Source organism: Lentzea fradiae, assembly GCF_900100955.1.
GTDB lineage: Bacteria > Actinomycetota > Actinomycetes > Mycobacteriales > Pseudonocardiaceae > Lentzea > Lentzea fradiae.
On the sequence record NZ_FNCC01000007.1, the window covers coordinates 395,148 to 451,387 of the forward strand.

Below are 56,240 nucleotides of genomic sequence, written 5' to 3' on the forward strand. Positions count from 1 at the left end.
CGGCCTCGTCTGGTGGGACGTGCCGTGGCGCCGGGGGTTGCGCGGGGGCCGAGGGCGGCGAGCGCTCAGAGCGGCAGGCCGTAGGCGTAGGCCACCAGCTTGAGCCCGGGCACCGGTGACCAGTCGCGTTCGGGCAGGCGGATGAAGCCGAGCCGCTCGTACAACCTGTGCGCCGACCTCATCTTCTCCGACGACGACAACACCAGGTCGCTCACGCCGGCGGCGCGTGCCTTCTCGACCACCGCACGCACCAGTGCCTCGCCCACGCCCTTCCCGCGCGCGGACGAGGCGACCGAAAGCATGCGGAACTCCAGCTCGCCCGGCCGCGAGATCTCCGCGTACGGCGTGCCGGGGTGCACGACCGTGACCGAGCCCAGCACCTCGTCCGCGTCGTCCACGGCCACGAGCAGCTCCGCGTCGCGGAAGCGGGACGCGGCGTCGGCGAGGTTCGCGGCGTAGTCGTCCTGCGCGGTCACATGCCCGTCCGCCACGTACGCCTCGACCGTGATCTCACCGACGGCGGGCAGGTCGGACTGCCTGGCCGGACGGATGTGCGGGTCAGCCATCTGCGCCTTCCTCACCGATGACGGCAACCTCCCTCGCCGCGTCCGGACCGGACTCCAGCAGCACGCGGAAACCCGCCTCGTCGAGGACGGGGACCTTCAGGGCGACGGCCTTGTCGTACTTGGATCCTGGCGAGTCGCCGACGACGACGAAAGAGGTTTTCTTGGAGACGGAGCCGGCCGCCTTGCCGCCGCGGGCGAGGATCGCCTCCTTCGCCGAGTCGCGGGAGAACTCCGTGAGCGAGCCGGTGACCACGATGGACAGGCCCTCCAGGTTCCGCGTGATCGACGCGTCGCGTTCGTCCTCCATCCGCACGCCCGCCGCGCGCCACCGCTCGACGACCCTCTGGCGCCACTCCGTCTCACGCCACTCGACCACGGCGGCGGCGATCGTCGGGCCGACGCCCTCCGTGCCGGCCAGGACCTCCTCGTCCGCCGCGCGGATGGCGTCCATCGAGCCGAACTCCAGGGCCAGCGCGCGAGCGGCGGTGGGGCCGACGTGCCGGATCGACAGCGCGACCAGCACCCTCCACAGGGGACGGGACTTGGCCGACTCCAGGTTGTCCAGCAGCTTCAGCGCGTTCGCGGACAGCTCGCCGTTCTTGGTGGTGAACCGCTCGACCTGGCGCAGCGCGTCGACGTCGAGGTCGAACAGGTCGGCCTCGTTCGTGTAAGCGGTGGACTCGGTGATCGCGGCCGCCGCCTCGTAGCCGAGCACCTCGATGTCGAGGGCGGCGCGGGAAGCCAGGTACGCCAGGCGTTCGCGCAGCTGGCCGGGGCACGTCTCCGCGTTCGGGCAGCGGATGTCGACGTCGCCCTCCTTCATGGGCCGCAGCACGGCGGCGCACTCGGGGCAGTGCGTCGGCATCACGAACTCGCGCGCGTCCTCGGGGCGGGCGGCGAGCACCGGGCCGAGCACCTCGGGGATCACGTCGCCCGCCTTGCGGATGACGATGCGGTCGCCGATGAGCACTCCCTTGCGCTTCACCTCGGAGGCGTTGTGCAGCGTGGCCCGCGCGACCGTGGACCCCGCGACCTTCACCGGCTCCATCACGGCGAACGGCGTCACCCGGCCCGTGCGCCCCACCTGGACCTGCACGTCCAGCAGCGTGGTGGTGGCCTCCTCCGGCGGGTACTTGTACGCGATGGCCCACCTCGGGGCGCGGGACGTCGTGCCCAGGCGACGTTGCAGCGCCACCTCGTCGACCTTCACGACGAGACCGTCGATCTCGTGGACGGCGTCGTGCCGGTGCTCGCCCCAGTACTCGACCTTCTTGCGCACGTCCGCCGGATCGGTGAGCACCTCGGTGTGCGACGACACGGGCAGGCCCCACGCCTTCAGCGCCTCGTACGCGAGCGACTGGCGGGCGACCTCGAAGCCCTCGGACCTGCCGATGCCGTGGCAGATCATCCGCAGCTTCCGCGAGGCGGTGATCTTCGGGTCCTTCTGCCGCAACGACCCCGCCGCCGTGTTGCGCGGGTTGGCGAACGGCGGCTTGCCCTGCTCGACCAGCGACGCGTTCAGCGCGAGGAAGTCCTCCACCGCGAAGAAGACCTCACCGCGCACCTCCACCAGATCCGGCACCGGGTAGGCGTCGGACGACTTCAGCACCTGCGGCACGTCGCCGATCGTGCGCACGTTCAGCGTCACGTCCTCGCCCGTGCGGCCGTCGCCGCGGGTGAGCGCCCGCGTGAGCTTTCCCTTCTCGTACAGCAGGTTGATCGCGAGACCGTCGATCTTCAGCTCGCACAGGAAGTGTGTGCCCTCACCGATCTCCTTGCGCACGCGCTCGAACCAGGACGCCAGCTCGTCCTGCGCGAACACGTTGTCGAGGCTGAGCATGCGCTCCAGGTGGTCGACGGCGTCGAACTTCGTGGAGAACGTGCCGCCGACGAGCTGCGTGGGCGACTCGGGCGTGGCGAGGCCGGGGTGCTCGGCCTCCAGCGCCTCCAGCGACTTGAGCAGCGCGTCGAACTCGCCGTCGGTGACGATCGGGTCGTCCAGCACGTAGTAGCGGAACTGGTGCGAACGCACCTCTTCCGCGAGCACGGCATGCCGCTCGCGCACCTCTGCGGGGACGTCTTCAAGGCTCTCGCTGGTCACGTCCCACAGCTTAGTGAGCAGGTCCGACAGTCCTCAGCCCTGCGACTGCCCCGCCAGCTCACGGACGAGTGACCTCAGCTCCAGCAGGCTGATCGTTCCCTCCGGTTCGAGCTGCGCGGTCTCCACCCGCCGCAGCCGCTCCCCCGCGAGCCGCTCGCCGAGCGTGACGTCGAGAGGCAGGAACGTCATCGTCTGCCGCTGCTGGTCGGTCAGCTCGCACAGGGCCGGGTGGTAGACGGCGACGTCGACCACGTCACCGTCCACCTGGGCCACCACGCGGTAGTCGCCGAGCCGCAACCGCACGTCGCCGAGGTTGACGACCACCTCGGTCGGATCGGGCACCGGCGGCACCGAGTCGTGGAACTCCCACACCATGTCCGCCGGCGGCGCCGCCTTGATCCACGCGTCCGTGTACGGGCGCAGCCGAGGGTCCTCCTGACCGGTGACGACCAGCGCGTACATCGCCATGTGGCCCTGTTCGAGCGAGAACACCAGATCCGGGTGCAGCCCGCGCACGAGGTCCCGCAGCTCGTCCTCGACGCGGTGCGGCTCCCCGTCACCGAGCGCCGCGCTCACCACCGGCACCAGCTCGAACCACCGCTCCCAGAACCGTTGCGCGGCCTCGTCGGCGTTCGGCAGGTGGGCGGGGACGACGTCCTCGGCTTTGCGGCGGCGGAACCACTTCATGATTCTCAAGGGTAGAGCTTGCGGCCTTCCGCGAGCATGTCGACGAACTGCGCGATGCGCTTGCGCCGCGTCTCCTCCCTCTTGGCGTCGTGGATGCGCAGCAAGACGGCAAACCGGTTCTGGCTGTTCAACGTCTTGAACGTCGCCTCGGCCTCGGGGTTGGCCGCGAGCGCCTCCACGAGGTCCGGCGGCACCTCGATGGTCGCGGGCCCGGGATAAGCCGCGTCCCACCGCCCGTCCGCCTTGGCCTTCTCGACCTCGGCGAGCCCGGCGGGCAGCATCCGCCCCGCCGCGATCAACGCCTCGACCTTGCCGCAGTTGCGCTTGGACCACTTGCTGCGCGCAGTGCGAGGCGTCCAGCGCTGCGAGTAGTACGTCTCGTCGATGGACCGCACGAGCCCGTCGATCCACCCGTGGCACAACGCGACGTCGAGCGCCTCGTCGTAGGTGATCGTCCTCAGCCCCGACCCCTTCTTCGCGTACTTGAGCCACAGCTCGGTCTCGGTCGCGCCGTTCTCGTGCAGCCACGCGTCGAACTCGGCGGGCCCCTCGAAGACGATCAACGCATTCTCCTCAGGCAGAGCGTCATCTGCTCACAGCAAACACCGGTTTCCGCGGCTGTGGGGAATCTTCCTGGTTGTCAGCGCTGTCTTTCGCCGCACGGTACGGCTGCGAGGTTGCGTGGCCGGCGGGGAAACCCGGTGGCGCGTGGCGGCGGTTTTGGCCACAGTGCGCGTCATGCTGATCCGGCGGGAGACGCCCGCAGACATCGACGCCATCCGCACCGTCACCGACCTCGCGTTCAAGAACGGCCCCGAAGCGCCGCTGATCGACTGGCTGCGTGCCGATCCCGGCTGGATTCCCGAGCTGTCCTTGGTCGCGGTCAGCGAGGGGGTTATCGGGCACGTCGTGTGCACGCGTGGCTATCTCGGCGACATGCCCGCGTTGGGGTTGGGGCCTATCAGCGTGCATCCGGACCACCAGCGCAACGGTGTCGGTTCGGCTTTGATGCACGCCGTGCTCGGCGGCGCGGAAGCCCGGGGCGAGCACGCGGTCACACTTCTGGGTGATCCTCGGTACTACTCGCGGTTCGGCTTCCGGCTCGCCTCGGAGTTCGGCATCACGCCGCCGGTCGCCGAGTGGGAGCCGTACTTCCAGGCCCGCCTGTTCGAACCGGTGCCTGGTGGGGCGTTCCGGTACGCGGAGCCGTTCAACCGGCTTTGACGGGCCGCGGCCCTTGGTGGAACCCATCGCCTCAGACAGGTCTGGCGATCTGCGCGACGTCGCCCGCCGACGTGCGGGCGAAGACGCTGCCGTCCGGCAACGCGGACACGGTGTCGATGAAAAGCCCGTCGCTCAACGGCTCCCAGCCCGCGCCGAGGCGGTGGGGGCGGCCGGCGACCAGCGAGTAGATCCCCACGGTTCCGTCCGGGCGCAGCACGACCTCGGGTGAGGCGTCCAAGCCCCGGGCGATCTCGCGCCACGCACCCACCGCGCTCACCTTGCCCGCCTTGCTCGTTGCACCCGCCGGACCCGCCGGACCCGCTGCGCTCGCTGCACCCACCGGACTCGCCGCACCCACCACGCTCGCCATGAGGGCGGTGCCGGAGCGGACGTACACCGACACCGACCCGTCCGCGTGCACGACCGCCGACGGCTTGCCCGAGGCGAACCCCGGCGGACTCAGCGGAATCGATTCGGACTGACCGGCCCCCTGGGGGGATCGGGTCCCCATCCCAATCATCCCAAGCGGGTCTGACAATTCCGCGACGCTGCCGTCCACCAGCACCGCGTACACCCCGACCGTCCCATCCGGACGCAGCACCGCCTCAGGGTCCCCGCCAACCCCCGAAGCCACCGACCGCCACACTCCACCACCCAAAGCCATCACCTCGCCCTGAACCGTGCGGGCGAACACGAACCCCCCAGCCACCGAAGGCCGCCCGACGAACGACCGGGAGGTACTCAGCCGGGTCCCGCCGGCCCAGACGTCCCCGTCCAGCACCACGTGAACGGTGCCCGCCACGACCTCAGGCCCGCCCTGCCACGCCTGGCGCAGCATGGCCGAAGCGCGGTCGAAAGCCTGGTCGTACCGCTCCGGGCAACAGGACCGCTGGACGGCGTCCGCCAGCAGGCCGGGGGTCAGGTCAGCCCGGTCGGCGCGAACAGCGGCCTCGAAGAAGCGCCGGGCCGCGTGAGAGACGTCCATGACCTGTTGCGGTGTGCCCCAGCCCATCGACGGGCGTTGCTGGAAGACGCCGAGCGAGTCGCGGTCGCCGCACGGGAGGTTGTTCATGTGCGACTCGACCCAGCCCGCTTCGAAGGCCGCGAGCATCACCTTGTCGCTGACGTCCAGTGCGAGGCCGACGGCGTGCACCGTGCGGATGACGTCCGGGTCGTGGGTGGGTGGGACGACGCAGCGCGCGTCGCGTGGCAGGGCGTGGGCCGTACCGGTGAGCAGCAGCACGAGGACCAGCGCGAGCCTGAGCACAAGTCCGAATTGGACACCCGGGCTCGCGCCGGCGCCACTCAGGAGTTCGCGATCAGCGAGAAGCCGAGGACGCCTGTCGCCGTGAAGTCGATGGCCGGTTCGGAGCTCGGCCACGAGCGCAGGTCGTCGGCGAACACGGACCTCGCCGAGTCGAACTCCAGCGTGTAGGGCTTGGTGCAGTCGACGGAGCCGGGTGGCATGCCGCCGAGGTCGCCGAACAGGGACGCGTCGTTCGGGCCGTTGATCACGGCGCCCACCAGGACCTTCTTGCCGCCTGAAGGGGATCCGGAGAGGTTCGCGGCCTGGTGGTGCGGGCATTCGGGGAACTTCGTGCCGACGCCGACGATCAGGGTGGTGCCCCAGGCGTTGGTGCCGAGGGCGAAGCCGCGTTGCTGCGTGCCGAACGTCGCGTACTCGGTCGAGCCGGTCAGCTTGCGGTAGAGCGCGGCGGTGGTGATGAAGCCGAACGTGCGCGAGCCGACGTCCCAGGTCTCGACGTTGGCCGCGGTGCGGAACGGGGAGGTGCGCGCGGCGTCGGCGCCTTGGCGGAGCTGGCGCCGGAGGTCGGCCACGACCTGCTGTTCGGTCACCGCGGCGCCGGGGACGCCCTTGCGCAGCAGCGGCGCGAGGTCGGCGTGGCCGAGGGCGGAGATGTTGTAGACGTTCAACGTGTCCGGGTCGCCGGTGGCGAGGAACTGCCCCGCCCAGTACGCGGCGGCACGGGCGAAGCCGGGGTAGCGCTTGTCGTGCAACGACTTCGCGGCGAGGGCGAGCTGGGTCGCGCCGAACTCGAGGTCGTCGGTCCACGACTCCTCGGGGTAGTAGGCGTGCGGGAACGCCGTCACGAGCTCGCCGACGTCCGTGGTCTTGGCCAGCGCGAACAGCGAGGCGGCCTTGTCGAGGTACGCGCGGGCGAGGCGCGGGTCGCGGCGGGACTCGATCTGGGCGGCCAGGGCGAACGAGCCGGCGACGCGGCCGACGAGGTTCGGGCTGATCTTCTCGCCGGGGGCGTTCGCGGCGAAGACGGGCCGGTGCTTGATGTAGTACTCGCGGTCGCCCGGCCGCACGTCCAGCCGGTCGTCGGCCTCGGGCAGGCGCCACACGTCGTGGTCGCCGACGAAGCCGAACTCCTCGGAGCCGGTGCCGATGCCGACCTGGGCGTAGAGGACGCCGGTCTGCTCGTCCCACGCCTTGTCGAGCCACCGCAGGCCGAACTTGGCTTCTTCGTAGAGCACCGCGTCGTGCTTGTCGCGCAACGCGAGCAGCATCGACGCCGTGGAGTAGGAGGAGGCGTGGGTGAACTTCACGAAGTCGCCCGCGTCGAACCAGCCGCCTTCGAGGTCGACCGTCACGCCGGTGGGCCGCAGCGGCGCGGCGATCTGGTCGCCGCCCTCACCGGCGAACACGGGCGGGTCGTAGACCATCGCGGTGCGGTCTGTGAGGTGCGAGGGCTTGCGGTTCAAGCGGCCGGGGATGACGTCCGCGCCATCGCGCTGGGCCTGGAAGAACTCGACGGTGTTCCTGGCGACCGGGGCGAACAGCTTCTTCAGGGAGTCGACGCGGAACGGCTGCGACACGGCCGACCCCACCTTGATCCGGTACGTGCCGGACCGGCGCAGCGAGGAGAAGTCGACCGGGTGGACGGCGGGGTACCTCTCGCTCCACGCCCCGGTCGAGGCGCCGGTCCTGCCGGTCAGCACGGTCCTGCCGCGGTCGTCGACGACGGTGAACCTGGCGTTGGCGGCACCGCCGAGGACGTACGCGTGCTTCGCCTCGGTGGTGCCGAACCCCACCTGGTCGAGCCTGATGTGCCCGGCGGGCGCGGCCTCGGCGGGTGCCGCGACCACGCCGGTGAGCACTGCGGCGACGAGCGCCGCCCGTCTGATGCGCATGAGAGGAACTCCCGGTCCCGGCCCCGACCACAGGCCATCGGTTAAGAAAGTTTCCTAATAGTGCGCAGCAGACTAGCGGCCCGAACCGGCCATCACCAGCCCTCGGGCGGCTCCTGGAACGCGGACGACAGGTCGCGCGTGAGCGACAGGGCGCGCTTCACCCAGCCGGACGTCGCACCGGCGAGTCCGCACGTCGGCGTCGGCAGCGCCTTCTCCGCGAGGATCGACCGCGGGAACCCCAGGCGGTCGACCAGCGTGAACGCCCGCTCGCCCACGTCCTTCAGCGACACGGGGGCGCCGGGGTCGATGCTCGGCACCAGGCCCAGCGCGAGCGTCGTGCCCGCCTCCCAGGTCTCGCCGATCTCGTCCAGCGTCTCCGCGCCCTTGACCAACGTGGCGTCGAACGCGATGGCCGTCGCGCCCGCCTCGCGGAGCAGTGTCAGCGGCGGCTGCGGAGCACAGCAGTGGACGACCACCTCGTGCTCGCCCAGCGCCTCGATCACCGTCGCCAGCACCGCGCGGGCGTCCGGTTCCGGCACGGCGGGCACCGTGCCGAGCTTCGACGGCGTCGGCAGCAGGCCCCGCAGCACCGCGGGCAGGCCCGGTTCGTCGAGCTGCACGACGACCTTCGCCCTGGTGCGCTTCGCGACCTCGGCGGCGTGCAGCCGCAGCCCTTCGGCCAGCGACTCGGAGAACTCCTTCACGGCGCCGCGGTCGGTGAGGACCCGATGGCCGCGCATCAGCTCGATGTTCGACATCAGCGTCCACGGCCCCGCGGCCTGCACCTTGACCACCGAGGGCTGCGCGCCCGCGCGCTCCAGCGCCTCGTCGAACGCGTCGAGGTCGCCGCGCAGCAGGTCGACGGCGCGCCGGTGGTCGCGGCCCGGACGCGGGGTGACCCGGTAGCCGGAGGTGATCACCTCGATCGCGAGGTCGACGAGCAGGCCGGCGGTGCGGCCGACCAGGTCCGCGCCGACCCCCCGCGCAGGCAGCTCCGGGACGTGCGGCAGTTCCGGCAGCTCACCGACGACGACTCGCGCCGCCTCGTCGATGTCTGTTCCCGGCAGCGATCCGATTCCAGTGGCTCCACGCACCGCCGCATTGTCCCACCGCCCTTCGAACCGAATAGGTCTAGACCCATTGACGCTATGGTCCAGTCCACTTACCGTGATCGAGCAGGTGCTTTCCGTATGAGGCACCCACAGTCGTGGTGCGGGAGCGCGACGCGCCCCGCGTTCCCGCACCACTTCCCTTCCTCCCCTGCCGGAAGGACCTCCCATGACCCGATCCACCCTGCTCGCCGCCGGGGCCGCCACCGCGCTCGTGGCCGGTCTCGTCGCCATCGCCCCCGCAGCCTCGGCCGCCGGGGAGTCCGCCTCGTTCAGCCAGGACTCGTCCTGGGGCTCCGGCTACCAGGGCAAGTTCACGATCGCCGCGGGCACCACCGCGCTCAGCGGCTGGAAGCTGGAGTTCGACCTCGACGGGGCCACCGTCGGCTCCTACTGGGACGCCTCGATGACCCGCAGCGGCAACCACCACACGTTCACCCACCGCGAGTACAACGGCAACGTGGGCGCGGGCGCGTCCACGAGCTTCGGCTTCCTGGTGAACGGTTCCGCCTTGCCGGCGAACTGCAAGCTCAACGGCGTCCCGTGCAGCGGTGGTGGTACACCCACCACCACGACCACCACCACTTCGACGACCACTACGACGACGACCACGACCGGTGGCCCGATCCCGAGCAGTGCGCGCGTGGCGCCGTACATCGACATCACGATGCCGAAGCCGTCCCTGGTGGACGTGGCCAACGCGACCGGCCAGAAGCACTTCACGCTCGCGTTCGCGCTGGGCTCGTCCGCGGGCTGCGACCCGGCGTGGGGCGGCACCGTGCCGTTGAACGACAGCCGCATCGTGAACGACACCAAGGCCCTGAAAGCCCAAGGCGGCAGCGTCATCGTCGCGACGGGCGGCGCGATGGGCCCGTACCTCGAACACGTCTGCTCCACAGCGGACGCCCTCTACAACGCGTACGTGAAGGTGCTGGACGCCGTGGGGTCCAACAGCATCGACGTGGACGTCGAAGCGACCATCCCGCAGGCGATCGTGAACACGGCGCTGAAGCGGTTGCAGGACACTCGCGGCACGACCGTCAGCTACACGATGCGCATCCAAGGCCAGGACTACGGCATGGACCCGTACTCAGTGGACGTGCTGAAGGACGCAGCTGCCAAGGGCGTCACGGTGCTCGTGAACCCGATGCTGATGAACTTCGGCTACTCGGGCAACTGGGGTGACGCGATGGTCAACGCCGCCAACGCGACTCTCGGGCAGATGCGCACCATCTGGCCGTCGAAGTCCGACGCGCAACTGAAGGCGTTGCTCGGCCTCACGCCGATGATCGGACGCAACGACACGGGACCGACGACGACTCAGGCCGACGCACGCAAGGTCGTCGACTACGCGAAGGCGAACAAGGTGGGACGGATCGCTTTCTGGTCCGCGGGCCGTGACAACGGGTCGTGCCCCAGCGGCGGAGTCTCGCCCACGTGCAGCGGAATCCCGCAGTCCGACTGGGAGTTCACGAACCTATTCCGGACCTACGCGGGCTGATCCGAAGCGAGGGAAGAGGGTCGGCGCGGTCCTGCCGCACCGGCCCTCTTCCGGTTCGCCCGAGGCTGTTAACAGGAGCCGCAGCACCCGCAGCTCGGACCCGTGCACGAGCTGCAACAAGAGCATCCACCCATAGCAACCACCTCCGTTGGAGAGCGAACGATCCTTCGGACCGTAAGTCGGTGGACACGCTGCGTGACACCACCGCCAGGGTGATTACGCTGCCACGAATGAATGGTCCTGCCGACATGCTCGCCGCCGACAAAGCCTCGTCCGCCCTGGGCATCACGCTCGCCGAGGTGCGCGACGGGTACGCGCTGCTGCGGATGACGGTCACCGAGAACATGATCAACGGCCACGGCATCGCGCACGGCGGGTACGTCTTCCTGCTGGCCGACTCCGCGTTCGCCTACGCCTGCAACCGAGCCGGGTCCGTCACCGTGGCCGCCTCGGCCGACGTCGACTTCCTCCTGCCGGCGCACGAGGGCGACGAGCTGGAGGCGGAGGCGGTGGAACGGACCCGGTTCGGCCGCAGCGGGATCTACGACGTCACGGTCAGGCGAGGGTCCGAGGTCGTGGCGGAGTTCCGCGGCCGGTCGCGGACGCTGCGCTCCTGAGACCGGCGAACTGCAGCACCGCGAACCCGAGCACCGCGAGTCCCTGCGCGAGCACCAGCGCGACGCCGAGACCGCTCAGCGGGAACCATCCCGCCGTGGCGGTGAGCACGCTGTCGAGCGCCCACACCGTGTTTCCGATGATCACGAGCAACACGATCCTGCGGTCCGGGACTTCGCGGGTGCCGAGGAAGTACACGCCCACGCCGTAAAAGACGCAGAACAGGCCGAGTCCGATCTGCAGCCCGGCCGGCATTCCGACCTCCGGGCGAACCAGAACGGTCAGCACGCCGAGCAGGAAGGAAGCGACACCGTCGAGTTTCAAGGCGAATTTCAACATGGCCCGACGATGGCTCGCGCACCGCTGCCAGAACCACGTCAAACGCTGCCAACACCTGCCATCAGGTCCGCCGCGACCAGGCGCGCGGCGGCGTTCTGCCAGTTGTGGAGGGTTCGCTCGGGAACCTGCGTGACGAACCACTGCAACGCGCGCCGGTCCTCCGCGTCGAGGTCCTCGCGCTTGGTCCGCACCGAATACGGGCGGATTCCCTTGACGTAGTAGAAGTACAGGGCGTTGTAGTGACGCCATTCGTCGCTGGTGCCGAAATCACCGTCGGCGGGCTTCAGCCGCTGAATGCTCTCCAGCAACATCCTCTTCAGTTGTGCGGCCCGTTCCAGCGGCGGGCCCTCGTCCGTCAAAGCGATCAACGGGCTCGCCACGAGCTTTCCGAGATCGCCGTAGTGGCTCAACGCCTTGCGGGTGAACCGGGCGAACTCCGCCGGGTCGTCCGTCACCAGCGGCGGGCGCTTGGGCAGTGCCTCCACGGCTTCGCGCAGCTCGGCGCGTTCGGCGGCGACGGCGGGCACGGCGAGGCGGTCGACGACGGAGGCGAGCGGGTTCGCGAGCACCTGGACGGCGACCGCGGCCGCGACGGTGGTGAACACGAGCAGGTCCGGGCCGTCGAACAGCAGCACCTGCGACCCGAACAGCACCGCCGTGAACCCCGCGATCACCAGCGACCGCAGCATGTCCGCGCGGATCGCCTCCCCTTCCTCGACCGCGTCGGTCACCGCGACCAGGACCCCGAACACCACGAGGTCGACGCCGATCATCGGCAGCGTCACCGCGTCGGGCAGGAGCCGGAGGAGGAACGCACCCGCGCCCAGCCCGAACATCACTCCAACGAGTGAAAAGTAAGTGCGTTTCCTTATGGCTAGCGCCGTCGCGGCGGCCAACGGCAGCAACACGACCCACGGCACCCAGAACGCCGCGGCGAGGAACGGCAGCACCGCCGCCGCCCACCACCTGACCAGCTCCGGCCGCGCCAGCAGGAGGATCGCCCCCGTCCAGGCCAGCGCCGGCACGCCGACCAGCACCGGATGGGGCACCACGACCGCGACCGCGTACCCGGCCATCCCCGCGCCCGCCCACCACAGCAGCGGCCGGGCGGGGCCGCGGGACGGCAAGTAGAGCCCGAGCCACCAGGCGAGACCGAAGACCAGCAGCGATAGGCCGAACACGGGTCAACGCTAGCCCCACCTGCGAAACTACTGTGCATGCCGGTAGAGCTGACGCTCCACAAAGCGGCCGAGGAGTTGCGGCGAGGCGACCTCGCGAGCGTGCTGCGCGCACGTCAGCGCGTCGCGGGTCTGGTCGGCACCTACCCCCACCGGCTCGACCTGCGCGAGCGGCTCGCGGACGTCTACCGCGTGCTGGGCCAGCCCGCTCAGGCCGGGCGCTGGACGTACCTGTCCGAGCACCGCGACCCGGAGGAGACGCTGGCGTTCGAACGGGCCTACCGCCGCGCGGAGGCACGGCTGGGAGCGCTCTCCTGGCAGGGCACCGTCGACGACGCTCCCACGCAGACCGCGAGGGAGCGGCTCGTGTCGTTGCGCGAGGAGGCACGAGCCGAGCTGCGCCACGAGCTCGCCGCGACGCCGAACCAGGAGACGTCGTGGGGCGCGTGCCTGATCGTCATGGTCGGCGGCACGTTCGTGCTGGTGTGTTTCCTGCTGGGAATCGTGACTCTCGCGCAGTTCTTGTGGAAGCTGGTCTCATGAGAACGTTGTCGCAGTACGTCCGCCGCACCCCGGTCCTGCGCGCGTCCGTGGACGGGCGCCCGCTGGTGTTCAAGCTGGAGCAGCTCCAGCTCACCGGCTCGTTCAAGCTCCGCGGCGCGGTGAACAAGCTGCTGGCGCTGAACGCCTCCGAGGTCGTGACGGCGTCCGGCGGCAACCACGGCATCGCCGTCGCGCAGGCCGCGCAACTGCTCGGCGCGCACGCCACCGTGTTCGTCCCGGTGACCGCGCCCGAGACCAAGACGAGGCGCATCGAGGCGTTGGGCGCCAAGCTGATCCGGCACGGCGACACCTACGCCGAGGCCGCGGCGGCCGCCCGTGAGCTCGGCGTCGCGTACGTCGAGGCGTACGACGACCAGGCGGTCATCGAAGGCCAGTCGACCGTCACGCGCGAGATCGTCGAGGACGTGCCCGAGGTGGACACGATCTTCGTCGCGGTCGGCGGCGGCGGTCTCGTCGCGGGTGCCGCGCTCGCGTCCGGCGGACGGCACGTCGTCGCCGTCGAACCCGAGAACTGCTGCGCGATGCACGACGCGCTGAAAGCCGGGAAGCCCGTCGACTCGGTCGTGCGGTCCATCGCCGCGGACGCCCTCGGTGCGACGCGGGCCGGTGCGCTGGCGCTGAAGATCCTTCAGCGGCACCACGTGTCCTCGAAGCTGGTCGCGGACGACGAGATCCTCGCCGCCCGCGACCGCCTGTGGGAGGAGTTCCGGATCGCGGTCGAACCGGCGGGTGCCGCGGCGTTCGCGGCGTTCCTCAGGGGCGACGTGTCGAGTGAGCTGCCCTGCGTGCTCCTGTGCGGAGCGAACTCGGAGTGGCGTCCCAGCTAGCGCGGCGGAAGCGGCGGGCGCCCAGCCTGCGCAACGGCGACACGACCCACACCGGCACGTCGTCGCGGCGGTCCCGGGCGCTCAGCCTGCGCCGCTCGGCGGGGCTGACGAAGCACCGGAACGCGCTGCGAGCCCGCGCGGCCAGGTCCGGCTCCGGCTGGAAGAACGTCGCGTCGATGAACGTCACCCGACGAACGCTAGAACCGCTTCTCTGGCCCTACAACCGATTTTGCACGTCGCGTCGATGGCGGCGCCGACCCTGCAACCGTTCTGGCCCGTGGCGTCGATGGGTGGCGTCGGCCCCGCAACCGTTTCAGCTCGTGGCGTCGATGGTCGCGCTGGCCAGCACGACGTCTCCCGCCGCGTCCTCGCGGTAGATCGCCACGGCCTGACCGGGCGCCACGCCGCGCAACGGCTCGCGCAGCTGCACCCGCAGCACACCGTCGACCAGCTCGGCGACGGCCGGGGCCGTGCCGCCGTGCGCCCGCACCTGGGCGACGCACTCCACCGGTCCGTCGAGCTCGACGTGCGCGACCGGCGAGGACGCGGAGATGCCCGTCACGGCCAGCTTCTCCGCCGCTCCGACGCGGACGGTGCCCGACACGGGCTCCAGCGCCAGCACGTAGCGCGGGCGGCCGTCGGGGGCGGGGCCGTCGAGCCCGAGGCCCTTGCGCTGGCCCACGGTGAACTCGTGCACGCCCGCGTGGCGGCCGAGGACCGCGCCGGTCTCGTCGTCGACGAGCAGGCCCGGCTTCGTCTCCATCCTGCCCGCGAGGAACTTCTGCGTGTCGCCGTCCGGGATGAAGCAGATGTCGTGGCTGTCCGGCTTCTTCGCCACCGACAGGCCGCGCTCGGCGGCCTCGGCCCGGACGGCCTCCTTCGTCGTGTCCCCCAGCGGGAACATGGCGTGCGAGAGCTGCTCCTCGGTGAGCGAGGCCAGCACGTACGACTGGTCCTTGCCGAGGTCGGCGCTGCGGCGCAGCTCCGGACGCCCGCCGACCATCTGAAGCCGCGCGTAGTGGCCGGTACAGACGGCGTCGAAGCCGAGCGCGATCGCCTTGTCCAGCAACGCCTCGAACTTGATCCGCTCGTTGCAGCGCAGGCACGGGTTGGGCGTGCGGCCCGCCGCGTACTCCGCGACGAAGTCCTCCACGACCTCCTCGGTGAAGCGCTCGGCGAAGTCCCAGACGTAGAACGGGATGCCCATCAGGTCGGCCGCGCGCCGGGCGTCGTGGGCGTCCTCGATCGTGCAGCAGCCACGGGCGCCGGTGCGCAGCGTGCCGGGCTTCGCCGACAGCGCGAGGTGCACGCCCGTAACGTCGTGTCCCGCTTCGACGGCGCGCGCCGCCGCCACCGCGGAGTCGACACCACCGCTCATCGCCGCGAGGACCTTCACTGCTTGACCACCTTCCGGGAACGCCTCATACCTGCCAGACCCGCCGTGCGGGCCCTCTCCACCACCGGGCCGATCACCGACACGAGCTTCTCGACGTCCGCGCGCGTCGACGTGTGCCCGAGCGAGAACCGCAACGAACCACGCGCGAGCGCCGGGTCGACGTCCATCGCGACGAGCACGTGGCTCGGCTGTGCGACACCGGCCGTGCACGCGGAGCCCGTCGAGCACTCGACACCGCGGGCGTCGAGCAGCATCAGCAGGCTGTCGCCCTCGCAGCCGGGGAACGACAGGTGCGCGTTGCCGGGCAGCCGGTCGGCCGGGTCGCCGTTCAGGATCACGTCCGGCACCACGGAGCGCACCGACGCGATCAGCTCGTCGCGCAACGCCGTGAGCTCGGCGGCGCGCTGTTCCTGCTCGTCCACCGCGATGCGCACGGCCTTCGCCAGACCGACGATCGACGGCACGTCCAGCGTGCCGGACCGCACGTCGCGCTCCTGGCCGCCGCCGTGCAGCAACGGCGCGCACTTCACGTCGCGTGCCAGCAGCAGCACGCCCACGCCGTACGGCCCGCCGACCTTGTGGCCGGTCATCGTCAGCGCGGAGGCACCGGAGGCGGCGAAGCCGACCGGCAGGACGCCCACGGCCTGCACCGCGTCCGTGTGGAACGGGACGCCGCGCTCCGCGCACACCTGCGCGATCTCGTGCACCGGGTTGATGGTGCCGACCTCGTTGTTCGCCCACATCGTGGTGACCAGGGCGACGTCGTCGTCCAGCGCCTCGGCCACGGCCTGCGCGGACACCCGGCCGTAGCGGTCGGTCGGCAGCCAGGTGACCTCGGCGCCCTGCTTCTCCAGCCACTCGACGGCGTCCAGCACGGCGTGGTGCTCGACGGCGGAGGCCAGCACGCGGCGCTTGCCGCTCGCCCAGTAGACGCCCTTGACCGCGAGGTTGTCGCTCTCCGTGCCGCCACCGGTGAAGAGCACCTCGGACGGCCGGGCGCCCAGGGCGTCGGCGATGGCCTCGCGGGCCTCCTCGACCGCCCTGCGGGCGCGCCTGCCCGAGGTGTGCAGCGACGAGGCGTTGCCCGTGGTGGACAACGCCTCGATCATCGCCTCGATCGCCAGCGGGTGCATCGGCGTCGTGGCGGCGTGGTCGAGATAAGCCATCAGGGCTCCAGCGTAGCCCGCATGCGCGGCCCGGTCAGAATCGCTCCCACCACGGCCAACGCCGCCATCGACAGGTTCAGCACGACGACGCCCGCGGTCGGCGCGGTCGCCACGACGAGGACACCGCCGAGACCGATCATGGTCGCGGAGAACACCATGTCGGAGATCTGCAGCGCCGCCGAGTTGAACCCCCGGTCGGCCTCGGGTGACGCGGCCATCATCAGCACGCCGACGCTGGAGGTCGCCATGCCCATGCCCGCGCCCGCCACGGCCCACAGCACCGGTGTGAGGAAGGCCGGACCCCAGTTCGGTGCGATGAGCGTCACTGCGGCGACCCCGGCCGCGACGAAGAGGAACCCGGTGCGGACGAGCGTGTGCCGTTCGATCTCGGGGTGCCGGGACGCCCACATCGACGCGCCGGCCCAGCCGAGCGCGCTCAGGGTGAGCGGGATGCCCGCCTCCAGCGGCGAGTAGCCGTGCACGACCGTCAGCGTCAGCGGGATGAAGCCCTCGACGGCGAAGAACGTGCCCGCGAGCATGCCGCGCGCGAGGATCGTGACCGGCAGGCCGCGCCGGGCGAACAACGTGCCCTTCGGCAGCAGGACGCGCAGGGCGGGCGCGAGCAGCAGCAGCGACACGGCCAGCATCCACCACGTGCGGTGCTGCAACGCCCAGCTCAGGCCCGCCACGCCGACACCGGTCGCGACCGCGGCGGCGGGCAGGTGCCTGCGCGTCGGCGGGGTCTCGGTGTGCGGCGGCAGCGCCTTGAGGACCGGGACGAGCAGCACGCTGCCGACGAGCACGAGCGGCACGATCGCGAGGAACACGAGCCGCCAGGTGAAGTGCTCGGTCGCCCAGCCCGCGACGGCGGGACCCACCAGCGACGGCACCACCCAGGCGGCGGAGAGAGCGCCGAACACCGCGGGCCGGTCGGCCTCCGGGTACGCCTTCGCGATGACCACGTAGATCGCGACGATCAGCAGGCCCGCGCCGAAGCCCTGCAGCACGCGCCCGGCGAGCAGCACCGCCATCGACTCCGCCACACCCGCGACCACCAGCCCGGCGAGGAACAGCGCCACGCCCGCGAAGATCGACGGTCTGGGGCCTCTGCGGTCCGACAGGCGCCCGGAGAACACCGTCGCGATGACGCTCGCCGCGAGGTTCGCGAGGAACGGCCACGCGTAGAGCTCCTCGCCCCGCAGCTCCCTGACCATCGTCGGCATCGCCGTGCCGACCCCCATCGCCTCGAAGGCGAGCAGGGTGACGAGCAGCAGGATGCCGGTGGTGGGCCAGCGGCGTTCAGGGGAGAAGAGGCGCGAGGGCGTGGGGGCGGTGAGAGTCACCCGTTGATGGTGCTCCCTCCAGTTCGGTCGAGGTCAAGCGGGTTGTTTGCTGTTCGGCAAGTTTCGCGAGCGCCCGGCGGTCCGCCGCCCGTCCCGGCGCGATCTCGTCGAGCACGTGGACCTCCACCTCCAGGCCCCGCAGTCGCAGCACGCGGCGGATCGAAGCGGCGAGCGTGTCGTCGCCCACGAACGCGGGCTGCGTCGTGACGTGGCCGCCGATCCGGTACCGCAGCACGACCGGCCGCACCGGCACCCCGGCGTCGAGCGCGGCCTGGAACAGGGCGGGCCGGTAGCGCCCGGACGCGAGCCCGCACCAGGTGGTGCCCTCGGCGTGGACGCCGACCGCCTGCCCCGCGCGCAACGCGGCGGTCAGCTCGCGGACGGTGCGCGGCAGCTCGCGCAGGTTCTCGCGGTCGAGGTAGACGGTCCCGGCGGCGGTGACGAGCGGGCCGAGCACCGGCCAGCTCCTGATGTCCTTCTTCGCGACGATCCGGATGGGCTGCACGGCGTCGATGGCCAGCTCGTCCAGCCACGACACGTGGTTGCTGACGACGAGCACGCCCCGTCCGGGAACCTCCTGGAACTTCCCGGCGCCGTGGACGCGCAGCCTGACCCCGAACGCCCTCAGGACCGCGTGGAACCACAGGCGGACGACGCCTTCCCTGTGCCTGGCGGGCAGCAGCAACGCGAACGCGATCAGCGCCCCGCACAGGATCGCCGTGACGGCGGCGACCGCGCGCCACACCTGCCTGATCCGGCCGGCCAGGGGCGGCGTGCCGCCGACGCAGCCGTCACCGCAGGGCGACGAGGGCATCCAGGCGTGGCTCATGCCTCCCCCAGGAAGAACCGGAGGTAGCGCTGGTCCAGGTGGTCCATGCCGAGCAGCAGGAACAGGTCGGCGACGCCGAAGTCCTCGTCGAACGCGGGCGGTCCGCAGACCTGCGCGCCCAGCCGCAGATAGCCCTTGAGCAGAGGCGGGACCACGGTGCGCGGCGGACGCGGGACGCTGCCGGCGTCCCACGGGCGGTGCGGCGTCACCCGGTACCGCTCGGGCGCGAGGTGCTTGGCCCGCACGGTGTCCCACACCCCGGCGGCGAGGCTTCCCCCGTCGTGCAACGGGATCGAGGCGCAGCCGACGAGCCACCGGTGGCCGCTCAGCACCATGTACCGCGCGATGCCCGCCCAGACGAGGCTCACGACGGCGCCGTTGCGGTGGCCGGGGTGCACGCACGACCGTCCTGTCTCGACGGTCGTGTGCCGGAGGCCGTCGAGGTTCGCGAGGTCGAACTCGCCGTCGCTGTAGAGGCGTCCGGTGCGGCCGGGCGGCAGCATCCGGTAGCAGCCGACGATCTCGCCGGAGCGGTCGTCGCGCACCACGAGGTGGTCGCAGTGGGCGTCGAACTCGTCGACGTCGTGGCCGGGCACGGCGCTGTGCAGCGTCGCGCCCATCTCGCCCGCGAACACGTCGTGCCGAAGCCGCTGGGCGGCGGCGACCTCGGCACCGTCGCGGGCGACGAGCAGGGAGTAGCGGGGTGCGTTCCCGTCCCGCTGGACCGGGGTGCTGACAAGCAGTTGTGGCTGCGTCATGGGCACCAGGGTGCGACCGGGGCGGCGAATGACAGCAGGTCACAACGATGACCGGTCGGTGGCGGTCGGATGAACCCGCGGTGCGGCCCCTCCGCCGGGAAGGGCCGCACCGCGTCAGCTCAGCACCACTTGGGCTTGTTGTACTTCGCGATGCCCTTGAGGCGGTTGTACTCGAACGTCCGCGTCTCGCCGAACGGGATGTTCTTGCAGGCCGGGTCGAAGCCGCGCGAGACGTCGATGGTCGCCTTGCGCTTGGTGGCGTGGCAGTTGAGCAGGGTGACGACGCCACCGCCGCCGAAGTTCACGTCCTTCTCGCCCATGAAGTAGAGCTTCTGCTGGCGCCACGAGCACGGCCGGTCGGCGGACGCCGGTGCCGCGGCGAGGGTCATGAAGCCGGCCGCCATCACGAGGCCGAGCGCTGCCGACGCAACACGCTTGAGCTGTCCCACGGAGACTCCTTCGGTCAGGGTCGTTGGGGACATGGTTCGCGAAACGCCTGACAGATCACTGACTACGTTTAGCAACACGAACCGGACACATAGGACACAAAAGAAACGGCCGCCCCGCCGGGAAGGCGGGACGGCCGTCGGTGAGCCGGGAAGCTCAGCCCTTGCGCTTCTTGACCTCGTCGGTCAGCTGCGGAGCGACGTTGAACAGGTCGCCCACGACACCGAAGTCGGCGATCTCGAAGATCGGGGCCTCGGGGTCCTTGTTGACCGCGACGATCGTCTTCGAGGTCTGCATGCCCGCGCGGTGCTGGATGGCACCGGAGATGCCCAGCGCCACGTACAGCTGCGGCGAGACCGTCTTGCCGGTCTGGCCCACCTGGAACTGGTGCGGGTAGTAGCCGGAGTCGACGGCGGCGCGCGAGGCACCGACGGCGGCACCGAGCGAGTCGGCGAGGTCCTCGACGACCGAGAACTTCTCCGCCGAACCGACGCCGCGGCCACCGGAGACGACGACCGACGCCTCGGTCAGCTCCGGGCGGTCGCCACCGACGACGGCCTCGCGGGAGGTGACGCGGGCAGACTTGGCGGCGTCCACGGAGATCGTGACCGACTCGTCCAGCACGGCGTCCGCCGCGGACTCCTCGGCCTCGACGCCGCCGGGGCGGACGGTGATGACCGGGGTGCCCTTGCTGACCTTCGCCTTGACGACGAACGCGCCACCGAAGATCGACTGCACGCCGGTGCCGTCGGCCTCGACGTCCACGACGTCGACCAGCCAGCCGGAGTCGATGCGCGCGGCCAGCCGGCCGGCGACCTCCTTGCCCTCGGTGGTCGCGGAGAGGAGCACCGCGGACGCGTTCGGGACGAGCGCGGCGAGCGCGTCGACCTTCGGCGTCACCAGGAAGGCGGCGGCGTCGTCGGACTCGACGGCGTAGACCTTCGCGGCGCCGAACCTGCCGAGCGACTCGCGGATCTTCGACGCGGTGCCGGGAGCGCCCACGACCACGGCGGCCGGGGTGCCCAGGCGACGCGCGGCCGTCAGCAGCTCGTAGCTGACCTTCTTGACCTCGCCGTCGACGTGGTCGACCAGAACGAGAACTTCAGACATGACTTCCCCTCCCTCAGATGAGCTTCTGGCCGACGAGGTACTCGGCGATCTTGGATCCGCCGTCGCCACCGTCTTCGACGCGCTGACCGGCGGTGCGCGGCGGCTTCGGGGCCGCCTCCAGCACCTGGGTCCACGCACCGGAGAGGCCGACCTCGGACGCGTCGATGCCGAGGTCCGCCACCGTGAGGGTGGAGACCGGCTTCTTCTTCGCGGCCATGATGCCCTTGAAGGACGGGTAACGCGGCTCGTTGATCTTCTCGGTCACGGAGACCACGGCGGGCAGCGACGCCTCGAGGAACGCGACGCCCTCGTCGGTCTCGCGCTCACCCTTGATCGTGGTGCCCTCGACGGTGACCTTGCGCAGCTGGGTGACCTGCGGCAGGCCGAGCAGCTCGGCGAGGATCGCCGGAACCGCACCGCCACGACCGTCGGTCGCCTCGTTGCCCGCGATGACCAGGTCGACGTTCTCGACCGTGCCGATCGCCTTCGCGAGGACCTTCGCCGTCGCCAGCGAGTCGGAGCCGTGCAGCGCCTCGTCGCTCACGTGGATCGCCTTGTCGGCACCCATGGACAGCGCCTTGCGGATGGCGTCGGTGGCGCGGTCGGGACCCATGGCGATCACGGTCACCTCGCCGCCGTGGGCCTCCTGCAGCTGCAGGGCCTCTTCGACGGCGCGCTCGTTGATCTCGTCGAGCACGGCATCCGCGGACTCGCGGTCAAGGGTGTGGTCGGCGTCGGTGAGCTTGCGCTCGGACCAGGTGTCAGGCACCTGCTTGACCAGGACAACAATGTTCATGGGTCCTCTTCGACCTCCTGCGGACGGGCGGCGACGCTTGCGCAGAGGACTTCAGAACCGCGTCGCCGGGTGTTCACGACCCTGCCATCACCCGGATGTTACCCGCCAGTAGCACCCCTGCAAACGCCAGCAAGCACCCCGCTAGCGTGACAGTTCTCACCCGGCATCACCACCAACTGAGACCTAAGCCATTCGGGGGACTAGGCTCCGGCCGCATGTACCGTCGAGTAGCTGTCGTGACGGACTCCACGGCCTGTCTCCCCGCCGAGCTGGCCGACCGGCTCGGCGTCGAGGTGGTCCAGATCCAGGTGCGGATCGGCGACCACACCGACGACGAGTCCCGCGTCCCGGTGCCCGACCTCGTCTCGGCCATGCGCGCGAACGTGCCCGTGACGACGATCCCGCCCGACCCCGGCGCGTTCTACTGGACGTACTCCGACCTGGCGGCGCAAGGCGTTCGCTCGATCGTGTCCATCCACATCTCCGGCCGGCAGTCGCAGACCGTGGAGGCCGCCCGCACGGCCGCCGAGAAGGTCCGGATCCCCGTGCACGTCGTCGACACCCACACGTGCGGCATGAGCATCGGCTACGCCGTGCAGGCCGCCGCGAAGGTGGCGGAGGCGGGCGGCAACGCCGACCGCGTGCTCGCGACCGCCCAGGACCGCTTCGACAGGTCGACCGAGCTGATCTACGTGGACACGCTGGAGTACCTGCGCCGCGGCGGGCGCATCGGTGCCGCGACGGCCCTCGTGGGTGGCGTGCTGTCGATGAAGCCGCTCCTGACCATGACCGACGGCCAGATCACCCCGCTGGACAGGGTGATGGGCGCCGACCGCGCGCTCAACCGGATGCTGGAGATCGCGATCAAGCGCGCGGGCACCGGTGCCGTCGACGTCGCCGTCGAGCACTTCGACGCCGAGGAGAAGGCGAACCGCCTGCTGCGCAAGCTCAGGCGCGGCCTGCCGAACGTCCGCCAGTTCATGCTCACGCCGGTGAGCTCGGCCATCGGCGCGCACGTCGGACCGGGCGCGCTGGGCATCACCGTTTCGCCGGTCTGACCGCCGGGAACTCCGGAGGCGGTTGCGTCCGTTGAAAAGGACGTAACGGACACCTGGAGGACCGATGGCCTCGTTCATGGACAAGATCACCAGGTTCCTGCGCAGCCCGCAGGGCCAGAAGCTGCAGACGAAGGCACGGCAGATGGCCCAGGACCCGCGCAGGCGCGCCCAGGCCGAACAGCTGCTCCGCAAGTTCCGCAAGCGCTGACCGCCCCGTCAGCCTCGGCCCGTGAGCCGGGGCTGACCGGCACCGCGTCAGTTGGTGTCCGCCTTGCGGCGCACCTCGTCGAACGTACGCAGGTAGCGGCGGCGGAAGTCCTCGCGTTCCACGCTGGTCGTCTGCTCCGCGGGCTGCGGTTCGGCGGGCGACGGCAACTCGGGGACGTCCGCCGCTTCCGAGCCGTGCGCTTCGGGCTCCTGCTCCTGTGCCGCAACCGGTTCCGGCTCCGCGTCGCTCACCGGTTCCGCTTCGCCGTCCTCGTCCCCCACCGGCGTCACCGCCGGCTCCGCGAGCGCCGCCAGCGCGGGCTCCAGCCGGGGCAGCCCCACCACCGGGTTGCGGTGGATCGGGCGCGTGTCGTAGTCGTCGTCCACCGGCTCCACGACCACCGGCCGCTCCACCCACGTGCGCTCCACCGGAGCGTCCGCCTCGGGCACGGCGTCCTCACGGCGCCGCACCAGCACGTACATCATCGCTGCCCCGAGGGTGAAGGACAGCACGCACAGCCCGAACACGATCCCGACTGCCCCTGCCATTGCCCAGGCTCCTAGCTGACGTCTAGCTGATCAGGACGTCGATCTGAGGTCCGAAGTCCGTTGGCGGGCCCCAGACGGGGTCCACGACGACGCGGGTCGTGATCTCGCCCCGCACGCCCTGCTCGGTCAGGTACTGCCGCAGCAGCCCCGCCCTCTCGCCCGCGAGGGCGTCGCAGCGGTGCGACACCGTCTCGCCGTCCCACGCGTGCGCCACCAGCGTCACCGAGCCGGTGGTGGTGCGCAGCAAACCCGCCAGCGCGTGCCGCACGGCCTCGCCCCTGCCGACCAGCGTCGCGGTGCCCGGCGCGAACGTGACGCCCTTGACGTGGTGCGACGAGAACAGGTCGTGCACCGCCTGCTGCGCCAGGTGTGCCGGCAGCACGGGGACCGCCACGGGTTGCACGTGCGGCCGTCCGGCGCCGTCGCGCACCGGCATCAGACTTTCGACCACCGCCGACTCGGTGGACGCCGACAACGCTGTTTGCAGTTCCTGGCCGTACAACGAGAAGCCGAACGCCGTCAGTGCGGCGGGCACCACCAGTGCGCCGATGGCCAACGGCACCCACAGCTTCACGAGGCCGCCACCTGTTCCGCGGGCACCTGCTCCGCGGTGATCTGCTCGGTGCCGATCCTCTCGGTGCTGATCTTCTCGGTGGCGATCTGCTCGGTGCCGACCTGTTCGGCGGTGACCTGTTCCGGGACGTGCACCGGGGTGACGCGGTCCGCGGCGGCCGTCAACGCCGCCCTGGCCGCATCGAGTTGCGTGTGGACGGTGCGGTGCAGCTCGTGCAGCTCGCCCGTCCGTTCGGCCACCTCGGCCAGCCGGCGGCTCGCCTCGCGGCAGGCCACCTTCACCACGAACTCCGCGCGGGCCTTCGCCAGCTCCTCCTGCTCCCGCAGGTGTAGCGCGGCCTCCCGGCGGCGCCGGGTCATGGTCAGCTCGAAGAACTGCTGGGTCTTGGCGCACTTGCGTTCGGAGGCGGCCTCCAGCGAGTCGCACCGCAGCGCGGCCTCGCTCAGCAACCGGTCGGCGTCGGCCTGGGCCCGCGCGACCGCCGCCGCGCACTCGCGCTCGACCTCGTCGGCGCGTTCGCGTTGCCGCGCCTCCAGCTCGGCGTGGCGGCGCTCCACCTCGACCTCCTGACGCTCCATCGCCGCGGCACGCGACGCGCACTCCCGGCGGGCCGCTTCGAGCTCGGCGGCGGCCTCCGCCCGCAGCGCGGCCACGTCCCGTTCGGCCTCGGCGCGCAGCTCCGCGACCTCGACCTCGGCGCGGGCGCGGAGATCGGCGCACTCCCGTTCGGTCTGCTGGCGCATCTCCGCGGTCTCGTCCTCGGCGAGCCGCAGCATGCGGTGCATCCGCTCGGTGGCGCTCGCGTGCGAGCCCGACGTCGTCTCCAGCCGCTCGATCCTGGTGCGCGCCTCCTCCAGGTCGCCGCGCGTCATCTCCAGGATCTTGCGCAGGTCGGCCGCCTGCGCGAGCGCCTCCGCCCGGTCGAGGCTCGTGAAGCGCAGCTGCTCCTCGAGATTCTCGATGTGCTCGATGACCTGACGCCGGTGAAAACCCCGGTACACGACGTCGAATCCGGTGTGCAGCGGAACCAGTTCTTGCTCTTTTGCACCCATGGTCACCTACTCGTTCAACCAGGCAGAAGATTGTGCGGAGCTTACCCACGACCAGCGCCGATGAGCAGCGTCGACAATGGGCGAAACGGTTCGCGAGGCCGCGTCCGGAAACCACTCCTTGCAGCGGAAACAACATGCCCGTAGATCAAACTCAAACAACGGTCAGTCACCCGATGGTGTCAAGTTCGGCGACTTTCCGACGAACTCACTCCGTGCGTTCGTTGTGCACGGAAAGCGACGACTCAGCCATAGGTCACGCTTATTGCCTTCGATCGTTGGTGGCTAGTCTCATCACGCTTCGTTAACCTTGTCGTTCGTGCCCTCACGAGTAGCCGTCGTCACCGACTCGACCGCTTCGCTCCCCGCGCGCCTGGCCGAGAGGTTCGGCATCATCACGGTCCCGATGCAGCTCAAGATCGGGCCGGATCTCCTGGACGACGGCACGGTGCGCACGGACCGGCTGGTCGCCGCGATGCAGGAGCAGGTCCCGGTCGAGCCGCAGCCCCCCGCCCCCGACGCGTTCTTCTGGGCCTACCAGGACGCATGGGCCAGGGGCGCGGAGACGATCGTGTCCCTGCACGTGACGGAGCGGCTCTCCCCCGCGGCGGAGGCGGCGAAGCAGGCCGCCGCCAGGTCGCGCGTGCCGGTGTTCGTCGTCGACACGCAGTCCGCCGGCATGACGCTCGGGTTCGCCGCGGTCGCCGCGGCGCGGATCGCGCAGTCCGGCGGCACCGCCGAGAACGCGCGCAGCATCGCCGAGGAGCGCAGCCGCGCGTCGACCGTGCTCATCTACGTCGACACGCTGCACTACCTGCGCAAGGCGGGCCGGGTCAGCGCGACGGCGAAGCTGCTCGGCGACACCCTGTCGGTCAAGCCCCTGCTCACCGTCTCGCAGGGGGTCATCACGCCGGTCGACAAGGCGTTCGGCAAGGACAGGGCGCTGGCGAAGCTCGTCGACCGGGCCGTGGCGCTCGCCTACGGGCGCGACGTCGACCTCGCGGTGGAGCACTTCGCCGCCGAGCAGGACGGCCACCAGCTCCTCGAGATGCTGCGCAAGCGGATCCCGCACGCCCGCGACGTCGTCCTGACGCAGGTCAGCGCGGCGTTGGGAGCGAACATCGGCCCGGGGGCCCTCACCGTGACGGTCTCGCCGTACTGACCTGCACTACTGACAAGTAACCTGGCGGGCGTGACCCTCCCCCTGACCGGCGAACGCACGGTGCCCGGCATCGCGGAAGAGAATTATTGGTTCAGGCGCCACGAGGCCGCATATCTACACCTCATCGGCCACTGTGCGGACGCCGTCGTGCTGGAGGCCGGGTGCGGCGAGGGCTACGGCGCCCAGCTGATCCGCACGGTCGCGCGGCGGGTGATCGCGCTCGACTACGACGAGCTGACGTCACAGCACGTGGCGAGCACCTACCCGCAACTGGACGTGCTGCGCGGGAACCTCGCGATGCTGCCGTTGCGCGACGAGAGCGTGGACGTGGTGGCGAACCTGCAGGTCATCGAGCACCTGTGGGACCAGGAGGGGTTCCTCGCGGAGTGCCGGCGCGTGCTGCGTCCCGGCGGGACGCTCATCGTGACGACGCCGAACAGGCTCACGTTCTCGCCGGGTCAGGACACGCCGCTCAACCCGTTCCACACCAGGGAGCTCGCACCGTCCGAACTGGACGAGATGCTGCGCGAGGCTGGTTTCCGCGTTGACGAACTGACGGGGCTGCGGCACGGCCGAAGGCTTGACACGCTCCTGAACGGACAGATCATCGACGCACAGGTCGAGGTCGCCCTGTCCGGCGCGCCGTGGCCGGCCGAGCTGAAGGAGGCGGTGGAGTCGGTGACGGTGCAGGACTTCGACATCACGCCCGACGACATGGACACGTCCCTGGACCTGGTGGCCGTGGCGGTGCGCACATGACCGGCCGCACCACCACCGAGGGCACGTTCTGCCTGGTCCTGCACAGCCACCTGCCCTGGCTCGCGCACCACGGCACGTGGCCGGTCGGCGAGGAGTGGCTCTACCAGGCGTGGGCGCACTCGTACCTGCCCGTCGTGGACATGCTGCGCCGCTTCGCCGACGAGGGCCGCACCGACGTGCTGACGCTCGGCGTCACGCCGGTGCTGGCCGCCCAGCTCGACGACCCGTACAGCCTGCGCGGCGCGCACGACTGGCTCGGCAACTGGCACCTGCGCTCCCACTACGCGGCACGGCGGCTGCCCGAGCTGGCCTCCTACGAGCACCGCGCGTCGTCGTGGGCGCTGGAGCAGTTCGAGACGCACTGGCGGCACGGGTTCTCGCCGATCCTGCGGTCCCTTGTGGACTCCTCGACGATCGAGCTGCTCGGCGGACCGGCGACGCATCCGTTCCAGCCGCTGCTGGACCCGCGGGTGCGGTCGTTCGCGCTGCGGACCGGTCTGGACGACACCGCGCTGCGGATCGGCCGTGCGCCGGAAGGCATCTGGGCACCCGAGTGCGGCTACTCGCCCGGCATGGAGGAGGGCTACGCGGCGGCGGGCGTGCGGCGGTTCATGGTGGACGGCCCCGCCCTGCACGGCGACACCTCGGCGGCGCGTCCCGTGGGATCGTCGGACGTGCTCGCGTTCGGCCGCGACCTCGAAGTCTCGTACCGGGTGTGGTCGCCGAAGGTCGGCTACCCCGGCGACGCGGCCTACCGGGATTTTCACACCTTCGACCACCCGACGGGCCTCAAGCCGTCGCGCGTGACGGGCAAGGGCGTCGCACCGGAGGACAAGCGCCCATACGAACCGCAGCTCGCACGTGAAGCGATCTCCCGGCACGTGGAGGACTTCGTCGAGACGGTCGTGCGGCGGTTGCGCGCGATCGACGGTGGTCTCGTCGTGGCCGCCTACGACACCGAGCTGTACGGACACTGGTGGCACGAAGGTCCGATGTGGCTGGAACAGGTGCTGCGCGCGCTGCCGGAAGCCGGTGTGCGCGTCACGACCCTGCGCGGCGCCGTCGAAGCCGGTCACGTGGGCACGCCGGTCGAGCTGCCCGCGTCGTCGTGGGGCAGCGGCAAGGACTGGCGGGTCTGGGACGGGGCGCAGGTGGCGGACATCGTGTCGCTGAACGCGTCGGTGCAGCAGGAGCTGCTGGGCCTCGACTTCTCGTCGGACGTGCGGGACCCGGTGCTCGACCAGGCGGTGCGCGAGGCGATGCTGGCGCTGTCGAGCGACTGGGCGTTCATGGTCACCAAGGACTCGGCGGCCGACTACGCCCGGTACCGCGCGAAGATTCACAGCGACCGCTTCAGCGAGCTCGCCGCTTTGGCGCGCGGCGGTCGAGGACGTGCGAGAGCGGCGGAACTCCGCGCGGCAGACGGCCCGTTCGGCCACCTGGACGCGCGAGGAATGAGGTAACGGGATGCGCGTGCTGATGTTGTCGTGGGAGTACCCGCCGGTGGTGGTCGGCGGGCTGGGCAGGCACGTCCACGCGCTCGCGACACAGCTGGCCGCGCAGGGGCACGACGTCGTGGTGCTGTGCCGGCAGCCCTCCGGCACCGACGCGGTCACGCACCCGACCACCGACGTGGTCAGCGAAGGCGTGCGCCTGGTCCGCGTGGCCGAGGACCCCGCGCACTTCGTGTTCGAGAAGGACCTCCTGGCGTGGACCCTCGCGATGGGCCACGCGATGACCCGCGCCGGACTGGCGCTCGGCTCGTGGCGCCCCGACGTCGTGCACGCCCACGACTGGCTCGTCGCCCACCCGGCCGTCGCCCTCGCCGAGGCGTTCGGCGTGCCGCTGGTGGCGACCGTCCACGCCACCGAGGCAGGCCGCCACTCCGGCTGGCTGTCCCACCCGCTCAACCAGCAGGTCCACTCCGTCGAGTGGTGGCTCGCGAACCGCGCCGACTCCCTGATCACCTGCTCGTCCGCGATGCGCGGCGAGGTGGCGCACCTGTTCGACGTGGACACCGCCGACGTCTCCGTGCTGCACAACGGCATCGAGCCGGGCGGCTGGAAAGTGCGCCCCGCCGACGTCGCCAAGGCCCGCCGCACCTACTCCCCGCACGGCGACCCGCTGCTGCTGTTCTTCGGCAGGATCGAGTGGGAGAAGGGCATCCAGGACCTGATCGCCGCCCTCCCCCGCATCCGCCGCACCCACCGCGGCACCCGCGTGGTCGTGGCGGGCGGCGGCTCGCAGACCGAATGGCTTCGCGACCAAGCCCGCAAGCACCGCGTCCTGCGCGCAGTGGAGTTCGTCGGCCACCTCTCCGACCGAACGCTCGCAGCACTCCTGACCGCGGCGAACGCCGTCGTCCTCCCGTCCCGCTACGAACCGTTCGGCATCGTCGCCCTGGAAGCAGCCGCGGCCGGAACCCCGCTGGTCGCCTCGACCGCGGGAGGACTCGGCGAGGTGGTCCTGGACGGCGAGACGGGCCTGTCGTTCGCCCCCGGCGACGTGGACGGCCTGACCAGAGCCGTCCGCGACGTCCTCTCCGACCCCACGTCAGCCGCCACCCGCGCCCACGCCGCCAAGGCCCGCCTGGCGTCCGACTTCAACTGGTCGACGATCGCCGAGGACACCGCCACCGTCTACGCGGCAGCCCGAGTACGCCCCCCACGCGTGCTGGGCCGCCCGAAGATCGCCACCGGCAACCTCTTCACCTGACACTCCGCTTTCCGGACACCCGGCGTTCGGACGCCTCACGCCGAGGCGTCGGACGCTTCCTCGGTCCGCCGGGCCAAAGCCTCCTTGGCCTTGCGGGCCATGTCCGCGATATCGGCCCGCCGCTGGGCGTCCGCCTCGTAGTCGGCCCGCCGGTCCCGCACCACCCTGGCCGGCATGCCGACCGCGATCTTGAAGTCCGGCACGTCCCCCCGGACAACGGCGTGCGCCCCCAGCACACACCCCCGCCCGACCCGAGTCCCGCGCAACACCGTCACCTTCGTCCCGAGCCAGCAGTCCGGCCCGATCCGCACCGGCGACTTCACGATCCCCTGGTCCTTGATCGGCAGGGTGATGTCCTCGGTCTTGTGGTCGAAGTCGCAGATGTAGACCCAGTCCGCCACCAGACTCGACGCGCCGATCTCGACGTCGAGGTAGCAGTTGACCGTGTTGTCCTTCCCGAACACGACCTTGTCGCCGATCCGCAACGACCCCTCGTGACACCGGATGGCGTTGCCGTCCCCGATGTGCACCCACCGCCCGATCTCCAGCCGCCCGTACCCCGGCCGGGCCATCACGTCGACCCGCTTGCCGAAGAACACCATGCCGCGCAGCACCACGTGCGGGTTGAGCAGCCGGAACTTCAGCAGCCGCCAGTACCGCACCAGGTACCAGGGGGTGTAGGCGCGGTGGCGCAGGACCCAGCGCAACGACGCCATCGTGAGAAAACGCGCCTGCATCGGGTCCCGGCGCGACCTGCGCCAGCGAGTCCAGACAGGTGCGCCCCACATCGAAGTCATGTGAGAACTCTAGCTTTCGACCTGCGGCGGGATCGACCAGCCCTCGGTCTGACCTGCTAGTTTGCCACTTGTCGCGTCCGGTCCGATCCGGTCCGTTCTGAACCTCAGACGGCCTGGAGACGGCCTCGAAGTTGATCATAGTGCTCCCTCGTGCCCGCTCACTCGTGCGGACCGAGGGGCCGTACTGGCATGGCACGGACGGCTCGACGAAGGTCGGGCGAGGCTGGCGGCGGCACGGAACGACGGCGTCAGGTGAACTGGCTCGGCGGTCGCCTGCTTGGTGACCTGGGTCCGGCGGTTCATAGAACGGACAGCCTCCGCCTCAAGCTCGTACAGGCCCCAGAGGGCGAACTGTCCGGCGGGAGCGTGGTGGCGGCGTCTTCATCGTCGGCGCTCCTGCAGTCGAGTTACTGGCCTTGGTGAGGCGGTGGCTACTCGCCCCCGCTCCCTCGGCCCTGGCCGCAGTCAGCACCGTGTCGGCGGCGGCACGGGTGGGTCTTGGCCCATCGCGTAGCGACGCCGTAGGCGCTCTTGATACCGGCGGCATGGCGTTAACGATCTGGCCCCGTGGGAGGAGTCAGCGTCTGTATGCTGCGCGTTCACGACTGATGCCGCGGTGAGGCGGCCCCGGCTTCTTGGGATGCGCGGTCGGCGGCGGCGCGCCTTGATCCTATAAAGCCTATTCGACAGCTACACAAAAGGACAACTTCGCGTTTCGCGCTGGTACTTGACATCGCCGACTACAGCTTCGATCGTCTCGTCATCGCAGCACCAGATGAAGGATCAGTCCACACTCGTGATCCAACGGTCGAACGCAGTCTTAGCTAACCATCCTCCAGGTCCCACAGCCACGGGTAGTGAATGCGCCATCAGACGGCGAAACCACGACTTCTAGCTCCCTCGCAGCTGTCACAAACTGGTTATCGATTATAGACCCATCGCGAGCAGTTCGTTCCCAGTAGCAGTTTTCAATGATCCCGGAAACGCGATACCGACCCGGCTTAATGTCCTCCGGAACAAAGAATGATCCGCCAGAATATCCACGCTTAACCGCTCCATTGACGGCATCTTCAAGCAGCGGAACGTGCTGCGGACAGAAGATCGGAACACCTGACTCAAAGATTGGTTTTTCATTTTTCCATTCGATTTCCATTCTTTCACCATGACTGAGCCCTGAGACCTCCTCTGGGCCGTCGAATTCCTTGCAGATATGCTTCACATAACTCGCCGGGCCACTGTACTCGCCCCCCGAACTGCGAAAGTCGCCGGGAGTCGCCCAGCCTTCCTTAATAGCGCGTGCGTCAAACTCTTGCTCTGGCGTAGAAGGCTGCACCGTAGTTGTCGTGGTGACCATTGCAGCAACCGTGGTCGTCGCCGCAGGCGACGAAGGTGCCTGCACGTCCATAGCGGCAGGCGATGAAGAACACGCCACCAGAAGACCACCCGCACACACCAACACCCCAAAAGCCTGCCGCTTCATCTGCACTCCTTAGTTTCCAAGCAGATCGCATCCACGATGTCGCTTGTTACAGGAGTCCGCAGTACGACGCTCAACACAACCGAAGTTCAGCTAATCAAGCAAGGAGGAGGTCGACTGCACAAGCGAGAGAAGTTGATCCGAAATTCCCGGAGCGACCGCAACAGTATCCGGAGAGTTGATGTTGTGCGTCGCACCAGTGCTATCCATCACCAAGGCCCCCGACTCACGCGCAATCAAAATTCCCGCCGCGAGATCCAAGGTATTGTTCGAAAGAACGATCGCAGCGTCTACACGCCCCTCAGCCAGCCAGACCAGATCATGCGCAGCGGATCCGAACATGCGGACACGCTCGACCTGCGCCGCAAGTTTCGCAGTAAGCTTGATTCGCTCACGATTCTTCTTCGAAGCGTCCTTACCAATCGCATAGTCCCCCATAGCCACGATCGATTTTGACAACTCAGTTGTCTCGCTCACCGACATCTTTTTACCATTGACGAAAGCGCCGTTTCCGACGACCGCAGAGTAGTGTAGATCAAAGTACGGCAAGGAAACCGCCGCGACTAGGGCGCGACCGCCACGCATCAGAACCAAAGAAATTCCACATAGCGGTATTCCATGGACGAAGTTCGCGGTGCCGTCTATGGGATCGAGACCCCATATACAAGCGCCTTCAGCCCCCGAACCGCTACGGCCTTCTTCTTCGCCAACGAAATCGATATCCGGCGTAGCCTCGGCAAGGTACTTACGAATCTCGTGTTCGATTCTCACGTCCACGTCGGTGAAAGTGTCGCGGTCGGCCTTCTCTGTGACCGTTTCCGGGCGGCCTGTCCTGATCAGCTCATGACCGATGCGGACAGCCTTCCTGGCTACATCCGCCAGGTGGTCGAGCTGGTACATCAAGCAACCTCCCGCGCGCGGTCCCACATGGACTCGAAGACCTGAGCGAACGTCGTGTAGAGACCAGGCATGGTCTCGTCCTTCTCGATGACCAGCGTGGGTGACTCGACGCCCCGCGCGTCCGGCAGGTACGGCTGCACCACGCACTTGACCTGGTCAATGATCGTGATGTTGTAGCGGATCGGCTCGTCGTAGACATGGATGCCGAGTGATCCCTGAGCGTTCGGCGACACCTTCGAGCCCACCCGGCGAAGAGCCTCGATGTTCAACCGCGTGAGAGTGCTGAGGTGTCCCTCCGGCAACCCTTCCTCGCGCTCGCGGGCAGCGCTGTAAGTCCCGTTCGGGTCGAGGAACAGCGCCCGAATGACCGTGCCAGCCTCGATCGCGTCCAACAGGATCTTGTCCGAGTACTGCTGACACAACATGTTGAGCGACAGGCCGGCCATGTCGATCTGCTTCGCGCCGTCGAACAAAGTCCGCGGAGTGACGTTGTGCAGGAACTCGGTCCGCGTCGCATAGACGGCCGTAACGTCAGCGAGTCCCGCCTGCTGCGGCAACTGCACTGGACGCGGGGCGGGAGCGTTGCTGGCCGAACGCTGCGGCGGAGTCACGAGGCTTTCGCCGTCGCCCTCATGGGGCGCCAGGAGCTGCTGCGCGGTCCAGCCCGGAAACATCCTCTCCAGGACACGGCAGTGGTCCGCATACGGCAGGCCCAACAGGTCGCCGGACATCCATCGGTAGAACTGCGCCTTGCTCGGCCACCGACCCACAAGATCGCCATCGAGCTGCTTCGCGACGCGGTCGTATTCCTTGCGGAATGTCATGTAACCCTGCATGTGTCGCTGCCGTAGCAGCACTCTCAACAGCGTCGATTCGGTCGCCATGACCTCTTCCAGTGGTGCGAGTTCACCTCAACGTAGCACCTCATGAGACCAAGACGAGACTATCTGAGTGCTCGGCGCGTCAGACGAGATCGGGACGGAACGCGGATGGGACGAATCGGTGCCGAATCTAGTTGGGCAGGTTCAAGAAGTGGCACCGAGCCGCAACTGAGCAGCCCTACCGAAGGAGAACCGCATGGGTATCCCCGCTGGCCATCAGTCCCCGATCACGTTCGACGAGTTGTTCCCGTCGGGGTTCTTCGTGCTGAGCGTGGAGCGGGCGACGGAGTACTCGGAGGGCAAGCAGCCCCGTCCGGCCGGGGACAAGCTGACCGGCCTTCCCGTCTGGACGGTCCAGGGCACGGACCCGTCCGCGAAGGGCAAGAACACCGGGCAGGTCGTCAAGATCGCGTCGGAGTACCAGCCGGTTCCGCCGGAGGTGCTGCCCGGCACGCCGTTCCGTCCGGCGGTGTTCCGTGGCCTCAAGGTCGCGCCATACGTGCGGGACGGCTGGGTGAGCTACACGGTGTGGGCGGACGAGATGGTGGCTCCGCCGAACGCGAACCGTGGCGCGAAGCCGCAGGGCAACGCCGCGCCTGACGCCTCCAAGGCGGCGTAAGCCGTGGCCGATCTTCAGGCGTTGGGTGAGCAGTGGCAGAAGGCTTATCAGCGGTTCACAGCTGCCGATGAGGCGAACCGCTACGCGAGTGCGGACGATCCGGACGCGGCTGCCCGGATCGCTCCCGCCTATCGAGAGGTGGCGTGGTGCTGGCGGCGGTTGGCCGGTCACGCGGAGACGCCCTGGTGGGCCAAGGCGGCTGCGCTGCACGCCGCTGAGATGTTCGACCACCAGGCGGAGACACGGGAACGGCTGTTGTCCCGGAACAGTGACGCCTACGGCGAGACCGGAGCAGGGAGGTTGACGTGACCGTGGCCGGGCGTCGTGAAGCTACGTGGGCTCAGGCCCAGAAGATCGCCTCCTTGTCGGAGGCGCATGAGGTGCTGCCTCGGCTGATACCGCGCAAGGGTGCCGAACTGGCGGAGGTCAAGCGGTTCCACGAGAGGAGCGCGGAAATTTACCGGCGGGTGGCCGAGATCGATCGGGGTCACCACCACGAAGCGCTGTACTGGGCCGACCGCGAGGCGCGGAGAGCGCGGGAACTGGACGGTTCTACGATAGAAACCCTTGGCCTGTAACAAGTTCAGAGCTGTTGCCCCGCCGCGTGACCTGTTTCCAGACCATGCGAGGGTGGGCTTGCCTTGCGATAGGCGGCCTGCTTGAGGGGTCACAGCGTCATCCGATGACTGCGTACCGACAATCGTCGGCTGGAGGTTGACCCCCACCTTGTCGATCGTCGAGGAAGCTACCGCGAACGCAGCAAACGAAGTCCGAGCTCAGTCTGAGGTGACGATCATGCCCGCTGAGCAGTTCAACGAGTTCATTGCCACGCTCGACGTGGCGGACGTGGCGTCCAACCTGATCAAACTCGGAACCGGCTGTCGGAGGTATGCGCGCGACTGATGGTCTGTGCAGCTGCGGTACCGCGACCTGATCTTAAGAGGCAAGTTAGCGCGCGCCGCCAGCCGTTCAGGGGCAACGACACGGCTCACGCAAGTTCGTAGGTGAACCGCCCACCGTCCAAGTCAAGTCGTTCGTCCCACGCGACCACGTCGTCGAGGAGTTTCAGGACTCGGTCAAGGGACGGCCCGATCGCCGTCCGCGACGCTTCGGCGTGCAGCCAGACGAGGTGAACGGGCCTCGGGACGTCGGTCGTGAGCCGGTCCCACAAGGCGTCGAGGTTGTGCCCGTAGAAGGGGCCGAAATCGAGCAGACGAGCAAGCTCCCGGTGCACATCCGCTTCGCTGCGCAGATGCGATCCATCCAGTTCGACGACGGCCATGCAGGCGATGATGCAACACGCCGTTCCGTCAGTCGCGCCAGTTTCGCTCTGCCAACGACCTGCACATCGCCTGCCAAGGGCGCTGGCCAGGGCGGGCTCTGCCCATCGCGAAGCGACGCCGAAGGCGCCCTTGATCAGCCCGGCGCCGGCCTGAGCACAGCATCGGAAGGGCGCCACCACGCCCGGTCGAACTTGCCTGAAACACGAACTTGCCTCGCCTAGGCAAGTCGGCGAATGAGGCAAACTTGCCCCAAACAGCAACTTGCCTCGTCGGGCAAGTTCAGACCTGAGGCAAGTTTTGCTGTACTTTACTCCAAACGGAGTAGCAGCGGGGTGGGCGCCATGAACATCTCGTCGTCCGAGTTGCTCCGCCAGGCACTCGACTCCCTGCGAGAACTTCTGGGGCCAGGCTGGCAGGTACAGGAGTTCCCGGAAGCCGAAGACGGCACTGCCGGGGACGCCGTGGCCGACAGCCGCGTCCAACTGACTCCGCCCGATCAGCAACGGTTCGCGGAGCTCCTCGTGATCGCGCAGACGACGGTCACCCCGCAGTACGCCGATACCCAACTCCGGCAGATCGGGACCATCCTGCGTCAGGCCCGTGCGGCTCAGAGCCTGCTGGTGATCTCTCCGTGGATCAACGCGCAGGCTCAACAGGTCCTGCACAAGCACGGCATCAGCTACCTGGACCTGACCGGGAACGTCTCGATCTCCATCGAACACCCGTCAGTCCGGATCGAGACCCGCGGAGCCGCGAAGTCCCCGAGGGCACCATCGGAGTCGCGCACCGTCACCCTGTCGGGGGTCCGGGCCGGTCGGGTCATCCGTTTCCTGGCCGACCACCGCCCTCCGTACCGGGCCAGCCAGATCGCCTCGGCGACGAACGTGAGCCTCCCGTGGGTGTCACGGCTGCTCGGACAGCTCGAGGACCAGTTGCTCATCCGGCGACGGAAACGAACCATCGTCGACGTCAAGTGGCCCGAGATCCTGCGTGCACGGGCGAACACCTACGACCTGCTCCGACACAACTCGTACGTGAGCGCGATCGCGCTGAACGGCGAAACAGCCGTCCTGGACGATCTCGCGCAGCAACTCCAGAACGACGACGCCTTGGGAAAGATCACCGTGACCGGCCACTACGCGGCGAGGCTGGTCGCGCCTTACGCAACGGGCGGTCAGTTGATGCTCTACGTGGAAGCGGGACCGCACAGTCCCGATGCGTGGGCGAACCGACTCGGCCTGATGCGTGCCGACGGTGGCAACGTCCTCCTTCTCCGCGCTCACGACGACGTGGTCTTCGACAGAACCCGGACCGTCGGCGGGGTGCCGCACGTGGCGCTGAGCCAACTCGTCCTGGACAGCCTGGCCGGGCCGGGACGACTTCCGGCCGAGGGCGAGAAGGTGCTGGACCACATGGTCGAACACCAGCACGAATGGCGACTTCCCGGACCGTCCGATCGCGACTGACCAGCTTCCGCCTCATCCCGCGTGTTCCCGATAGAAAGCTCCACCAGATGTCCAAGTCACCGGACGGTGTTCTTCCGTCCGACCTGACCGTGGTCGCCCGCTCCGTCCTCCTCGACGGCCTGGCCGCTCTCACGGATCACCTCCCGTCCATCACGCGCGGCACACACCTCGGACGGCGACCTCGGGCTGGACCCACGAAGCCTTGACGAAGCACCTTTGATCGAGGAGAAGCTCAAGGCAGCGGGTTTCGAGCTCCTGAGAGCGCACCAGCCAGGTCTCTGGGCGCGAAACGAACTCGTCGGAGACAAACTCGTCCCCGTCGAGCTGGACCTCTTGGTCGGCGAGCAACTGGCAGGCACAGGAAGGCGCAGCGCGGACATCAAGCCTCACGACAAGATGACGGCTCGCCGGGTCACCGGTCTGGAGGTCGCGGTGGTCGACCGCTCACCGATGACGATCACCGCACTGGACGGCAGCGGACGCTCGATGGAGGTGAACGTCGCGGGGCCGGCCGCGTTGCTGGTCGCCAAGGTGCACAAGATCCACGACCGTCTGCTCAGTCCGGACAGGCTGACCAACAAGGACGCCGGCGACGTGTTCCGTCTCATGGCGGGAGTTCCGCAGCAAGAGGTCTTGGACGCCTTCCACGTCCTCGTTCGAGACCCCCTGGTCGGCGAGGTGACGAGGCGAGGCGTCGAACTGCTCCACGAACAGTTCGGCGGGGCAGCCACACCGGGCGTGCAGCTCGCGATCGAGGCGCTCGCCGGTGACATCCCCGCAGACCGAATCCGTCTGGCCGCTCCTGCGTACGTCAAGGCTGTGCGAGACATCGGCTGACCACGCGATCGGCGCGGCGCAAGCCGCAGCCACCGCAGGTGGCCAGCTGTCAGCCGCCCCGAACGCCCCGTTGTGCGGGAAGTCTCCGAGGCGGATGCCGAGTCCCGAGCCCAGGTGTGAGGCAGGCTGACGGGCATGGCGACTCCTCTCATCATCGACACCGACCCCGGCGTCGACGACGCGTTCGCGATCGCGCTGGCCGCGAGCAGTCCCGAGGTCGAGCTCAAGGGCCTGACCACGGTGTTCGGCAACGTCGGCCTGGACCTCACCACCGCCAACGCCCTGCGGCTGCTCGCCCACCTCGGTCGCACCGACGTGCCGGTGGTCAAGGGCAGCCCCGGCGAGGGCGGCGCCGCGGACGTGCACGGCCAGGACGGGCTCGGTGGGCAGGCGTTGTCGCTGCCCGAGAACCCCCAGCCCGTGCACGGTGACGACCCGGTCCAGTTCTTCGCGGACACGATCACGCCGGACACGGTCGTCGCCGCCATCGGGCCGCTCACCAACATCGCCAGGGCGGTCGAGGCCGGGATCGAGTTCCCGCGGCTGATCGTCATGGGTGGTGGGCTCGGGGTGGGGAACACGACGCTGCGGGCCGAGTTCAACTTCTGGGCCGACCCGAAGGCCGCGCAGACGGTCATCCGCAAGGCCAACCCGATCGTGGTACCGCTCAACCTCACCCAGAAGTGCATCGCGGACACCGAGTTCCTCGCCAACGTCGACCCGGTGCTCAGCAACCTCACGGGCACCTATCGCGCCTACCTCGCCGCGCACAAGGACCAGAACCAGTCGCGCCACGAGGAGGGCATCCTCGTCCACGACGCCGTCGCGGTGGCGGAGGCGATCGTGCCGGGGACGTTGCGGTTGAGGACGCACGGGCTCGACGTTGACGACGAGGGTGCGTTGGTCGAAGGAAAGCACCAGGTAGAGGTGGCGGAGGAGACCGATTGGCCCGCGCTGAGGTCCTTCATGGAGCAGCGCTTGTCCGGTTGACGACAGAATCCGCTTCACGGTCTGGGGTTGGGCGGGCACGGAAAGTAAGGTCCGCGACCATGCAGCGAAGAGTCCTCACGACGGCTGCGGTGGCGGTGGCCATGACGTTCGGAGTGGTCCCTGCCTCCGCTCAGCCCCAGACCCAGGTGGTGCCGGACCCGGCGGCACACGTCAACCCGTTCATCGGCACCACCAACCTCGGGAACACCTTTCCCGGCGCGGTCGTGCCCTTCGGCATGTTCTCCTTCAGCCCCGAGGCGAGCCGGGGCAACACCCTGCGCGCCGCCGCCCCCGGCGGGTACCGGTACGACGCCACGAAGATCCGCGGCTTCAGCCTCACCCACATGTCCGGGACGGGCTGCGCGGGCGGCAGCGGTGACATCCCGATCTTCCCGCACGTCGGGACGGTCACCACGTCGCCGACCACGGACGCGACCGACGCCGTCTACGCGAGCGAGTTCTCGCACGCGGACGAGGTCGCGAAGCCCGGCCGTTACGACGTCACGTTGAAGTCGGGGGCCAAGGCCGAGCTGTCCGCCACCGAGCGCACGGGGCTCGCCCGGTTCAGCTTCCCCGCCGGCAAGCCCGCGACGGTGCTGGTCAACACGTCCAAGTCGCAGGTCGGGTCGAGTGACGCGCAGACCGTGGTCGACAAGGACAAGCGGACGATCACCGGCAGTGTCACGAGCGGCAACTTCTGCGGCTACATCAACCAGGCCGGCCGCCGCAGCTACTACACGCTGCACTTCGTGGCGGAGTTCGACCAGCCGTTCACCGAGGTCGGCACGTATCAGGACAACGTTGTCACGCCCGGCGGCACGACGTCGGAGGGCGGCACGACGTACGGCACGAACGGCTGGCCGGTGCTGGGCAAGGGTTCCGGCGCGTACCTGGGCTTCGAGCCCGGCTCGCAGGTGAACGTCAAGGTCGGCATCTCCTACGTCAGCCTCGCCAACGCCAAGGCGAACCTGAAGGCGGAGAACAAGGGCCAGTCCATCGAGGACATGCGGGACAACGCCTACATCGCGTGGCAGAAGCAGCTCAGGCGCATCGAGGTCGGCGGCGGCTCCGATGACGAGCGGACCAAGTTCTACACCGCGCTGTACCACTCGTTGTTGCACCCCAACCTGTTCAGCGACGTCAACGGCGAGTACGCCGGGTTCGACGGCAAGGTCCGCAAGATCGACAAGAGCCGCCAGAAAGCCCAGTACGGCACGTTCTCCGGCTGGGACGTCTACCGCTCGCAGCTGCAGCTGCTGACCCTGCTGGAGCCGCAGGTCGGGTCGGACATCGCGCAGTCGCTGCTCAACCAGGCCAACCAGAACAACGGCGTCTGGGACCGCTGGACGCACAACAACGGCGGCACGCACGTCATGAACGGCGACCCGGCTCCGATCGCGCTCGCGGCGATCTCGGCGTTCGGCGGCGACAAGTACGACATCAGGGCGTCGCTGAAGTCGTTGGTGAAGGCCGCGACCGTGCCGACGGCGCTGGACCTGAGCAAGGAAGGCTGGGCCGTCATGTCGGTCGGGCAGCGGCCGTCGCTCGACAAGTACTTGGAGCACAAGTACATGCCGTCCGTGACGAACGCGTGGGGTGGCGCGGCGGAGACCCTGGAGATCTCCGCGGCGGACTTCGCGATCAGCCAGCTCGCCGAACGCACCGGTGACCGCAAGATCGCGAAGACGTTCGCCGAACGCGCGCAGTGGTGGCAGAACAACTTCGACCCGGTGGCGGACAAGACCGGCGGCTACATCCGCAACCGCGACGCCGACGGCACGTGGGTCGAGAACTTCACGCCCGACACCGGCAACGGGTTCGTCGAGGGCGGCAGCGCCCAGTACACGTGGATGGTCACGCACAACGTCGCCGGGCTCGTCGAGTCGCTCGGTGGCCGCGAGCGCGCCAACAAGCGGCTCGACGACTTCTTCCACGACGAGGACGGCAACTGGGTCCTCACCGGGAAGGGCAACGGGAAGTCCGAACTGGACAACGAGCCGTCGGTGAACGTGCCGTGGCTCTACAACTACACGGGCCAGCCGGCCAAGACGCAGGAGACGCTGCGCGAGACCGTCACCACGCTGTGGAAGAACGCTCCCGGCGGCATCCCCGGCAACGACGACCTAGGCGCGATGTCGTCGTGGTTCGTCTTCACCGCGATGGGCATCTACCCGCAGGTGCCGTCCCGCGCCGAGCTCGTGCTGAGCAGCCCGCTGTTCACCTCGGTCAAGATCAACCGCGGTGGCGGCAAGGACATCACCATCAACGCTCCGCAGGCCAACGCGGCCACGAAGTACGTGCAGTCGTTGAAGGTCAACGGCCGTGCGTCCACGAAGACCTGGCTGCCGGAGTCGTTCGTGGAGCGCGGCGGCAAGCTGGACTTCGTGCTGGGCAAGGCACCGTCGAGCTGGGGCACGGGCGCGAACGACGCCCCGCCGTCGTTCCGCGACGGTGAGCAGCCGATCCGGCACGACCAGCCGTACCACCTGTCCGTCGAGCCGCGTCAGCTCGTGGTCGAGCCGGGCGGGTCCGCCACGGCGAAGGTCAACGCGGTCAAGCTGTACGAGGGCGACCCGAAGGCCACCTACACGGTCACGGGCCCGGACTCGCTGGAGTTCACGCCGAAGACCGGCACCGTGCCCGGTGAGTTCACGGTCTCGGCGAAGGACGGCACCCCGCAGGACTTCTACGACATCACCGTCACGGTCACCGTCGAGGGCGCGCGGCAGCCGGTCGTGCTGCCGGAGACGGTGAAGGTCGCGCCGGCGGGCAGCATGTTCGCGGCCGTCAACAACGTCGGTGCGTCCGCGGACGAGACCGGCGAGGGCGACTTCGACGGCGGCGGCTACAGCTACTCGCGCGAGGCGCTCGCCGCGGCCGGTCTCCCGCCGGGCGGCACCGGCACCGTCGACGGCTTGACGTTCACCTGGCCGTCGTCGCCTCCCGGCCGCCCGGACAACGTGACCGCGGGGAAGCAGACGCTCACCCTGTCCGGCACGCGCGTGGCGTTCGTCGGCGCGGCGGCGAACGGCGGGCGGTCGAAGGCGGCCACCGTGACGTTCACGGACGGCACGACGGCGTCGGTGGACATCGGTTTCAGCGACTGGACGCTGGGCGGCGGATCGGCGGAACCGAGCTACGGCAACGTGATCGTCGCCGACACTCCATACCGGAACCAGCCAGGTGGCGGCAACGAGAAGGTCGCCACGCACATCTTCGCGACGAAGACGTACGTGGCACCGGCGGGCAAGACGCTCGCCTCCGTCGTGCTGCCGGACGACGAAAACATGCACATCTTCGCGCTGGCACTCGAATAACCCGGTCCTGACGAGGGTGGTTTCGGTGACCGGAACCACCCTCGTCGGATTTCGGGCAACAGACCATACGATGGGGACGGTGTTCTCGGTTTCCGAACGCGACCAAGTGCGCCGCGACCTCGTCAACGCCGCCGAGATCGACCACCGCGTGGTCGGTGCCGCGGTGACGGGTTCGGCTGCCGTGGGCAAGGAAGACCGTTGGTCGGACATCGACTTCGCGCTCTCCGTCGACAGCGAGATGGACGCTGTGGTCACCGACTGGACCGCGTTGATGTACGCATGCGACGCAGTGGGTCACGTGGACCTTCGACGCGGTTCGGTGCTGTTCCGCGTCTTCCTGATGCGGTCTTCGTTGCAGGTGGACATCGCGTTCTGGCCGTCCTCGGAGTTCGGCGCGACCGGGCCGACGTTCCAGCTGCTCTTCGGCGAGGCCAACGACCTGCCGCAGATCGGCCCGCCCGACCGCACGGAGCTCATCGGACTCGCTTGGCTGTACGGGTTGCACGTGCGGTCGTCCCTGGCGCGCGGGCGGGTGTGGCAGGCGTTGCAGATGCTCAACGGGATGCGCGAGCACGTGATGTCGTTGCGCTGCTTGACCGAGTGCGTGCTCGCGGTGCAGGGACGCGGACTGGACGACCTGCGCGACCCGGCCGCGTTCGCCGGGACGATCGCGAGGTCTGCCCATCCGGACGAGCTCGGCCGGGCGTTCCACGAGCTGACCGGGCTCTTGCTGGTCGAGATCACCGACGCCGGGGTGGCTCAGGCCGTCCGGGCGTTGTCGCCTGAGGCATCCGCGCCGCGCTGACCGGCGCTTGCTCGCGAGATCATCAGCTCGGCACGTTCCGGAGTCTTCTCCCGGAGCAGCAGCCCCGCTGTGATCAGCACCAGCACCGCCGCCGAACCGTGCACCGCCAACGCGTGACCGACCGTCCCGCCATGTGTCATCACGGCGACGGCGTCCCCGATGGGGATCACCGAGTCCGCCAGGACCACCCAGCCCAGCGCCCGCCGGTGCCCCATGACCAGCAGGATCAGGGCGGTCAGGCCGTACGCGATGTCGCGGACGCCCTTCACCACGTAGTAGCCGTCCGGGTCGACGATGCCGAACCCCGGCGCCGCCCACTCCCCGGCCAGCAGGTAGCTCAGGCCGAAGTAGAAGCCCGCCGCCACGACGAGCCACGACAGGATCGTGGTGATCCGCATGTCACCCTCCAGAATTTCTAGCAGTGCTAGCGACGAGAGCGACGCTAACAGAACGAGTGCTCGGAAGTCTAGCGGTGCTAGATTCTGGAGCGTGGGCATCCAGAACCGGCGGGAGCGCGAGCGCGCCGAGCGCCATCAGCTGATCATCGACGCCGCTCGCGAGCTGGCGGAGGAAGAAGGCTGGGACGCGGTCACCACGCGCCGGCTCGCCGACAGGGTCGAGTACAGCCAGCCGGTGCTCTACAGCCACTTCAAGGGCAAGGACGCGATCGTGCGGGCGGTGGCGATCCAGGGGTTCGGGGTGCTGGGGCAGGAGCTGCGCAAGGCACGCCCGAGGCGGGGACAGACGCGGCTGCGTGCCACCGCGGAGGCTTACCTGGAGTTCGCGCGGAAGCGGCCGGCGCTCTACGACGCGATGTTCGTGCAGCAGATCGACCTGTCGTTCGGCACGGAGGAGACGCCGGCGGAGCTGCGCGAGGCGTTCGCCGAGATGGTTGCGGCGGTCGAACCCGTTGTGGGGCAACGAGACCTGGAAACGTTGACCGAGGTCTACTGGAGCACCCTGCACGGCATCGCGACGCTCACGCGGAACGCGCGGCTGCGGACGGGCGAGCACGAGGCCCGGTTGGAGCTGGCGCTAGGTGCGCTCAGCCTGGCACAGCAGGAAGACCGGCCGTGACCCCACGCGGGTGAGGACGACGGTGGCCTCGGAAGAACCGGAGAGCTTGAGGCGCTTGCGCAACGTGTTCGGGTCGACGTCCAGGCCGCGCACCAGGATCTCCAGCCGTCCGACGCCCCGGGTCCGCAGCAGGGACTTGAGCGACTTCTCCGTGTAGTGGCCGTGTTCGAGCACGCGGAACGCACGGATGCCGGGCGGCGGGGCGTCCCCGCTGAGGTAGGCGATGCGTTCGTCGAGCTGCCACAGGCCGTGGCGGGCCGCGTAGTGGCGGACCAGGCCCGCACGCACGACCGCGCCGTCCGGGTCGACGAGCCACGCACCGGGTGGGGCGACGGGGCAGTCATCGGGTTCGGCGTCGGTGAGCGTCCACGACGACGAGCCGTGCAGCACGGACGCGCGGCGCGAAACCCCTGGCGTGGCGAGACCTCTCGTCCACAGGCATGCTTCGCGGACCGCGCCGTCGAGCGACACGACCTCGATCTCGTCGGCCCACGGCGCCACCGCGAAGTCGATGCCGGGAGCGCACTTCACCGCGAGGTCGACGCCCGCGTAGACGGACGCCAGCTCGTCCAGCGGCGGCACGAAGTCCGACGGGTTCCACTTGCGGCGCCCGGCGGAGTCACGGCGGGCCGGGTCGGCGGTGACGGCACCCGCGCGCGACACCGGCCGCAACGCGTCGGCCCGCACCACGAGCCGGCCGGGAACGTTGTTGCGCGCCATCGCGAGCCGCACCGGGTCGAGGTCGGAGCCCACGCAACGGGCGGCGACCTGGCTCAGCGCGAAGAGGTCGGCGCCGATGGAGCACGTGACGTCGTGGACGTCACGACCGGCGAACCTCGCCGCGCGGTGCCGGGCGACGGCGGACGCGGTGGCCTGCTGCAGGGCGTCGTCGGTGAAGAGCCACGACGAGGGCGAGTCGAGCTTGGCCGCGGCGCGACGGCGCAGCAACACCGTCTCCACGACCGGCGCGAACGACTCGCCGAGCAGCTTGCGGGCCACGCCGACGTCGTGCAGGCGGGACGAGTCCGTGAACGGCAACGCGTCCACCTCGGCCAGCGCGGCGGTTCCGGCGGCGGAGCGCAGGAACGCCACGTCGGACGAGGTGAACGCGTACACCGGGTCAGGCGGGCTTCTCGCCGGCGATCGCCACGTTGTAGAAGACCTCGCGCGGCAGGACCTTCGACAGCACGTTCTGGTCGAGCCACGAGAGGTTCTGCCAGGTGCGGTAGGCGAACATCGCCCAGCCGAAGCCCAGCTTCTCGCGCGGCACGGCGGCCTCGAACGTGCGCACCGGCCAGCCGAACAGCGCGGCCGACAGCTCGTCGGTCACCGCGCGGACGGCCACGGCACCGGCACGGCGGGCCGTCGCCTCCAGCTGGTCCGGGTCGAACGTGTGCAGGTCGACCACGGCCTCCAGCGCGGCGGCGCGGGAGGACTCGTCGAGCTCCTCCTGCGAGCGGCGCCAGCCGTTGAGCACCGGCACGGCCTTGGTGACGTTGGTGGTGAGCCACCACGTCGCCTGGCCGAGCTTGCGGGCGTAGAAGTTGCCGATGTTCGTCGGGTCGCCCGCGAACACGAACCTGCCGCCCGGCTTCAGCACGCGCAGCACCTCGCGCATCGCGCCCTCGACGTCCGGGATGTGGTGCAGCACGGCGTGACCGACGACGAGGTCGAACGTGTTGTCCTCGTACGGGATCCGCTCGGCGTCGGCGACCCTGCCGTCCACGTCGAGGCCGAGGTTCTGCGCGTTGCGCAGCGCGACCTCGACCATGCCGGGCGACAGGTCGGTGACCGAGCCCTTCTTGATCACGCCGCCCTGCATGAGGTTCAGCAGGAAGAAGCCGGTGCCGCAGCCCAGCTCCAGGGCGTGCTCGTACGGGCCCACGTCACCGGCCGCGGCGCGGAACCGGTCCGTGGCGTAGGTGATGCAGCGCTCGTCGTAGGAGATCGACCACTTCTCGTCGTAGGTGCCCGCCTCCCAGTCGTGGTAGAGCACCTGCGCGAGCTTGGTGTCCTTGTAGGCCGCCTCGACCTCTTCGGCCGTCGCGTGCGGGTTGGGTGCCGGGTCAGTTGCCACTGAACTTCGCCTTTCCGGGCCCGTTCTCGATGAACGACTGCACGCCCGCCTTCTTGTCCTCGGTCGCGAACAGGGCCGCGAACAGGTGGCTCTCGAGCTTGAGACCCGACTCGAGGTCGGTGTCGAGACCGCCGTCGACCGCGGCCTTCGTCGCCGCCAGCGCGAGCACCGGCCCGTTCACGAACTGCTTCGCCCAGCGCACCGCGGCCGCGTACACGTCGTCGGGGGCGACGACCTCGTCGACCATGCCGAGCTCCAGCGCCTCCTGGGCGCCGACGAACCGGCCGGTGTAGAGCAGGTCCTTCGTCTTCGCCGGGCCGATCAGCCGGGCGAGGCGCTGCGTGCCGCCACCGCCGGGGATCAGGCCGAGCAGGATCTCGGGCTGGCCGACCTTCGCGTTGTCACCGGCGATGCGGCGGTCGCAGCCGAGCGCGACCTCGAAGCCGCCGCCCAGCGCGTAGCCGGTGATCGCGGCCACGGTCGGCTTGGGGATCGTGGCGATCGCGCCGAGCGCGTCCGACAGGCTCTTGGCCCGCAGCGTCATCTCGGCGTGGGAGATCTGTGCGAACTCCTTGACGTCCGCGCCGGCCGCGAAGACCTTCTCGCCGCCGTAGACGATGACCGCGTAGACGTCCGGACGTTCGGCGGCCTCCTTGGCCGCGGCCTGCAGCTCTGTCTGCACCTGCCGGTTCAGGGCGTTCATCGGCGGCCGCTCCAAGCGGATCGTGCCGATCCCGTCCTCGACTTCCAGCCTCACAAACTCAGCAGTCACGCGGCCCTCCCAAAGTTCGTCGCGACGACGGTGTCACGTTACTCCTCGGTAACTTCGCTACACCTTCCGGCGTGCGAAGAACCGGTCGCCCGACTTTTGCAGCTCCAGGTCCTGGCCGAACGTCTTTGAGAGGTTTTCCTCAGTCATCACGTCGTCCAGCAGGCCCTGGGCCACGACCGAGCCCTCGCGCAGCAGCAGGGCGTGCGTGAAGCCCGGCGGGATCTCCTCCACGTGGTGCGTGACCAGCACCATCGCGGGCGCGTCCGGGTCGAGCGCCAGCTCCGACAGCTTCGCCACGAGGTCCTCGCGGCCGCCGAGGTCGAGACCCGCGGCGGGCTCGTCGAGCAGCAGCATCTCCGGGTCCGTCATCAGGGCGCGGGCGATCAGCGTGCGCTTGCGCTCGCCCTCGCTGAGCGTGCCGTAGAGGCGGTCGGCCAGGTGCCCGATGCCGAGGGTGCCGAGCAGCTCGCGGGCGCGGTCGGTGTCCTGCTTGCCGTACTCCTCGCGCCAGCGCCCGAGCACCGCGTAGCCGGCGGAGACGACCAGGTCGACGACCTTCTCGTCGGCGGGCACCCTGCCGTTCAGCGCCGCGGAGCACAGGCCGATGCGCGGCTTGAGCTCCTGCACGTCGGTCTTGCCGAGGCGTTCACCCAGCAGGTGGACCTTGCCCCTCGTCGGGTGCAGGTCGGCGCTGGAGAGCCTCAGCAGGGTCGTCTTGCCGGCCCCGTTCGGGCCGAGCACCACCCACCGCTCGTCCAGCTCCACGCTCCAGTCGATGTTGCCGACCAGCGTGTTCTTCCCTCGACGGACCGACACGCCCGCCATGTGCACGACCAGATCTGTCACGTCGACGTCCGCCACGGCCCCATTGTCCCCAACGGCCACCGGCGGGTCCTGCAGCGGGGTGTCCCTCGGGACGCGCGGCGCCGCTGCGCCGCCTGTGTGAACTCTCGAGTTCATTGTCGGTGGCGGATGCCAAGATCGGGGGCATGGCTACTCGACCCGAGTCCGAGGTGCTGGCAGGCCGGCCGTTCCCGCTGGGGGCGCACGCCGAGGCAGGCGGTGTCCGCTTCGCGGTGACATCGCTCGTCGCCGACGCCGTCGAGGTGTGCCTGATCGACGACGAGGGCACCGAGAAACGGGTGGAGCTGACCGAACGGACGTTCGGCGTCTGGCACGGTCTCGTGCCCGGCGTCACGCCCGGCCAGAAGTACGGCTTCCGGGTGCACGGGCCGTACGACGCGGCCCGCGGGCTGCGCTGCAACCCGGCGAAGCTGCTGGTCGACCCGTACGCGCGGCAGATCACCGGCAAGATCACGAACCTGGAGGCCGCGCTCGGGTACGTGGGCGACCCGATGCACGGGCCGCCGTCGGTGGCCGACTCGCTGGGGTCGGTGCCGCTGTCGGTCGTGAGCTCACCCGGTGGGGCGAACACGGGCGTGAAGCCCGAGGTCCCGTTCGAGGAGACGGTGATCTACGAGCTGCACGTCAAGGGCTTCACGAAGAACCACCCGGACATCCCGCCGCGGCTGCGCGGCACCTACCTGGGCCTCGCGCACCCGGCGGCGGTCGAGCACCTCGCCCGGCTGGGCGTCACCACGGTCGAGCTGCTGCCGGTGCAGGCGTTCCAGGACGAGCCGTCGCTGATCAGCAGGGGCGCGTCCAACTACTGGGGCTACTCGCCGCTGGCCTACTGCGCGCCGCACGCCGCCTACGCGAGCGAGCCGGGCAACGAGGTGCAGGAGTTCCGGACGATGGTGTCCGCGCTGCACGCGGCGGGCATCGAGGTGCTGATCGACGTCGTCTACAACCACACCTGCGAGGGCGGGCCGGACGGGCCGACGATCTGCTTCCGCGGGTTCGACGCGCCGGGCTACTACCTGCACGCGGGTGGCGGCAGCACGGTCGACATCACCGGCTGCGGCAACACCCTCGACGCCGGGTCGCCGCAGGTCGTGCGACTGGTGACGGACTCGCTGCGGTACTGGGCGGAGGAGATGGGCGTCGACGGGTTCCGGTTCGACCTGGCCTCGACGATGGGCAGGCCGGGCGGCGGCTTCTTCGACCGCGACTCGGCGCTGCTCACCGCCATCACCACCGACCCGGTGCTGTGCCGGTCGAAGCTGATCGCCGAGCCGTGGGACGCGACCGGCGACGGCTACCGCGTCGGCGACTTCGGCGTGCAGTGGGCCGAGTGGAACGGCCGCTACCGCGACACGGTCCGCGACTTCTGGCGCGGCCACACGTCGGTGCGCGACCTCGCCTACCGGCTCTCCGGCTCGTCCGACCTGTACGCGGACGACCTGCGCAGGCCGTGGCAGTCGATCAACTTCATCACCGCGCACGACGGGTTCACGCTGCGCGACCTCGTCTCGTACAACGACAAGCACAACGAGGAGAACGGCGAGGACAACCGCGACGGCACGAACGACAACAGGTCGTGGAACTGCGGCACCGAGGGTGAGACGTCCGACCCGGAGATCCTCGCGCTGCGCACCAGGCAGGCGCGGAACCTGCTGGCCACGCTGCTGCTGTCGACCGGCACGCCGATGATGACCGCGGGCGACGAGATGTGGCGCACCCAGGGCGGCAACAACAACGCCTACTGCCTGGACAACGCGGTGTCGTGGGTCGACTGGACCGAGACCGAGGCGGGCAAGACGCTGCTGGGCTTCACCCAGCGCCTGATCGAGCTGCGCGCGTCCTCCCCCGCGCTGCGGCAGCCGCAGTTCTTCGAGGGCCGCACCACGCCCAGCGGCAACCCGGACCTGGTGTGGTTCCGGCCGGACGGCCGCGAGATGGCCGAGACCGACTGGTTCGACGAGGGCCGCCGCACGCTCGGCATGTTCGTCGACGGCTCCAACTGCATGTCCCGCACGCGCGAGGGCGAGCTCGTGTCCGACGACTCGTGGCTGCTGCTGATGCACGCGGGCGCCGAGCCGATCACCGTGACGCTGCCGCACGAGCGGTACGGGCAGTCGTTCGAGCCGTACCTCGACACGACGACGCCGGACGGCTCCCCCACCGCCCCCGGCGCGCTGGCGCCCCGCGCGGAGGTGGAGGTGGGCGCGAGGTCGTTGGTGCTGCTCAGGGTGCCTCGCTGATCACCTGGTGGACGCTCCAGACAGGCTCCGGCTCGGTCTGGCACCATCACGGAGTGCTGGTCTACTCCTGGACGGACCGCGCGATCGACCTCGTTCTCGTGGCGTCGTGCGGGTGTAGCTCGACGCGACGCACGCGCTGACAACGCGCTCCGCGTCGCGTCTTGATCGCTACCCCGTACCGACGTGGCTTTCAGGAGCGAGTCCGGTGACCTCGACCTTTGCTGAGAACACCCCTGTCCGCGACCAGTCCGACCTGCACCCCGCCCTCGACGGCCGGCTGCTCAGGGACGTGATCCACCCGTCCCGGTCCCTGTGGACACCCCGCGAGCTGCGGGAACTGACCTCGTACGTGGCGAGCGAGCTCACGACCGAGCTGCTCTCCGTCCTCGAGTACTCGACCGAGCACCGCTGGTGGGCGCGCCTCGGCCTGACCGAGGGCGTGGAGCTGTGGCTGCTGTCGTGGCTGCCCGGCCAGCACACCGAGCCGCACGACCACGGCGGCGCCGCGGGCTCGTTCACCGTGCTGACCGGCAGGCTGCGCGAGGAGTACCGCTACCCGGCGGGCCCGGTCCGCACGGCCGTCCGCGAGACCGGCGACGCCCTCGGCTTCGGCTCCGGCCGCGCCCACCAGGTGCTGAACACCTTCGACACCCCCGCCGCCACCGTGCACGCCTACTCCCCGCCACTCGTGCCGACGCGCGAGTACGCGTCGCTGCTCGACATCCCCGACGCGATCCCACCGCTGCCCGCACACCGCCTGCCCCTGGCGGAGCTGCGCAGGCTGGCCGACCTGGAGGGCCCGTGAGCAAGCTCGACGCGATCCTGGACGAGGCCCGCTCGCACCTGCGGCGGCTGGAGCCGCACGAGGTGCACGCCCTGGAGGACGCGCTGGTCGTCGACATCCGGCCCGCCCGCAACCGGCTCGCCGAGGGCGAGATCGAGAACTCCGTGGTGGTCGAGCGGATCGTGCTGGAGTGGCGTCTCGACCCCGCCGGCGAGTGGCGGCTGCCCGGCTTCACCGCCGACACGACCGTGGTCGTGGTGTGCAACGAGGGGTACTCGTCCTCGCTCGCCGCCCGGGACCTGCAACGGGTCGGGCTGGTGAACGCCACGGACCTGGTGGGTGGGTTCCGCGCCTGGCGGGAGGCGGGGCTGCCGGTGGTGCCGGGCGGGTCCGAGCCGGTGGTGTGAGCCGCGCGGAGCGGGTCCCGGGCTTGGCGCGAGGAAGGGCTGCCGGTGGCGCCGGGCGGGCGGTGTGAACGCCGCGCGTGGAACCGCTCTCCCGCCGGTAGCGTCTGCGGACCGTGACAGTTGTGCGCTGGCTCGTGACCGCCGTCGTCGTGGCGGGCACGATCGCCTGGACCTATCCGGACGTCCTCATCGGTCTCGTGGGCGCGTTCGTCGGCATGCTGGTGGCGATGACCGCTCCCCAGGCGGGGCTCGCGTTCGGGGCGGTCCTGTTCGGACTGCGGATCACGCACCTGATCATCGGGCTGGGCAGCGAGGTGAAGGCGTGGACCTGGACGAACCGGCGGGTGGTGGTGCGGGCGGTGCCGCTGCTCGCGACGGTCGGCATCACCGGGCAGAAGCCGGGGGTGCGGTGGCGGACGGTGTCGACGGGGGCGTTCGCGGTGCTGTTCTACGCCGGGGTCGTCGCGCTCATGTGGCTCGCCACCGGGTCGGCGTTCGGACGGGGGATGGCGCTCGCGGGGGCGGGGTGTCTCGCGTTGCAACTGGTGCCGGTCAAGCAGGCGGGGCACACGAGTCTCGGGTGGTTCGTGTTCACGCTGCCGAAGCTGTCGGGACGGCCGCTGGCGGAGCTGGAGGCACGGCCTCGCGTGCTGGCGGGCATGGACGCCTACCAGCGGGGTGACCTCGACGAGGCCGAGCGCGTCGTCGACGGGTTGCTGCGGGACCACCCCGACCTGATCACGGTGGTCGGGTTGAAGGTCGTCACGGCGTGCGCGCGGGAGCGGTACCTCGACGCGTTGCAGAGCGTGGTCGGGCTGAGCGCGCGGGAGGACCTCGGTGCGCACGAGCTGTCGCTCGTCATGGCGACGACGGCCGGGGTGACGGCGCTGGCGGTGGAGGCGGGACAGTTCCCCGCCGAGGTCGGTCTGGAGACGGCGCGCGACATGCTCGGCAACGCCTACGAGGCCGGGTACCCGAGGCACCGGGCGAACGGGACGCTGGCGATCATCGCGCTGCTCGAGGGCGACACCGCCGAGGCGCGCAGGCTCGCCCGGCACGCGGCCGACTCGAGCGAGAACGCGGCCGAGCGGGCCGACGAGCTGGTCACCATCGCGCGGGCGTGGATGGCCGACGGCGACAACGCGAAGGCGCGCGAGCTCGCGGCGGAGGCGCACCAGCTGGCGGGCTGGAGCCCGCGGGTCGCGGCGACGCACGCCCGGCTGCAGATCAGCTGAGCCACGTCCCGGGGCACCCGGCCGGGTGCCCCGGGACCCGCGTCAGCTCGCCAGCACGACCCTGCCCAGCTCGGCCGGGGAGGCCAGCAGGTCGTGCCGCGGCAGCACCCGCACGGTGTAGCCGAGCGCGCCCGCGTGCGGCAGCGGCACCTCCGCCTCGTAGTTGCCGTTGCCCGCGTACGTCATCGGCGAGGTCACGACGTCGGTGAGGTCGTCGGAGTCGTTCGACACCTTGCCGAGCACGACCTGCACGTCCACTTCGGACGGCTCCAGGCCGGCCAGCTCGACGCGGGCCCGCACGATGACCGGCGCGCCCAGCACCGGCACGGACGAGCCGCCGAGGACCAGGTCGCTGTCGAGCACCCGCACCCGCGTCCACGACGCGCGCAGCCGGTGCCGGTACGCGGACAGCTCCTTGGCGCCCCGGTAGCCGTCGCCGAGGACGTTCTGCGCCGACGCCGCGGCCGGCGCGTAGTAGGTCTCGACGTACTCGCGGACCATGCGCGACGCCTGCACGACCGGGCCGAGGGAGGCCAGCGTGTGCCGGACCATCGACAGCCAGCGGGTCGGCACGCCGTCCTCGCCGCGGTCGTAGAACAGCGGCGCGACCTGCGAGCCGAGCAGGTCGTAGAGGGCGTTGGCCTCCAGGTCGTCGCGGCGGACCGGGTCGTTGACGCCGTCCGCGGTCGGGATCGCCCAGCCGTTGGAGCCGTCGTACAGCTCGTCCCACCAGCCGTCGCGGATCGACAGGTTCAGGCCGCCGTTGAGCGCCGCCTTCATGCCGGACGTGCCGCACGCCTCCAGCGGGCGCATCGGGTTGTTCAGCCACACGTCACAGCCCCAGTACAGGTACCGGGCCATCGACATGTCGTAGTCGGGCAGGAACACGATCCGGTGCCGCACGCCCGCGTCGTCGGCGTAGCGCACGATCTGCTGGATCAGCGCCTTGCCGCCGTCGTCGGCCGGGTGCGACTTGCCCGCGACGACGAGCTGCACGGGCCGTTCGGGGTGCAGCAGCAGCGACCGCAGCCGCTCCGGGTCGCGCAGCATCAGCGTGAGGCGCTTGTAGGTGGGCACGCGCCGGGCGAAGCCGACGGTCAGCACGCCGGGGTCGAACACCGAGTCGGTCCAGCCGAGCTCCAGCGCCGACGCGCCGCGCTGCAGCCACGACTCGCGCAGCCGCCTGCGGACCTCGTCCACCAGCCGGCCGCGCAGGGTGCTGCGGATCTCCCACAGCCCGGCGTCGGTGACCGGCTCGAACGAGCCGATGCCGAGGCCCATCCGGTTGTCGGTGGCGTCCGACTCGGACTCGCCGAGCAGCTTGCTCATCTCGGTCGCGGCCCAGGTGGGGCCGTGCACGCCGTTGGTGACCGACCCGATCGGCACCTCGGTGGCGTCGAAGCCGGGCCAGAGGCCGCGGAACATGTCCCTGCTGACCTCGCCGTGCAGCTTGGACACGCCGTTGGCGCGCTGGGCGAGCCGCAGGCCCATGTGGGCCATGTTGAACATGCCGGGGTTGTCCTCGGCGCCGAGCGCGAGGATGCGCTGGGTGTTCACGCCGGGCACGAGCGTCTCGGACCCGAAGTAGTGCTGGACCAGGTCGACGGGGAACCGGTCGATGCCGGCGGGCACGGGCGTGTGCGTGGTGAACACGGCACCGGCGCGCGCCGCCGTGAGCGCCTGGTCGAAGTCGAGGCCGTCGTTGGTGATGTACTCGCGGATGCGTTCGAGGCCGAGGAAGCCCGCGTGTCCCTCGTTCGTGTGGAAGACCTCGGGCTGGGCGTGTCCGGTCAGCTCGCAGAACGTCCGGACGGCCCGCACGCCGCCGATGCCCGCGAGGATCTCCTGGCGGATGCGGTGGTTCTGGTCGCCGCCGTAGAGGCGGTCGGTGACGCCGCGCAGGTCGTCGTCGTTCTGCTCCACGTCGGAGTCGAGCAGCAGCAGCGGGACGCGCCCGACCTGCGCCTTCCAGATCTTCGCGCGCAGCATCCGGTCGCCGGGCATGGCCACGTGCACCAGCAGCGGCAGGCCGGACGGCTCGGTGAGCAGCTCCAGCGGCAGGCCGCGCGGGTCGAGCACCGGGTAGTGCTCGATCTGCCACCCGTCGAGCGACAGCGACTGGCGGAAGTACCCCGACCGGTAGAGCAGGCCGACGGCGATCAGCGGGACGCCCAGGTCGGAGGCGGCCTTGAGGTGGTCGCCCGCGAGGATGCCGAGGCCGCCCGAGTAGTTCGGCAGCGCCTCGTGCACGCCGAACTCCATCGAGAAGTAGGCGACGCTCGTGGGCAGCGGGGTGTCGGGGGCCCCGTGCTCCCTGCGGCTCGCGATCTCGTCCTGGCGGCGCTGGTACCAGCGCGGACCGTGGACGTACCGCTCCAGGTCACTCGCGAGCGCGTGGAGCCTGAGCAGGAACTGCTCATCTCTCGCGAGTGAGTCGAGGACCCCGGCGTCGACGACGGAGAGCAGGCGCAGCGGATCGCCACCCACCTCTGACCAGACACGGGAGTCGATCGAGGCGAAGAGTTCCTGCGTGGGCGGGTGCCACGTCCAGCGCAGGTTGGTGGCGAGCGTGCTCAGCGCGGACAAGGGCTCCGGCAGGCTGGCTCGGACGGTGAACCGGCGAAGTGCTCGCATGACGAGGCAACTTACCCGCCGCACTCGGGGGCCTGACAACGTTCCCGCTCAGACCTGCAACGACTTGCAGAACCGGTCAAGAAGACGCGTGGCCGTGAGCAGGACAGACGCGGCCGCGGGTTGGCCCGCGTCACACGCGCGTCATCCGTTCGAGCGGTTCGCCGGTCAGTCCTTCTGCTCGCCGGTGATCAGCAGCTTCTCGCCCGTGCCGGAGATCTCCAGCGAGTGCTCGGAGGTCGTGGACTTGTCCGAGTCCTTCTCCGTCAGCTGCAGCGCCTGAGTGACCTCGAACGTCCCGTCGTCGTTGGCCGACACGACCGGGTTGCCCAGGGCCACGACCTTCGAGAACGCGCCCCAGTACTCCTTCTCGGCGGCGAGGCCCGGCGCCTGCTTCTGGTCCCAGTCGCCGCGGGCGCCCTCGACGTTGCCGGGCAGCTTGCCGTAGTGCTGCTTCACGAAGCTCGCCACCTGGGCCACCGAGAACTTCGTGGCGGGCGGCTTCGACGACGGCGGCTGGGACTGCGTCTGGGTCTGGGTGGTCGTCGTGGGCCTCTGGGTCTCCTGCGGGGACGGCTCCGCGGGCGCGGCGGGGGTGCTGCCCGCGGTCTGCTCCGGGGTCTCCTGGGCCGAGGTGCCGGGGTTCGCGGACTTCTTCTCGTCGTCGTCCTGCGCGAGCACGAAGCCGATGCCGAGGACCAGCAGCACGCCGAGGACCGCCGCGGCGACGGCGAGGCCGCGGTTGCGCTTCTGCTCCGGCTCGTCGCGCCGGTCGTCATAGCGGTCGTCGTAGCGGTCGTCGTAGCGGTCGTCGTCGTAACGGTCGTCGTAGGTCTCCGGCAGCGGTGCCGGGGGCCGGGTGCGCGGCGGGCCGGTGCGCGGGCCCTGCGGCGGCATTCCCTGCGAGGTCATCCCCTGCGCCGCCATGTTCTGGGACGTCATGACCTGGGGCGGCATCGCGCGGGTGCCGTGGGCACCGGGTCCCTGGGGCGG

Annotated in this window: 57 protein-coding genes (1 of these 57 only partly in view); 25 read left to right on the top strand and 32 right to left on the bottom strand. The window is 69.8% G+C overall.

The window, feature by feature from the left end:
• Positions 1 to 65 precede the first annotated feature (65 nt).
• The 4 genes from BLT23_RS19045 to BLT23_RS19060 are packed head-to-tail and all read right to left on the bottom strand — an operon-like array spanning position 66 to position 3,917.
• Positions 66 to 566: a GNAT family N-acetyltransferase gene (locus tag BLT23_RS19045; RefSeq protein WP_090051109.1), complete on the bottom strand. Its 501-nt coding sequence runs from the start codon at positions 564 to 566 to the stop codon at positions 66 to 68.
• A complete protein-coding gene (gene ligA / locus BLT23_RS19050) occupies positions 559 to 2,667 on the bottom strand; it encodes an NAD-dependent DNA ligase LigA (RefSeq protein WP_425434395.1) in 2,109 nt (702 codons plus the stop codon). Before ligA ends, BLT23_RS19045 begins: the two co-directional genes overlap by 8 nt.
• 33 nt (positions 2,668 to 2,700) lie before the next feature.
• Positions 2,701 to 3,354: a globin family protein gene (locus BLT23_RS19055; RefSeq protein ID WP_090051111.1), complete on the bottom strand. Its 654-nt coding sequence runs from the start codon at positions 3,352 to 3,354 to the stop codon at positions 2,701 to 2,703.
• A gap of 5 nt (positions 3,355 to 3,359) precedes the next feature.
• Complete coding sequence (locus tag BLT23_RS19060; RefSeq protein WP_218133792.1) at positions 3,360 to 3,917, bottom strand: YdeI/OmpD-associated family protein; 558 nt, start codon at positions 3,915 to 3,917, stop codon at positions 3,360 to 3,362.
• 175 nt (positions 3,918 to 4,092) lie between these two features.
• Here BLT23_RS19060 and BLT23_RS19065 point away from each other — a divergent pair, with 175 nt between their 5' ends.
• Positions 4,093 to 4,578 carry a GNAT family N-acetyltransferase gene (locus BLT23_RS19065; protein ID WP_090051221.1) on the top strand — a complete coding sequence of 162 codons (486 nt, stop codon included), beginning with the start codon at positions 4,093 to 4,095 and terminating at the stop codon, positions 4,576 to 4,578.
• Between the two features lie 31 nt (positions 4,579 to 4,609).
• Here the strand turns inward: BLT23_RS19065 and BLT23_RS19070 are convergent, their stop codons facing one another.
• From BLT23_RS19070 to BLT23_RS19080, 3 genes are all read right to left on the bottom strand, one after another.
• Positions 4,610 to 5,845: a hypothetical protein gene (locus BLT23_RS19070; RefSeq protein ID WP_090051113.1), complete on the bottom strand. Its 1,236-nt coding sequence runs from the start codon at positions 5,843 to 5,845 to the stop codon at positions 4,610 to 4,612.
• A 38-nt stretch (positions 5,846 to 5,883) separates the two neighbouring features.
• On the bottom strand, positions 5,884 to 7,737 hold the full coding sequence (locus tag BLT23_RS19075) for a glycoside hydrolase family 9 protein (RefSeq protein ID WP_090051114.1): 1,854 nt from the start codon (positions 7,735 to 7,737) through the stop codon (positions 5,884 to 5,886).
• A 92-nt stretch (positions 7,738 to 7,829) separates the two neighbouring features.
• Positions 7,830 to 8,831, bottom strand: a complete 1,002-nt coding sequence (locus tag BLT23_RS19080; RefSeq protein ID WP_245744031.1) for a methionine synthase — start codon at positions 8,829 to 8,831, stop codon at positions 7,830 to 7,832.
• A gap of 184 nt (positions 8,832 to 9,015) precedes the next feature.
• On the opposite strand from BLT23_RS19080, the gene BLT23_RS19085 reads away from it, so the two are divergent.
• Entirely contained in the window at positions 9,016 to 10,347 is a 1,332-nt protein-coding gene (locus BLT23_RS19085; protein WP_090051116.1) for a glycoside hydrolase family 18 protein, read from the top strand.
• A gap of 230 nt (positions 10,348 to 10,577) precedes the next feature.
• A complete protein-coding gene (paaI, locus tag BLT23_RS19090) occupies positions 10,578 to 10,964 on the top strand; it encodes a hydroxyphenylacetyl-CoA thioesterase PaaI (protein ID WP_090051117.1) in 387 nt (128 codons plus the stop codon).
• Here the strand turns inward: paaI and BLT23_RS19095 are convergent.
• The gene (locus BLT23_RS19095; RefSeq protein ID WP_143035973.1) at positions 10,903 to 11,301 is read right to left on the bottom strand and encodes a hypothetical protein; all 399 of its coding nucleotides are present in this window, start codon (positions 11,299 to 11,301) and stop codon (positions 10,903 to 10,905) included. The two genes, paaI and BLT23_RS19095, sit on opposite strands and share 62 nt — an antisense overlap.
• A gap of 38 nt (positions 11,302 to 11,339) precedes the next feature.
• Positions 11,340 to 12,482 (bottom strand): hypothetical protein, encoded by a 1,143-nt coding sequence (locus BLT23_RS19100; RefSeq protein ID WP_090051119.1) that lies wholly within the window; start codon positions 12,480 to 12,482, stop codon positions 11,340 to 11,342.
• Positions 12,483 to 12,518: 36 nt separating this feature from the next.
• On the opposite strand from BLT23_RS19100, the gene BLT23_RS19105 reads away from it, so the two are divergent.
• The gene (locus BLT23_RS19105) at positions 12,519 to 13,022 is read left to right on the top strand and encodes a DUF6584 family protein (RefSeq protein WP_090051120.1); all 504 of its coding nucleotides are present in this window, start codon (positions 12,519 to 12,521) and stop codon (positions 13,020 to 13,022) included.
• On the top strand, positions 13,019 to 13,870 hold the full coding sequence (locus tag BLT23_RS19110) for a serine/threonine dehydratase (RefSeq protein WP_090051121.1): 852 nt from the start codon (positions 13,019 to 13,021) through the stop codon (positions 13,868 to 13,870). The genes BLT23_RS19105 and BLT23_RS19110 overlap by 4 nt, the downstream gene beginning before the upstream one ends.
• Before the next feature lie 313 nt (positions 13,871 to 14,183).
• On the opposite strand, the gene mnmA is transcribed toward BLT23_RS19110, so the two are convergent.
• From mnmA to BLT23_RS19150, 8 genes are all read right to left on the bottom strand, one after another.
• Positions 14,184 to 15,266: a tRNA 2-thiouridine(34) synthase MnmA gene (gene mnmA / locus BLT23_RS19115; RefSeq protein WP_090051122.1), complete on the bottom strand. Its 1,083-nt coding sequence runs from the start codon at positions 15,264 to 15,266 to the stop codon at positions 14,184 to 14,186.
• On the bottom strand, positions 15,263 to 16,432 hold the full coding sequence (locus BLT23_RS19120; RefSeq protein ID WP_090051123.1) for a cysteine desulfurase family protein: 1,170 nt from the start codon (positions 16,430 to 16,432) through the stop codon (positions 15,263 to 15,265). The genes mnmA and BLT23_RS19120 overlap by 4 nt, the downstream gene beginning before the upstream one ends.
• On the bottom strand, positions 16,432 to 17,775 hold the full coding sequence (locus BLT23_RS19125; protein WP_245744032.1) for an MFS transporter: 1,344 nt from the start codon (positions 17,773 to 17,775) through the stop codon (positions 16,432 to 16,434). The genes BLT23_RS19120 and BLT23_RS19125 overlap by 1 nt, the downstream gene beginning before the upstream one ends.
• Complete coding sequence (locus BLT23_RS19130; protein ID WP_090051124.1) at positions 17,732 to 18,604, bottom strand: lysophospholipid acyltransferase family protein; 873 nt, start codon at positions 18,602 to 18,604, stop codon at positions 17,732 to 17,734. The genes BLT23_RS19125 and BLT23_RS19130 overlap by 44 nt, the downstream gene beginning before the upstream one ends.
• Positions 18,601 to 19,362 (bottom strand): GNAT family N-acetyltransferase, encoded by a 762-nt coding sequence (locus tag BLT23_RS19135; RefSeq protein WP_090051125.1) that lies wholly within the window; start codon positions 19,360 to 19,362, stop codon positions 18,601 to 18,603. Before BLT23_RS19135 ends, BLT23_RS19130 begins: the two co-directional genes overlap by 4 nt.
• A gap of 119 nt (positions 19,363 to 19,481) precedes the next feature.
• Entirely contained in the window at positions 19,482 to 19,811 is a 330-nt protein-coding gene (locus BLT23_RS19140; RefSeq protein WP_090051126.1) for a hypothetical protein, read from the bottom strand.
• A 154-nt stretch (positions 19,812 to 19,965) separates the two neighbouring features.
• Positions 19,966 to 20,919, bottom strand: a complete 954-nt coding sequence (locus BLT23_RS19145; protein ID WP_090051127.1) for an electron transfer flavoprotein subunit alpha/FixB family protein — start codon at positions 20,917 to 20,919, stop codon at positions 19,966 to 19,968.
• A 13-nt stretch (positions 20,920 to 20,932) separates the two neighbouring features.
• Positions 20,933 to 21,715, bottom strand: a complete 783-nt coding sequence (locus BLT23_RS19150; protein ID WP_090051128.1) for an electron transfer flavoprotein subunit beta/FixA family protein — start codon at positions 21,713 to 21,715, stop codon at positions 20,933 to 20,935.
• A 215-nt stretch (positions 21,716 to 21,930) separates the two neighbouring features.
• Between BLT23_RS19150 and BLT23_RS19155 the strand changes: the two genes are divergently transcribed.
• A complete protein-coding gene (locus tag BLT23_RS19155) occupies positions 21,931 to 22,773 on the top strand; it encodes a DegV family protein (protein ID WP_090051129.1) in 843 nt (280 codons plus the stop codon).
• A 64-nt stretch (positions 22,774 to 22,837) separates the two neighbouring features.
• Positions 22,838 to 22,981 carry a hypothetical protein gene (locus BLT23_RS40805; protein WP_176946814.1) on the top strand — a complete coding sequence of 48 codons (144 nt, stop codon included), beginning with the start codon at positions 22,838 to 22,840 and terminating at the stop codon, positions 22,979 to 22,981.
• 47 nt (positions 22,982 to 23,028) lie between these two features.
• Here BLT23_RS40805 and BLT23_RS19160 read toward each other — a convergent pair whose 3' ends face one another.
• The 3 genes from BLT23_RS19160 to BLT23_RS19170 are packed head-to-tail and all read right to left on the bottom strand — an operon-like array spanning position 23,029 to position 25,155.
• Positions 23,029 to 23,529: a hypothetical protein gene (locus BLT23_RS19160; RefSeq protein ID WP_143035974.1), complete on the bottom strand. Its 501-nt coding sequence runs from the start codon at positions 23,527 to 23,529 to the stop codon at positions 23,029 to 23,031.
• Positions 23,530 to 23,551: 22 nt separating this feature from the next.
• Positions 23,552 to 24,103 carry a hypothetical protein gene (locus BLT23_RS19165; RefSeq protein ID WP_090051131.1) on the bottom strand — a complete coding sequence of 184 codons (552 nt, stop codon included), beginning with the start codon at positions 24,101 to 24,103 and terminating at the stop codon, positions 23,552 to 23,554.
• Positions 24,100 to 25,155: a coiled-coil domain-containing protein gene (locus BLT23_RS19170; protein ID WP_090051132.1), complete on the bottom strand. Its 1,056-nt coding sequence runs from the start codon at positions 25,153 to 25,155 to the stop codon at positions 24,100 to 24,102. Before BLT23_RS19170 ends, BLT23_RS19165 begins: the two co-directional genes overlap by 4 nt.
• 316 nt (positions 25,156 to 25,471) lie before the next feature.
• On the opposite strand from BLT23_RS19170, the gene BLT23_RS19175 reads away from it, so the two are divergent.
• The 4 genes from BLT23_RS19175 to BLT23_RS19190 are packed head-to-tail and all read left to right on the top strand — an operon-like array spanning position 25,472 to position 29,788.
• On the top strand, positions 25,472 to 26,314 hold the full coding sequence (locus BLT23_RS19175) for a DegV family protein (RefSeq protein ID WP_090051223.1): 843 nt from the start codon (positions 25,472 to 25,474) through the stop codon (positions 26,312 to 26,314).
• A gap of 30 nt (positions 26,315 to 26,344) precedes the next feature.
• Positions 26,345 to 27,073, top strand: a complete 729-nt coding sequence (locus BLT23_RS19180; RefSeq protein WP_245744033.1) for a class I SAM-dependent methyltransferase — start codon at positions 26,345 to 26,347, stop codon at positions 27,071 to 27,073.
• Entirely contained in the window at positions 27,070 to 28,536 is a 1,467-nt protein-coding gene (locus tag BLT23_RS19185; RefSeq protein ID WP_090051133.1) for a 1,4-alpha-glucan branching protein domain-containing protein, read from the top strand. Before BLT23_RS19180 ends, BLT23_RS19185 begins: the two co-directional genes overlap by 4 nt.
• Before the next feature lie 4 nt (positions 28,537 to 28,540).
• Positions 28,541 to 29,788, top strand: a complete 1,248-nt coding sequence (locus BLT23_RS19190; RefSeq protein WP_090051134.1) for a glycosyltransferase family 4 protein — start codon at positions 28,541 to 28,543, stop codon at positions 29,786 to 29,788.
• 35 nt (positions 29,789 to 29,823) lie between these two features.
• Here BLT23_RS19190 and BLT23_RS19195 read toward each other — a convergent pair whose 3' ends face one another.
• The 4 genes from BLT23_RS19195 to BLT23_RS19205 form a co-directional block, all read right to left on the bottom strand.
• Positions 29,824 to 30,585 carry an acyltransferase gene (locus BLT23_RS19195; protein ID WP_090051135.1) on the bottom strand — a complete coding sequence of 254 codons (762 nt, stop codon included), beginning with the start codon at positions 30,583 to 30,585 and terminating at the stop codon, positions 29,824 to 29,826.
• 820 nt (positions 30,586 to 31,405) lie between these two features.
• Positions 31,406 to 32,065 carry an Rv1352/Rv1906c domain-containing protein gene (locus BLT23_RS40055; protein WP_143035975.1) on the bottom strand — a complete coding sequence of 220 codons (660 nt, stop codon included), beginning with the start codon at positions 32,063 to 32,065 and terminating at the stop codon, positions 31,406 to 31,408.
• 90 nt (positions 32,066 to 32,155) lie between these two features.
• Entirely contained in the window at positions 32,156 to 32,962 is an 807-nt protein-coding gene (locus tag BLT23_RS19200; protein ID WP_090051136.1) for an inositol monophosphatase family protein, read from the bottom strand.
• Entirely contained in the window at positions 32,962 to 33,846 is an 885-nt protein-coding gene (locus tag BLT23_RS19205) for a DUF5919 domain-containing protein (RefSeq protein WP_090051137.1), read from the bottom strand. The genes BLT23_RS19200 and BLT23_RS19205 overlap by 1 nt, the downstream gene beginning before the upstream one ends.
• 193 nt (positions 33,847 to 34,039) lie before the next feature.
• Here BLT23_RS19205 and BLT23_RS19210 point away from each other — a divergent pair, with 193 nt between their 5' ends.
• From BLT23_RS19210 to BLT23_RS40810, 4 genes are all read left to right on the top strand, one after another.
• Positions 34,040 to 34,462, top strand: coding sequence for a hypothetical protein (locus BLT23_RS19210; RefSeq protein ID WP_090051138.1), 423 nt, complete (start codon positions 34,040 to 34,042; stop codon positions 34,460 to 34,462).
• A 3-nt stretch (positions 34,463 to 34,465) separates the two neighbouring features.
• Positions 34,466 to 34,771 (top strand): hypothetical protein, encoded by a 306-nt coding sequence (locus tag BLT23_RS19215; protein WP_090051139.1) that lies wholly within the window; start codon positions 34,466 to 34,468, stop codon positions 34,769 to 34,771.
• The gene (locus BLT23_RS40060; protein ID WP_143035976.1) at positions 34,768 to 35,040 is read left to right on the top strand and encodes an AMED_5909 family protein; all 273 of its coding nucleotides are present in this window, start codon (positions 34,768 to 34,770) and stop codon (positions 35,038 to 35,040) included. Before BLT23_RS19215 ends, BLT23_RS40060 begins: the two co-directional genes overlap by 4 nt.
• Positions 35,041 to 35,188: 148 nt before the next feature.
• Positions 35,189 to 35,365, top strand: a complete 177-nt coding sequence (locus BLT23_RS40810) for a hypothetical protein (protein WP_176946815.1) — start codon at positions 35,189 to 35,191, stop codon at positions 35,363 to 35,365.
• An 85-nt stretch (positions 35,366 to 35,450) separates the two neighbouring features.
• On the opposite strand, the gene BLT23_RS19225 is transcribed toward BLT23_RS40810, so the two are convergent.
• A complete protein-coding gene (locus tag BLT23_RS19225; RefSeq protein WP_090051140.1) occupies positions 35,451 to 35,744 on the bottom strand; it encodes a barstar family protein in 294 nt (97 codons plus the stop codon).
• 342 nt (positions 35,745 to 36,086) lie between these two features.
• Between BLT23_RS19225 and BLT23_RS19230 the strand changes: the two genes are divergently transcribed.
• The 5 genes from BLT23_RS19230 (at position 36,087) to BLT23_RS19250 (ending at position 43,160) form a co-directional block, all read left to right on the top strand.
• Positions 36,087 to 37,211, top strand: a complete 1,125-nt coding sequence (locus tag BLT23_RS19230; RefSeq protein WP_143035978.1) for a helix-turn-helix domain-containing protein — start codon at positions 36,087 to 36,089, stop codon at positions 37,209 to 37,211.
• Positions 37,212 to 37,427: 216 nt separating this feature from the next.
• Entirely contained in the window at positions 37,428 to 38,048 is a 621-nt protein-coding gene (locus BLT23_RS19235) for a hypothetical protein (protein WP_218133794.1), read from the top strand.
• A gap of 135 nt (positions 38,049 to 38,183) precedes the next feature.
• Positions 38,184 to 39,038, top strand: coding sequence for a nucleoside hydrolase (locus tag BLT23_RS19240; protein WP_090051141.1), 855 nt, complete (start codon positions 38,184 to 38,186; stop codon positions 39,036 to 39,038).
• Between the two features lie 59 nt (positions 39,039 to 39,097).
• Positions 39,098 to 42,355: a GH92 family glycosyl hydrolase gene (locus BLT23_RS19245; protein WP_090051142.1), complete on the top strand. Its 3,258-nt coding sequence runs from the start codon at positions 39,098 to 39,100 to the stop codon at positions 42,353 to 42,355.
• 79 nt (positions 42,356 to 42,434) lie between these two features.
• Entirely contained in the window at positions 42,435 to 43,160 is a 726-nt protein-coding gene (locus BLT23_RS19250) for a hypothetical protein (RefSeq protein ID WP_090051143.1), read from the top strand.
• On the opposite strand, the gene BLT23_RS19255 is transcribed toward BLT23_RS19250, so the two are convergent.
• On the bottom strand, positions 43,115 to 43,558 hold the full coding sequence (locus BLT23_RS19255) for a DUF4267 domain-containing protein (RefSeq protein WP_090051144.1): 444 nt from the start codon (positions 43,556 to 43,558) through the stop codon (positions 43,115 to 43,117). The genes BLT23_RS19250 and BLT23_RS19255 overlap by 46 nt on opposite strands.
• Before the next feature lie 91 nt (positions 43,559 to 43,649).
• Between BLT23_RS19255 and BLT23_RS19260 the strand changes: the two genes are divergently transcribed.
• Positions 43,650 to 44,237 carry a TetR/AcrR family transcriptional regulator gene (locus BLT23_RS19260; RefSeq protein WP_090051145.1) on the top strand — a complete coding sequence of 196 codons (588 nt, stop codon included), beginning with the start codon at positions 43,650 to 43,652 and terminating at the stop codon, positions 44,235 to 44,237.
• Here the strand turns inward: BLT23_RS19260 and BLT23_RS19265 are convergent.
• Genes BLT23_RS19265 through BLT23_RS19280 form a run of 4 tightly spaced genes read right to left on the bottom strand, consistent with a single transcriptional unit; the run spans position 44,196 to position 47,911 of the window.
• Positions 44,196 to 45,353, bottom strand: a complete 1,158-nt coding sequence (locus BLT23_RS19265) for a THUMP-like domain-containing protein (RefSeq protein ID WP_090051146.1) — start codon at positions 45,351 to 45,353, stop codon at positions 44,196 to 44,198. The genes BLT23_RS19260 and BLT23_RS19265 overlap by 42 nt on opposite strands.
• Positions 45,354 to 45,357: 4 nt before the next feature.
• The gene (locus tag BLT23_RS19270) at positions 45,358 to 46,314 is read right to left on the bottom strand and encodes a class I SAM-dependent methyltransferase (protein WP_090051147.1); all 957 of its coding nucleotides are present in this window, start codon (positions 46,312 to 46,314) and stop codon (positions 45,358 to 45,360) included.
• Positions 46,304 to 47,086, bottom strand: a complete 783-nt coding sequence (locus BLT23_RS19275; RefSeq protein ID WP_245744034.1) for an enoyl-CoA hydratase/isomerase family protein — start codon at positions 47,084 to 47,086, stop codon at positions 46,304 to 46,306. The genes BLT23_RS19270 and BLT23_RS19275 overlap by 11 nt, the downstream gene beginning before the upstream one ends.
• A gap of 57 nt (positions 47,087 to 47,143) precedes the next feature.
• Entirely contained in the window at positions 47,144 to 47,911 is a 768-nt protein-coding gene (locus BLT23_RS19280) for an ABC transporter ATP-binding protein (protein ID WP_218133798.1), read from the bottom strand.
• 164 nt (positions 47,912 to 48,075) lie between these two features.
• Between BLT23_RS19280 and glgX the strand changes: the two genes are divergently transcribed.
• The 4 genes from glgX (at position 48,076) to BLT23_RS19300 (ending at position 52,616) form a co-directional block, all read left to right on the top strand.
• On the top strand, positions 48,076 to 50,190 hold the full coding sequence (gene glgX, locus BLT23_RS19285; protein ID WP_090051227.1) for a glycogen debranching protein GlgX: 2,115 nt from the start codon (positions 48,076 to 48,078) through the stop codon (positions 50,188 to 50,190).
• Between the two features lie 205 nt (positions 50,191 to 50,395).
• A complete protein-coding gene (locus tag BLT23_RS19290; protein ID WP_090051149.1) occupies positions 50,396 to 50,995 on the top strand; it encodes a cysteine dioxygenase in 600 nt (199 codons plus the stop codon).
• Positions 50,992 to 51,381, top strand: coding sequence for a rhodanese-like domain-containing protein (locus tag BLT23_RS19295; RefSeq protein ID WP_090051150.1), 390 nt, complete (start codon positions 50,992 to 50,994; stop codon positions 51,379 to 51,381). The genes BLT23_RS19290 and BLT23_RS19295 overlap by 4 nt, the downstream gene beginning before the upstream one ends.
• 122 nt (positions 51,382 to 51,503) lie before the next feature.
• Positions 51,504 to 52,616 carry a hypothetical protein gene (locus tag BLT23_RS19300; protein WP_090051151.1) on the top strand — a complete coding sequence of 371 codons (1,113 nt, stop codon included), beginning with the start codon at positions 51,504 to 51,506 and terminating at the stop codon, positions 52,614 to 52,616.
• A gap of 42 nt (positions 52,617 to 52,658) precedes the next feature.
• On the opposite strand, the gene glgP is transcribed toward BLT23_RS19300, so the two are convergent.
• Together glgP and BLT23_RS40065 are read right to left on the bottom strand one after the other, a co-directional pair.
• The gene (gene glgP, locus BLT23_RS19305) at positions 52,659 to 55,250 is read right to left on the bottom strand and encodes an alpha-glucan family phosphorylase (protein WP_090051152.1); all 2,592 of its coding nucleotides are present in this window, start codon (positions 55,248 to 55,250) and stop codon (positions 52,659 to 52,661) included.
• A 165-nt stretch (positions 55,251 to 55,415) separates the two neighbouring features.
• Positions 55,416 to 56,240, bottom strand: partial view of a serine/threonine-protein kinase gene (locus tag BLT23_RS40065; RefSeq protein ID WP_245744035.1) — the 3' portion only. Its footprint extends 873 nt past the window's final position; only the last 825 of its 1,698 coding nucleotides appear in the window; its start codon lies off the right edge, out of view; it ends in the stop codon at positions 55,416 to 55,418.

Bases quoted from the DNA above. Each gene is read 5' to 3' on its own strand.
- BLT23_RS19045 (WP_090051109.1), bottom strand. From the start codon at position 566: ATGGCTGACCCGCACATCCGTCCGGCCAGGCAGTCCGACCTGCCCGCC.
- BLT23_RS19055 (WP_090051111.1), bottom strand. From the start codon at position 3,354: ATGAAGTGGTTCCGCCGCCGCAAAGCCGAGGACGTCGTCCCCGCCCAC.
- BLT23_RS19065 (WP_090051221.1), top strand. From the start codon at position 4,093: ATGCTGATCCGGCGGGAGACGCCCGCAGACATCGACGCCATCCGCACC.
- BLT23_RS19075 (WP_090051114.1), bottom strand. From the start codon at position 7,737: ATGCGCATCAGACGGGCGGCGCTCGTCGCCGCAGTGCTCACCGGCGTG.
- BLT23_RS19085 (WP_090051116.1), top strand. From the start codon at position 9,016: ATGACCCGATCCACCCTGCTCGCCGCCGGGGCCGCCACCGCGCTCGTG.
- paaI (WP_090051117.1), top strand. From the start codon at position 10,578: ATGAATGGTCCTGCCGACATGCTCGCCGCCGACAAAGCCTCGTCCGCC.
- BLT23_RS19095 (WP_143035973.1), bottom strand. From the start codon at position 11,301: ATGTTGAAATTCGCCTTGAAACTCGACGGTGTCGCTTCCTTCCTGCTC.
- BLT23_RS19105 (WP_090051120.1), top strand. From the start codon at position 12,519: ATGCCGGTAGAGCTGACGCTCCACAAAGCGGCCGAGGAGTTGCGGCGA.
- BLT23_RS19110 (WP_090051121.1), top strand. From the start codon at position 13,019: ATGAGAACGTTGTCGCAGTACGTCCGCCGCACCCCGGTCCTGCGCGCG.
- BLT23_RS19120 (WP_090051123.1), bottom strand. From the start codon at position 16,432: ATGGCTTATCTCGACCACGCCGCCACGACGCCGATGCACCCGCTGGCG.
- BLT23_RS19130 (WP_090051124.1), bottom strand. From the start codon at position 18,604: ATGAGCCACGCCTGGATGCCCTCGTCGCCCTGCGGTGACGGCTGCGTC.
- BLT23_RS19135 (WP_090051125.1), bottom strand. From the start codon at position 19,362: ATGACGCAGCCACAACTGCTTGTCAGCACCCCGGTCCAGCGGGACGGG.
- BLT23_RS19145 (WP_090051127.1), bottom strand. From the start codon at position 20,919: ATGTCTGAAGTTCTCGTTCTGGTCGACCACGTCGACGGCGAGGTCAAG.
- BLT23_RS19150 (WP_090051128.1), bottom strand. From the start codon at position 21,715: ATGAACATTGTTGTCCTGGTCAAGCAGGTGCCTGACACCTGGTCCGAG.
- BLT23_RS19155 (WP_090051129.1), top strand. From the start codon at position 21,931: ATGTACCGTCGAGTAGCTGTCGTGACGGACTCCACGGCCTGTCTCCCC.
- BLT23_RS40805 (WP_176946814.1), top strand. From the start codon at position 22,838: ATGGCCTCGTTCATGGACAAGATCACCAGGTTCCTGCGCAGCCCGCAG.
- BLT23_RS19160 (WP_143035974.1), bottom strand. From the start codon at position 23,529: ATGGCAGGGGCAGTCGGGATCGTGTTCGGGCTGTGCGTGCTGTCCTTC.
- BLT23_RS19170 (WP_090051132.1), bottom strand. From the start codon at position 25,155: ATGGGTGCAAAAGAGCAAGAACTGGTTCCGCTGCACACCGGATTCGAC.
- BLT23_RS19185 (WP_090051133.1), top strand. From the start codon at position 27,070: ATGACCGGCCGCACCACCACCGAGGGCACGTTCTGCCTGGTCCTGCAC.
- BLT23_RS19190 (WP_090051134.1), top strand. From the start codon at position 28,541: ATGCGCGTGCTGATGTTGTCGTGGGAGTACCCGCCGGTGGTGGTCGGC.
- BLT23_RS19195 (WP_090051135.1), bottom strand. From the start codon at position 30,585: ATGACTTCGATGTGGGGCGCACCTGTCTGGACTCGCTGGCGCAGGTCG.
- BLT23_RS40055 (WP_143035975.1), bottom strand. From the start codon at position 32,065: ATGAAGCGGCAGGCTTTTGGGGTGTTGGTGTGTGCGGGTGGTCTTCTG.
- BLT23_RS19200 (WP_090051136.1), bottom strand. From the start codon at position 32,962: ATGTACCAGCTCGACCACCTGGCGGATGTAGCCAGGAAGGCTGTCCGC.
- BLT23_RS19205 (WP_090051137.1), bottom strand. From the start codon at position 33,846: ATGGCGACCGAATCGACGCTGTTGAGAGTGCTGCTACGGCAGCGACAC.
- BLT23_RS19210 (WP_090051138.1), top strand. From the start codon at position 34,040: ATGGGTATCCCCGCTGGCCATCAGTCCCCGATCACGTTCGACGAGTTG.
- BLT23_RS19225 (WP_090051140.1), bottom strand. From the start codon at position 35,744: ATGGCCGTCGTCGAACTGGATGGATCGCATCTGCGCAGCGAAGCGGAT.
- BLT23_RS19230 (WP_143035978.1), top strand. From the start codon at position 36,087: ATGAACATCTCGTCGTCCGAGTTGCTCCGCCAGGCACTCGACTCCCTG.
- BLT23_RS19240 (WP_090051141.1), top strand. From the start codon at position 38,184: ATGGCGACTCCTCTCATCATCGACACCGACCCCGGCGTCGACGACGCG.
- BLT23_RS19245 (WP_090051142.1), top strand. From the start codon at position 39,098: ATGCAGCGAAGAGTCCTCACGACGGCTGCGGTGGCGGTGGCCATGACG.
- BLT23_RS19255 (WP_090051144.1), bottom strand. From the start codon at position 43,558: ATGCGGATCACCACGATCCTGTCGTGGCTCGTCGTGGCGGCGGGCTTC.
- BLT23_RS19280 (WP_218133798.1), bottom strand. From the start codon at position 47,911: ATGGCGGGCGTGTCGGTCCGTCGAGGGAAGAACACGCTGGTCGGCAAC.
- glgX (WP_090051227.1), top strand. From the start codon at position 48,076: ATGGCTACTCGACCCGAGTCCGAGGTGCTGGCAGGCCGGCCGTTCCCG.
- glgP (WP_090051152.1), bottom strand. From the start codon at position 55,250: ATGCGAGCACTTCGCCGGTTCACCGTCCGAGCCAGCCTGCCGGAGCCC.